Annotated in this window: 65 protein-coding genes and 2 pseudogenes (1 of these 67 cut by a window edge); 18 read left to right on the top strand and 49 right to left on the bottom strand. The window is 43.3% G+C overall.

The features are described 5' to 3' along the window. From J6I44_RS05145 to J6I44_RS05080, 16 genes and pseudogenes are all read right to left on the bottom strand, one after another. Positions 1-281, bottom strand: partial view of an NADH-quinone oxidoreductase subunit A gene (locus tag J6I44_RS05145; RefSeq protein WP_265764930.1) — the 5' portion only. 82 nt of this gene lie to the left of the window's left edge; 281 of the gene's 363 nt are visible here — the first part of the coding sequence; its start codon is at positions 279-281; its stop codon lies beyond the left edge, outside the window. 181 nt (positions 282-462) lie between these two features. Next, positions 463-786 carry a four-helix bundle copper-binding protein gene (locus J6I44_RS20805; RefSeq protein ID WP_491536871.1) on the bottom strand — a complete coding sequence of 108 codons (324 nt, stop codon included), beginning with the start codon at positions 784-786 and terminating at the stop codon, positions 463-465. A gap of 137 nt (positions 787-923) precedes the next feature. After that, on the bottom strand, positions 924-2282 hold the full coding sequence (locus J6I44_RS05140) for an MGH1-like glycoside hydrolase domain-containing protein (protein WP_265764929.1): 1359 nt from the start codon (positions 2280-2282) through the stop codon (positions 924-926). Positions 2283-2441: 159 nt separating this feature from the next. Further along, positions 2442-3218: a copper resistance protein B gene (locus J6I44_RS05135; RefSeq protein ID WP_265764928.1), complete on the bottom strand. Its 777-nt coding sequence runs from the start codon at positions 3216-3218 to the stop codon at positions 2442-2444. 71 nt (positions 3219-3289) lie between these two features. Further along, entirely contained in the window at positions 3290-5113 is a 1824-nt protein-coding gene (locus J6I44_RS05130; RefSeq protein WP_265764927.1) for a copper resistance system multicopper oxidase, read from the bottom strand. A gap of 210 nt (positions 5114-5323) precedes the next feature. After that, positions 5324-5692 (bottom strand): hypothetical protein, encoded by a 369-nt coding sequence (locus J6I44_RS05125; RefSeq protein ID WP_265764926.1) that lies wholly within the window; start codon positions 5690-5692, stop codon positions 5324-5326. A 168-nt stretch (positions 5693-5860) separates the two neighbouring features. Then, positions 5861-5983 (bottom strand): hypothetical protein, encoded by a 123-nt coding sequence (locus tag J6I44_RS21005; protein ID WP_434084226.1) that lies wholly within the window; start codon positions 5981-5983, stop codon positions 5861-5863. Next, positions 5937-6047, bottom strand: coding sequence for a heavy-metal-associated domain-containing protein (locus J6I44_RS05120; protein WP_434084224.1), 111 nt, complete (start codon positions 6045-6047; stop codon positions 5937-5939). Before J6I44_RS05120 ends, J6I44_RS21005 begins: the two co-directional genes overlap by 47 nt. Positions 6048-6192: 145 nt before the next feature. Then, positions 6193-6621, bottom strand: coding sequence for a hypothetical protein (locus J6I44_RS05115; RefSeq protein ID WP_265764925.1), 429 nt, complete (start codon positions 6619-6621; stop codon positions 6193-6195). Positions 6622-6625: 4 nt separating this feature from the next. Further along, on the bottom strand, positions 6626-8137 hold the full coding sequence (locus tag J6I44_RS05110) for a multicopper oxidase family protein (protein ID WP_265764924.1): 1512 nt from the start codon (positions 8135-8137) through the stop codon (positions 6626-6628). Between the two features lie 40 nt (positions 8138-8177). Further along, on the bottom strand, positions 8178-8360 hold the full coding sequence (locus J6I44_RS05105; RefSeq protein WP_265764923.1) for a hypothetical protein: 183 nt from the start codon (positions 8358-8360) through the stop codon (positions 8178-8180). Positions 8361-8377: 17 nt separating this feature from the next. Then, complete coding sequence (locus J6I44_RS05100; protein WP_265764922.1) at positions 8378-8560, bottom strand: SHOCT domain-containing protein; 183 nt, start codon at positions 8558-8560, stop codon at positions 8378-8380. A gap of 158 nt (positions 8561-8718) precedes the next feature. After that, positions 8719-9048: a hypothetical protein gene (locus J6I44_RS05095; protein ID WP_265764921.1), complete on the bottom strand. Its 330-nt coding sequence runs from the start codon at positions 9046-9048 to the stop codon at positions 8719-8721. A gap of 41 nt (positions 9049-9089) precedes the next feature. After that, the gene (locus tag J6I44_RS05090) at positions 9090-9428 is read right to left on the bottom strand and encodes a P-II family nitrogen regulator (protein ID WP_142715561.1); all 339 of its coding nucleotides are present in this window, start codon (positions 9426-9428) and stop codon (positions 9090-9092) included. A 189-nt stretch (positions 9429-9617) separates the two neighbouring features. Next, positions 9618-10205, bottom strand: a pseudogene (locus J6I44_RS05085) (efflux RND transporter permease subunit); the annotation flags it as partial. A gap of 149 nt (positions 10206-10354) precedes the next feature. Further along, entirely contained in the window at positions 10355-10777 is a 423-nt protein-coding gene (locus tag J6I44_RS05080; protein WP_265764919.1) for a hypothetical protein, read from the bottom strand. 354 nt (positions 10778-11131) lie between these two features. Here J6I44_RS05080 and J6I44_RS05075 point away from each other — a divergent pair, with 354 nt between their 5' ends. Beyond that, entirely contained in the window at positions 11132-11734 is a 603-nt protein-coding gene (locus J6I44_RS05075; RefSeq protein WP_265764918.1) for a recombinase family protein, read from the top strand. A gap of 477 nt (positions 11735-12211) precedes the next feature. Here the strand turns inward: J6I44_RS05075 and J6I44_RS05070 are convergent, their stop codons facing one another. Genes J6I44_RS05070 through J6I44_RS05060 form a run of 3 tightly spaced genes read right to left on the bottom strand, consistent with a single transcriptional unit; the run spans position 12212 to position 13572 of the window. Then, positions 12212-12628, bottom strand: a complete 417-nt coding sequence (locus J6I44_RS05070) for an ImmA/IrrE family metallo-endopeptidase (RefSeq protein ID WP_265764917.1) — start codon at positions 12626-12628, stop codon at positions 12212-12214. Then, on the bottom strand, positions 12618-12992 hold the full coding sequence (locus J6I44_RS05065; RefSeq protein WP_265764916.1) for a hypothetical protein: 375 nt from the start codon (positions 12990-12992) through the stop codon (positions 12618-12620). Before J6I44_RS05065 ends, J6I44_RS05070 begins: the two co-directional genes overlap by 11 nt. Next, complete coding sequence (locus J6I44_RS05060; protein ID WP_265764915.1) at positions 12985-13572, bottom strand: hypothetical protein; 588 nt, start codon at positions 13570-13572, stop codon at positions 12985-12987. The genes J6I44_RS05065 and J6I44_RS05060 overlap by 8 nt, the downstream gene beginning before the upstream one ends. Positions 13573-13699: 127 nt before the next feature. On the opposite strand from J6I44_RS05060, the gene J6I44_RS05055 reads away from it, so the two are divergent. From J6I44_RS05055 to J6I44_RS05030, 6 genes are all read left to right on the top strand, one after another. Then, positions 13700-13948 carry a DUF2188 domain-containing protein gene (locus J6I44_RS05055; protein WP_265764914.1) on the top strand — a complete coding sequence of 83 codons (249 nt, stop codon included), beginning with the start codon at positions 13700-13702 and terminating at the stop codon, positions 13946-13948. A 26-nt stretch (positions 13949-13974) separates the two neighbouring features. Then, positions 13975-14235 (top strand): DUF3892 domain-containing protein, encoded by a 261-nt coding sequence (locus J6I44_RS05050; RefSeq protein ID WP_265764913.1) that lies wholly within the window; start codon positions 13975-13977, stop codon positions 14233-14235. Positions 14236-14685: 450 nt separating this feature from the next. Continuing rightward, positions 14686-14820, top strand: a complete 135-nt coding sequence (locus J6I44_RS05045; RefSeq protein ID WP_265764912.1) for a hypothetical protein — start codon at positions 14686-14688, stop codon at positions 14818-14820. A 158-nt stretch (positions 14821-14978) separates the two neighbouring features. Continuing rightward, positions 14979-15278, top strand: a complete 300-nt coding sequence (locus J6I44_RS05040) for an FRG domain-containing protein (RefSeq protein ID WP_265764911.1) — start codon at positions 14979-14981, stop codon at positions 15276-15278. Further along, positions 15259-15651 (top strand): hypothetical protein, encoded by a 393-nt coding sequence (locus tag J6I44_RS05035; RefSeq protein WP_265764910.1) that lies wholly within the window; start codon positions 15259-15261, stop codon positions 15649-15651. The genes J6I44_RS05040 and J6I44_RS05035 overlap by 20 nt, the downstream gene beginning before the upstream one ends. A gap of 1133 nt (positions 15652-16784) precedes the next feature. Continuing rightward, positions 16785-17240: a fasciclin domain-containing protein gene (locus J6I44_RS05030; RefSeq protein WP_265764909.1), complete on the top strand. Its 456-nt coding sequence runs from the start codon at positions 16785-16787 to the stop codon at positions 17238-17240. Between the two features lie 11 nt (positions 17241-17251). Here the strand turns inward: J6I44_RS05030 and J6I44_RS05025 are convergent, their stop codons facing one another. From J6I44_RS05025 to J6I44_RS05005, 5 genes are read right to left on the bottom strand one after another with little or no spacing between them, the layout of a single operon-like run. Then, positions 17252-18109, bottom strand: a complete 858-nt coding sequence (locus tag J6I44_RS05025) for a M28 family peptidase (RefSeq protein ID WP_265764908.1) — start codon at positions 18107-18109, stop codon at positions 17252-17254. Positions 18110-18117: 8 nt separating this feature from the next. Continuing rightward, positions 18118-18471, bottom strand: a complete 354-nt coding sequence (locus J6I44_RS05020; protein WP_265764907.1) for a DUF952 domain-containing protein — start codon at positions 18469-18471, stop codon at positions 18118-18120. A gap of 16 nt (positions 18472-18487) precedes the next feature. After that, positions 18488-19444 (bottom strand): succinylglutamate desuccinylase/aspartoacylase family protein, encoded by a 957-nt coding sequence (locus tag J6I44_RS05015; protein ID WP_265764906.1) that lies wholly within the window; start codon positions 19442-19444, stop codon positions 18488-18490. Continuing rightward, positions 19437-20351 carry a 30S ribosomal protein S6--L-glutamate ligase gene (rimK, locus tag J6I44_RS05010; protein ID WP_265764905.1) on the bottom strand — a complete coding sequence of 305 codons (915 nt, stop codon included), beginning with the start codon at positions 20349-20351 and terminating at the stop codon, positions 19437-19439. The genes J6I44_RS05015 and rimK overlap by 8 nt, the downstream gene beginning before the upstream one ends. 17 nt (positions 20352-20368) lie before the next feature. Further along, entirely contained in the window at positions 20369-20833 is a 465-nt protein-coding gene (locus J6I44_RS05005; RefSeq protein ID WP_265764904.1) for an ATP-dependent zinc protease family protein, read from the bottom strand. A 292-nt stretch (positions 20834-21125) separates the two neighbouring features. Between J6I44_RS05005 and J6I44_RS05000 the strand changes: the two genes are divergently transcribed. Then, positions 21126-21971, top strand: a complete 846-nt coding sequence (locus J6I44_RS05000) for a 5'-nucleotidase, lipoprotein e(P4) family (RefSeq protein WP_265764903.1) — start codon at positions 21126-21128, stop codon at positions 21969-21971. Positions 21972-22022: 51 nt separating this feature from the next. Here J6I44_RS05000 and J6I44_RS04995 read toward each other — a convergent pair whose 3' ends face one another. The 3 genes from J6I44_RS04995 to J6I44_RS04985 all read right to left on the bottom strand — a co-directional run bounded on the left by J6I44_RS04995 (position 22023) and on the right by J6I44_RS04985 (position 24469). Next, positions 22023-23270, bottom strand: coding sequence for a hypothetical protein (locus J6I44_RS04995; RefSeq protein WP_265764901.1), 1248 nt, complete (start codon positions 23268-23270; stop codon positions 22023-22025). 2 nt (positions 23271-23272) lie between these two features. After that, on the bottom strand, positions 23273-23770 hold the full coding sequence (locus J6I44_RS04990; protein ID WP_265764900.1) for a hypothetical protein: 498 nt from the start codon (positions 23768-23770) through the stop codon (positions 23273-23275). Positions 23771-23926: 156 nt separating this feature from the next. After that, on the bottom strand, positions 23927-24469 hold the full coding sequence (locus tag J6I44_RS04985) for an adenine phosphoribosyltransferase (protein ID WP_265764899.1): 543 nt from the start codon (positions 24467-24469) through the stop codon (positions 23927-23929). Between the two features lie 156 nt (positions 24470-24625). On the opposite strand from J6I44_RS04985, the gene tadA reads away from it, so the two are divergent. From tadA to J6I44_RS04955, 7 genes are all read left to right on the top strand, one after another. Further along, complete coding sequence (gene tadA, locus J6I44_RS04980; RefSeq protein ID WP_265764897.1) at positions 24626-25117, top strand: tRNA adenosine(34) deaminase TadA; 492 nt, start codon at positions 24626-24628, stop codon at positions 25115-25117. Beyond that, positions 25060-26184: an FAD:protein FMN transferase gene (locus J6I44_RS04975; protein ID WP_265764896.1), complete on the top strand. Its 1125-nt coding sequence runs from the start codon at positions 25060-25062 to the stop codon at positions 26182-26184. The genes tadA and J6I44_RS04975 overlap by 58 nt, the downstream gene beginning before the upstream one ends. Positions 26185-26333: 149 nt before the next feature. Beyond that, on the top strand, positions 26334-26936 hold the full coding sequence (locus tag J6I44_RS04970; RefSeq protein ID WP_265764895.1) for a hypothetical protein: 603 nt from the start codon (positions 26334-26336) through the stop codon (positions 26934-26936). 151 nt (positions 26937-27087) lie between these two features. Beyond that, positions 27088-28539 carry an MATE family efflux transporter gene (locus J6I44_RS04965; protein WP_265764894.1) on the top strand — a complete coding sequence of 484 codons (1452 nt, stop codon included), beginning with the start codon at positions 27088-27090 and terminating at the stop codon, positions 28537-28539. A 93-nt stretch (positions 28540-28632) separates the two neighbouring features. Continuing rightward, a complete protein-coding gene (locus J6I44_RS20800; RefSeq protein WP_350356677.1) occupies positions 28633-28791 on the top strand; it encodes an oxidoreductase-like domain-containing protein in 159 nt (52 codons plus the stop codon). Between the two features lie 5 nt (positions 28792-28796). Beyond that, a complete protein-coding gene (locus tag J6I44_RS04960) occupies positions 28797-29021 on the top strand; it encodes a translation initiation factor (RefSeq protein WP_265764893.1) in 225 nt (74 codons plus the stop codon). Between the two features lie 242 nt (positions 29022-29263). Further along, positions 29264-29449: a hypothetical protein gene (locus J6I44_RS04955; RefSeq protein WP_265764892.1), complete on the top strand. Its 186-nt coding sequence runs from the start codon at positions 29264-29266 to the stop codon at positions 29447-29449. Here J6I44_RS04955 and J6I44_RS04950 read toward each other — a convergent pair. The 5 genes from J6I44_RS04950 to nei all read right to left on the bottom strand — a co-directional run bounded on the left by J6I44_RS04950 (position 29440) and on the right by nei (position 34137). Then, the gene (locus J6I44_RS04950; RefSeq protein WP_265764891.1) at positions 29440-30360 is read right to left on the bottom strand and encodes a universal stress protein; all 921 of its coding nucleotides are present in this window, start codon (positions 30358-30360) and stop codon (positions 29440-29442) included. The two genes, J6I44_RS04955 and J6I44_RS04950, sit on opposite strands and share 10 nt — an antisense overlap. A 17-nt stretch (positions 30361-30377) precedes the next feature. Next, entirely contained in the window at positions 30378-32006 is a 1629-nt protein-coding gene (locus tag J6I44_RS04945; RefSeq protein ID WP_265764890.1) for a BCCT family transporter, read from the bottom strand. Positions 32007-32200: 194 nt separating this feature from the next. After that, positions 32201-32692, bottom strand: a complete 492-nt coding sequence (locus J6I44_RS04940) for a putative metallopeptidase (RefSeq protein ID WP_265764889.1) — start codon at positions 32690-32692, stop codon at positions 32201-32203. A 125-nt stretch (positions 32693-32817) separates the two neighbouring features. After that, positions 32818-33264 carry a DinB family protein gene (locus J6I44_RS04935; protein ID WP_265764888.1) on the bottom strand — a complete coding sequence of 149 codons (447 nt, stop codon included), beginning with the start codon at positions 33262-33264 and terminating at the stop codon, positions 32818-32820. A 48-nt stretch (positions 33265-33312) separates the two neighbouring features. Beyond that, on the bottom strand, positions 33313-34137 hold the full coding sequence (nei, locus tag J6I44_RS04930; protein WP_265764887.1) for an endonuclease VIII: 825 nt from the start codon (positions 34135-34137) through the stop codon (positions 33313-33315). Positions 34138-34335: 198 nt separating this feature from the next. Between nei and J6I44_RS04925 the strand changes: the two genes are divergently transcribed. After that, positions 34336-35565, top strand: a complete 1230-nt coding sequence (locus J6I44_RS04925) for a sialidase family protein (RefSeq protein ID WP_265764886.1) — start codon at positions 34336-34338, stop codon at positions 35563-35565. Position 35566: 1 nt separating this feature from the next. On the opposite strand, the gene J6I44_RS04920 is transcribed toward J6I44_RS04925, so the two are convergent. The 3 genes from J6I44_RS04920 to J6I44_RS04910 are packed head-to-tail and all read right to left on the bottom strand — an operon-like array spanning position 35567 to position 38382. Next, the gene (locus tag J6I44_RS04920) at positions 35567-36328 is read right to left on the bottom strand and encodes a lysophospholipid acyltransferase family protein (protein ID WP_265764885.1); all 762 of its coding nucleotides are present in this window, start codon (positions 36326-36328) and stop codon (positions 35567-35569) included. 54 nt (positions 36329-36382) lie between these two features. Beyond that, positions 36383-36823, bottom strand: coding sequence for a hypothetical protein (locus tag J6I44_RS04915; protein ID WP_265764884.1), 441 nt, complete (start codon positions 36821-36823; stop codon positions 36383-36385). 17 nt (positions 36824-36840) lie between these two features. Then, positions 36841-38382: a DEAD/DEAH box helicase gene (locus J6I44_RS04910; RefSeq protein WP_265764883.1), complete on the bottom strand. Its 1542-nt coding sequence runs from the start codon at positions 38380-38382 to the stop codon at positions 36841-36843. Between the two features lie 167 nt (positions 38383-38549). Between J6I44_RS04910 and J6I44_RS04905 the strand changes: the two genes are divergently transcribed. Both J6I44_RS04905 and J6I44_RS04900 read left to right on the top strand, forming a co-directional pair. Then, positions 38550-39305, top strand: coding sequence for an FKBP-type peptidyl-prolyl cis-trans isomerase (locus tag J6I44_RS04905; protein WP_265764882.1), 756 nt, complete (start codon positions 38550-38552; stop codon positions 39303-39305). Positions 39306-39345: 40 nt separating this feature from the next. Beyond that, positions 39346-39579, top strand: coding sequence for a hypothetical protein (locus J6I44_RS04900; protein WP_265764880.1), 234 nt, complete (start codon positions 39346-39348; stop codon positions 39577-39579). 254 nt (positions 39580-39833) lie between these two features. Here J6I44_RS04900 and J6I44_RS04895 read toward each other — a convergent pair whose 3' ends face one another. The 14 genes and pseudogenes from J6I44_RS04895 to J6I44_RS04835 form a co-directional block, all read right to left on the bottom strand. Then, positions 39834-43013, bottom strand: coding sequence for an efflux RND transporter permease subunit (locus tag J6I44_RS04895; RefSeq protein ID WP_265764879.1), 3180 nt, complete (start codon positions 43011-43013; stop codon positions 39834-39836). 80 nt (positions 43014-43093) lie between these two features. Further along, positions 43094-43465, bottom strand: a complete 372-nt coding sequence (locus tag J6I44_RS04890) for a hypothetical protein (RefSeq protein WP_265764878.1) — start codon at positions 43463-43465, stop codon at positions 43094-43096. Next, positions 43466-44503, bottom strand: a complete 1038-nt coding sequence (locus tag J6I44_RS04885) for a hypothetical protein (protein ID WP_265764877.1) — start codon at positions 44501-44503, stop codon at positions 43466-43468. Positions 44504-44557: 54 nt separating this feature from the next. Further along, positions 44558-44809 (bottom strand): hypothetical protein, encoded by a 252-nt coding sequence (locus tag J6I44_RS04880; protein WP_265764876.1) that lies wholly within the window; start codon positions 44807-44809, stop codon positions 44558-44560. A 102-nt stretch (positions 44810-44911) separates the two neighbouring features. Next, on the bottom strand, positions 44912-45304 hold the full coding sequence (locus J6I44_RS04875; RefSeq protein ID WP_265764875.1) for a helix-turn-helix transcriptional regulator: 393 nt from the start codon (positions 45302-45304) through the stop codon (positions 44912-44914). Between the two features lie 753 nt (positions 45305-46057). Beyond that, on the bottom strand, positions 46058-46321 hold the full coding sequence (locus J6I44_RS04870; protein WP_265764874.1) for a hypothetical protein: 264 nt from the start codon (positions 46319-46321) through the stop codon (positions 46058-46060). Between the two features lie 93 nt (positions 46322-46414). Further along, positions 46415-47542: a 6-bladed beta-propeller gene (locus J6I44_RS04865; protein WP_265764873.1), complete on the bottom strand. Its 1128-nt coding sequence runs from the start codon at positions 47540-47542 to the stop codon at positions 46415-46417. Positions 47543-48223: 681 nt separating this feature from the next. Further along, positions 48224-49357, bottom strand: coding sequence for a TolB-like 6-bladed beta-propeller domain-containing protein (locus tag J6I44_RS04860; protein ID WP_265764870.1), 1134 nt, complete (start codon positions 49355-49357; stop codon positions 48224-48226). A gap of 428 nt (positions 49358-49785) precedes the next feature. After that, a complete protein-coding gene (locus tag J6I44_RS04855; protein WP_265764869.1) occupies positions 49786-50928 on the bottom strand; it encodes a 6-bladed beta-propeller in 1143 nt (380 codons plus the stop codon). 177 nt (positions 50929-51105) lie between these two features. Beyond that, on the bottom strand, positions 51106-51228 hold the full coding sequence (locus J6I44_RS20795) for an integrase core domain-containing protein (RefSeq protein WP_350356676.1): 123 nt from the start codon (positions 51226-51228) through the stop codon (positions 51106-51108). Between the two features lie 128 nt (positions 51229-51356). Further along, positions 51357-52232: pseudogene (locus J6I44_RS04850) on the bottom strand (cysteine peptidase family C39 domain-containing protein); the annotation flags it as partial. A gap of 108 nt (positions 52233-52340) precedes the next feature. After that, positions 52341-53753, bottom strand: a complete 1413-nt coding sequence (locus J6I44_RS04845) for an NHL repeat-containing protein (RefSeq protein ID WP_265764867.1) — start codon at positions 53751-53753, stop codon at positions 52341-52343. A gap of 234 nt (positions 53754-53987) precedes the next feature. After that, a complete protein-coding gene (locus J6I44_RS04840; protein WP_265764866.1) occupies positions 53988-54533 on the bottom strand; it encodes a thioredoxin domain-containing protein in 546 nt (181 codons plus the stop codon). 94 nt (positions 54534-54627) lie between these two features. After that, positions 54628-55482, bottom strand: a complete 855-nt coding sequence (locus J6I44_RS04835) for a vitamin K epoxide reductase family protein (RefSeq protein WP_265764865.1) — start codon at positions 55480-55482, stop codon at positions 54628-54630. Positions 55483-55624 lie beyond the last annotated feature (142 nt).

Below are 55624 nucleotides of genomic sequence, written 5' to 3'. Positions count from 1 at the left end.
AATGCCACGAGGCCCAGCTCTTTGTACACCACTGCCCAGGGATACATATAGGCCATCTCCATATCAAAGGCCAGAAAGAGCAGGGCAAAACCATAGTAATGCACGTGGTAACGATTCCAGGCAGGCTCGGGCGACGGATGGCCACTTTGTGTCGGCATATCTTTGCCAGGCTCATCTATCGTATCGCCGAGCGAATGTTTAATCAGGTAGAGCATCCATGCCAATCCGGCCGTGGCAATGAGCATCCCAAACAGAATGATGTATTGATATAATGGCTCCATTCTCTTTCCGTGATATTCACCTTATCTGAAACTAATTAAGAAGCTTTCAGACTGATAAAACCATTTTCCCTTTCTCTAATAGATAATCGATTACCTGATGGTTATTTACAAACTAAAAAATAAAAAATAGAAACAGGGATCGCCGTAAGCGAGGCTACCCTGTTTCTAAAACGATACCCGGTTAATAGTTCCGGCATGCATCAGCACACTCTCGGCACGCTTTCGCGCATTCTTGGCAATGATCATGATCGTGTTTGCCACACTCTTCGGCGCAGGCACTGCAAAGATCGGCACAGCGATCCAGAATAGCAGAAGCATAGTCCGAGTCCCTGGATACGAATTTTATTGCCAGCGCACATACCTCTGCACAGTCACGATCGATCCGGATACACTCAACCATTGCATCAATATTATCTTCCGACAGACAAGCGTCTGCGCAGTGTTCACAAGCAGCAAGACAGCTGGAAAGTTTATTGATCAGGTTTTGATGTTCTTGGTGAGCCATAATAATCAAAATTTAGTTTAAGATTAGTTGGTAATGTTTTAGCTAATCTTATATAACATGTACCATGTGCATTGACAATGGGTCAATCTGTTAACATCCTGTACTAATACTTGCTACAATGATGTGTGAAGTTTCTATTAAAAGGTAACCGTTCTTTCTGAGTTGAGGATATCCAAAAATAGAGCAGCCGTCCATGAAAATTTTTCTGCCCCGTAACCTTCTCCGGTTTTGGGATTATAAAATTCATGAAACCCACTCTTTTGCACTAAATAAATGATCGTTTGCTTAATTAATTTGTCGTATTCCCTATGCCCGTACTGGGCCAGTCCTTTATAAAGTAACCAATTTAAATTGATCCATATTGGCCCCCGCCAGTATTTCTGGTCAGAATATTTGGGTTGTTGCCGATCATAACTGGGCACGGCCAAACAGTTCTTTTTTAGCTGACAAAAACTCTGTGTATTTAGATATGAAAACATTTGCTCGGAACGAGCAGGGGAGGGAACATTAGCAAAGAGGGGGAGAAACCCAGACAACATGTAGACATCTATTTTTTCACCGTTTCTCCAATCAAGATCAACATAAATGTTATGGTTCTTATCCCACATATTCTTGTTTATACTCTTTGCTGTTTTTTTAGCTTGTTTATAGAATGGAGAAGGATCCTTGCCCAGCCACTCCGCTATTTGTGCCAGATCTCGCCCCGCTCTGCATAAAAGGGTATTGAATAATACATCCTGAACTAAAAAAGGGCAGCCATCACGACGTATCTTATCTTCGTTGTAGCCTCGTTTTCGGAAAAAATCGACCAGATAAATATAGCGATCGTAGGATCGATTGGAGGGGCGTTCAGATGAATCGTTATGTTTATTGTCGGTACGCTCATACGAGGGAATTTGTTCTTGGCTAAGATTTATCTGTTGTAAGATATGATCCCAATTCGGCGAATTGTCTTGGCCAGAGCTCCAGGGATGACGGATATAGACTAATCCTTCATCATTAGGATCGCGCTCGCGGTAGAGAAAGGAATGCCAGGCCTTCAGGCTAGGAAATACGTCTTTCGCAAACGACTGGGCCTGCCTGCGATCATGGGCCGTTTCTAGTAAATGCCGAATGGCGGTAGCATGGATGGGGGGTTGACAAATGCCTGAAGTGGAAACGGTATTGGGACTTTGTGAAAGATGTTCTGTTTGCCAAAAATCCGAGCCTGGAAAATAGTCAGACTCTTTATCATTGTCGTTAAATATTATATGTGGGACCATCCCATTACTCCATTGACCACTGAAAAGACGTTGCAATTCTTCTTCAGCCCGTTCTTGTCGGTAGGTGGCATAACCAATGGCCATAAAAGCTGAATCCCAGGACCATTGATGAGGATACATTTTCCGGGCGGGTCTGGTAAAACCATTCATCCAGTTTTGATCGAGGATTCTTTTGGCTTCATTGATCAGGCTTTTTATATCAATTTGCCTCTCAAAGATATCAAAGGACTTCATGTGATCTTATGCCTTTATTTAATTCTAAACGATGTACCAGACATTAACCTGTTTATGTTTTATTTAATTTCAGTCTTTTGTAAGTCCGGCTTTATTTTTTCTTATTGTTGCCCACAATGTGTTATTATTTGCCTCAGAGAAGTATTTAAATAATCCTGGTCAAAACCACATGCGCAGGCCGCCGACCAGTCCTATCGTACTGGGATCACCGCCTTCTTCCCGAACAAAATCAGCCGTTTCACCCAGTTTTCGGGACCAGGAGATTCCCAGATAGGGGGCAAGTTCGCGTTTAATCTCATAGCGAAGTCGGAGCCCCAGCTGCACGTCATTAAATCCTGATCCGAGGCCCCACCGGGGCACGTCCTGGACAGCCAGACTAGTGGCCACCCGTGGTTGCCCCCACAGGCGCTGAGTGATGGGGAAATCATATTCGCCCTCCAGTTCCGCCGATACATCGCCGGTTTGACTGACAAACAGATTCCCGTCCACTTCAAATAGGTATGGGGCCAGCCCTTGAATGCCGACCACAGCTAAGCCTCGGCTTTGGGTTCGGTCGGCTGTATAAGCAATATCGTATCGAATACCAGCTCGGAGATCAAAATAGGCCGAAATAGCCCGGCCATACAGGGCTTCAAGTTCTGTTTCTCCCTCGGTTTCAGCCGTCAGGGCTTCGCCTTCGACCTCAACCCAAATCTTTTGGAGGTCCTTGCCGATGTACCCCTGAGCATCCAACACAATGGGCCCACCGCCAATATGATAATACTCAAATCGGTCAGTCATGAAGAAGACGTAGGTCTGGTTATCCATCAGAAGATCACTGCTAAATTCGGGAGCTTTCTGTCCTTTAGCAGGGCTACTTGTGATCGCAACGATCAACATTAGCAGTAAAGCTCCTGCGCTTAGCGATTTGATTATTCTTATTTGTTTACTATTCATCTTGTGTTAAGTTAAGGTGTTTAGATTCATGTGAATATGTTACGGTAAATACTACCCGGTGGTGCTGCACATCAGCCGTAATTTTCGCCGGCATCATAAATACTTCCACTTTCATCAGCCACCTGGACTACGCGGAACATGCCCATCTCCATATGGTAGAGAATGTGGCAGTGGAAGGCCCACCGGCCTTTATCGCGCGGGGTAATAAGCGCCGATATGCGCTGGGCCGGTTGTATCAGCAACGTATGCTTGCGGGGGTTATACTCCCCGTTGCCGTTCTCCAGCTCCATCCACATGCCGTGCAGGTGAATGGGGTGCTCCATCATGGTATCATTGACCAGGACCAGTCGCAGCCGCTCGTTATGGCGGAACTCAATGGGCCCGTCCACCTCATGGAACTGCTTGCCGTCGAAGGACCACATGTAGCGTTCCATATTGCCCGTCAGATGCAATTCCACCTCACGCTCGGGATCTCGGGTATCAATATTCGGGGTGAGTTTTTTCAAATCGCGATAGACCAACACCTTCCGTCCATCGTTACCCAGACCGATGCCGGGCTCATCCAGGCGGTCATACTGGTAATTGGCCACGGCCGCCGCTGCTGGCCCGTGGTGGTCGGGGCCGTGTCTGACAGGATTAGATTTCATAGTCATTCCTCCTTTATTCTTCTCCATGCTATCATGGCCTGCGTGGTCCATTCCTTTCATGCCCCCTTCTTTCATATTCATATCGCCCATATCCATAGCGGCCATATTCATGCCCATGTCCTTCATGCTCCGTTTGGGGCGGGGCCGCTCGGCGGGGACTGGAGCTGACACGCCCTCGCGCGGAGCCAACGTCCCGCGGGCATAGCCACTGCGGTCGGCGGATTCGGCAAAAATGGTGTAGGGCTTCTCCTCTTTGGGCTCTACAATCACATCGTAGGTCTCGGCGATACCGATCCGAAATTCATCAATGGGTACCGGCTCCACATCCTGCCCGTCAACATGCACGACGGTCATCTTCAATCCGGGAATGCGTACGTCGTAAAACGAGCCCGCCGAGGCGTTAATGAATCGCAAACGTACCTTTTCTCCGGGTTTGAACAGGGCGTTCCAGTTGGCGGCCGGTCCTCGTCCATTCATCAGGTATGTATAGGTAGCTCCCGTAATATCGGAGATATCCGTGGCACTCATCCGCATGCGCCCAAAGGAGACATAATCTTTCACTGTTTTTCCAAAACCGTTCGTTTTCACATCCCGGACAAATTCGCCCACATCCCGGCGTTGATAATTGTAATAGCCTTCGGACTTCTTCAGGTTTTCGAGCACCGCGTAGGGGCTCTCGAAGGTCCAATCGGAGAGGACCACCGGGTATTCACGATCATATTGGACGGGATCCGACCCGGCCGGATCGACAATCAGCGGGCCGTAGTGCCCCAGCTGTTCCTGCAGCTTGCTGTGGCTGTGGTACCAGTAGGTCCCATTTTGCTCCAGCGTATAACGATATTCAAAGGTCTCCCCGGGTTTGATACCGTCGAAGCTGACGCCCGGTACCCCATCCATCTGAAACGGCGGCAGAATACCGTGCCAGTGAATGGAGGTATCTTCTTGCAATTCGTTTTTTACGCGAAGCATCACGTCTTGTCCCTCCCTGAGGCGAATTAAGGGTCCCGGTACCGTGCCATTGATGCCTATAGCCTTGCCTTGACGGCCGTCTATATCCTTGGGCATGCGACCGATAGTAAGATCAATGATGTTATCGGGGCCCTTCGGGATTAAAACGTCTCGTTTTTCCTGGCCAAATCCCGCGAGGGCGTAGGTTGGTAGGAAAGCACTGGCTCCGGCAAAGGCGGCCATGGAAGCAGTGTACCGTAAGAAATTCCGTCGCGTTATAGTGTTCGTTGAATCTTTCATGGGTATCTGTTCTTCAATTAGTTTTTGTAAAAGAGATATAATGAGGACTCGATGATCGGTGCTGTCCTTTGGTCAAATGCAGCGAAAGAGTTCTATAAGAGTACGCCAAGATTGACCAACGGCTCCCATCTATCTGGTTTCGGCAGATAATTAATTATCTATAGATCAGGCAGGAGGTCTGAGCGGACAGGCCGGGGAGGGAAGGAAACGCTAATTCAGAAAGACACTATTCAAAAGATGGAGGGGAGGACCAGAGTCACTTAGTATGCCCGGTTGTATTTGGGGTATCGAAAGAAAATCGATACTGACCGCAAATATGATCCGATCTTGTAATGTAACATCCGAAGAAAGTAATAAGGTCGGACTGCTAACAACTTTCTTCGTTTTCTGAAAGTCTTTGACAAGTTCGTGACCACAATTACACTGCCGAGCATCCGACTGATGGCTGTGCGAAGCATGCGATGGCTGATGATGAAAAAACAATTCAGGTATATCCGCATGACAACAGTATGGCAATGCCAAGCTAAGCGATAAGAGCAGGCTCAATGAAGCAATCCAATATGTGCCGCGGATATTCATACCTTTCTAATCAGTTCAGCGTAATGTAATAAATTAGTTGCATTGGGTTTAACATATTTTTCTCAAATTTACAGCTGTTGGAGCTTTTACACAACGTTTGATAAAAAATACCTCGGGAAGCGAAGCCTCAAAGACGAGCTTAAACGAAGCGTCGCGGCCGGTACAAGTCTATTTTTCTCCCCTAAATTCATACCCAGCATCTTCAACAACTCGTTTGAAGTTGTCCATCGAAGCCGCATCTGTTTCATACGTAACCGATGCAGACCCATTCCCAAGATTGACCTTTTGCATTGGTAACGCCATCTATATTATTCAGCGCCTGCTGAACAGTATTGGCACACCCGCTACAAGACATTCCGTTGATTTTTAGTATTACATTTTGGGTTGATTCTATTTGCTTGTTCATTATCATAATAAGTTTAACACTTTAAATGGATTACATCTTAAAGTTACAAGACTTTACCAAAGAGAACGTTACAGAATTTTTGTTAGTTATTACACTATTTTTTGGAACCCATATATACAGATAGCACGGGAAGTGATGTAATTTGTAAAATAGGTAGAACACCTATTTCCCGGTCATAAAAGGTGAGTGTTGGCATAAAGGGGTCATAGGACCAAAGATTTAGGTAAATAGCCAGCCACTCTAACACAATGCTTGCACCAAAACTCAACAGAATCAATACCAGATACCCTGAGGTAGAGGGTTTATGGAATGGTCCTAAACCCCTCAGGAAGGAAGCTCCTTTCCAGAGACCTAAGACAATCAACACGTCACCGAAAATGGCTGCCCACATCCAGATGGTTGACTTCCAGAACGGCCAGCTCCACATATTGTAAAAGAACACGCATTGCCCGAACTCCCACACTGTGTTTAGAGCAAAAGCCCAAAGAATAATTCTGGAAAGCCTGGTTTTAAACAGCTTCATGCGGTTATACAATCTCAAAATTCGCCATCATGCCATTGTCTTCGTGCTCAAGGTTGTGGCAGTGAAAAACGTAGAGCCCTTTTTCGGCATCAAATTTAGTAAGCACCCGCACGGTTTCTCCGGAATCGATGCGGACCGTGTCTTTCCAGCCGCGCTCGTGCGGGGCCAGGGGACCCCCGCTACGGTCCAGCATCTTAAATTGGGTGGCGTGCAGGTGCATGGGATGCGGCATCATGGTGCCGTTGTTGAATTCCCAGATTTCCAGAGCGCCTTGCTGCACTTTTTGATCCGTCCGCAGCATTTCGAAAAACTTTCCATTGATGGCTGGTCCCTGCATCATCTCCATGGTCAGATCGATGCGGCGGGTGCGGTCGGTGTCGGCTTCGTTTGGGAACGACAGTTCCGTAAGGGCTTGTGGCAGGCGAAAAGGGTCTTGTTCCTCATTGGTGACGCGAAATTCCAGGAAGGCTCCGCCGCTGTTCCGGGAACCCATTCCGTCCCCCATCATTCCTTCTTCGTTATTATTTTCATCATTCATCATCCCTCCACCGACCATCATGCCATCCATCATCCCGCCCATGCCATTGCGAGCCTCGGCCGTCATGCGGATTTCCTGTCCCACGCTATAGCTACTGAAGTCCACCAGTAGGTCGGCTCGTTCGCCCGGCGTTAAGGTAATGGATGAGATTTCACACGGTCGATCGTGCAGCCCGCCGTCGCTTCCGATAACATAAAACGAGCTGTTGTCGCTGAAGGAAAAATCCAGAATGCGGGCATTCGAACCGTTCAGCAGGCGCAGCCGGTAAAAGCGATTGCTTACCTCGTGGTAGGGCGCCTGCATGCCGTTCACGAGCAGGGTATTACCAAAGAATCCCATCATGCGGGCCATCCTGTTCAGACTGTAGGTCATCTCTCCACTGTCGCTAAATCTTTTTTCCTGGACGATCAGCGGCAACTCGTAGTCTCCGGACGGTAGGTTCAACGCCTGTTCCTCCTCGTCTTCAATGATGAAAAGACCGCCCAGCCCGCGATACACCTGCGGGCCGGTCAGCTTGTCGGGATGCGGATGGTACCAGTAGGTGCCGGCCCGCTGGTCAATATCGAAGCGGTAGTTGTAGGTCTGGCTGGGCTGGACGGCATCTTTGGGGTGTCCGTCCATGTCAGGCGGGACGATCAGCCCGTGCCAGTGAATGATACTCTCCTGGTCGATGCGATTTTGGTAGTCGATCGCCAGGCTTTCCCCTCGCTTAACCCGGATGGTGGGGCTGGGCAGTGAGCCGTTGAGGGTATAGACATCGGAGGCTGCATCTCCGGCCAGTTTTCGCCGGGCGGTTTCGGCGGCCAGCTCAAAATCGGTGGCGCGAATCTTCTCCGGGAAGGCCAGGGGACGAGAAAAAGCGTTATCAGGCAGTACCAGATCGGTATTTCCGTCCGACCGGCAAGCCAGCAGGCTAGGAGACAACGTTGCTATTCCGGTTCCAATGCTTGCAAGTCTAAGGAAGTCTTTTCGCTTCATATTTTCTGGCTTTTTAGGGTTATAGTAACTCTTTATATCCTTAAGGTTTTTCTTCTTCTGTACCCATCATCATTTTAACCATCGGAATGCAGCAGGCGAACAGGAGCATGATAAGCAGCAGGATACCTATACCGCCGCTAAACCAGCCGGAGGGTACGGTAGAAAACAGCAGAGCCATTGCCATACAGCCGAGCATCATAAGCATCATCATTTTGTTATCCATAACTCTTCCTTGTTTTGTTATTGGTTAAGGTTCTGTTTGCGCTCTTCAAATTCTTCCTTGGTGATTTCTCCGCCGGCATAGCGGTTGCGTAAAATTTCAAGCGCTGAATCGGGTTTTGGTCCCTCATTTTTTGTTCCCGAAATCCATTTGGCCAAGGCTACGATGCCCAGAACAATCAGTATTAACCACGCAATCATCATGAGCATACCACCTCCGCATTAAGTTGATCCGTCCATCATAGGTTTTAGGTTTAGTTAAGTCTAACAGACGCTTCGGGGCGACTGTACAGCTATAAACGGCAGGCAGGCCTCACCCGTGCCGGCCGCGAGGGATATCGTGCAAGGGAGGAGTAATCAATTCAGCCCTCGCTCTTGTTCATTTCCATGCCGTCTTTGTTCTTATTCATCATGTTCATACACATCTTCATACACATGCCACTCATTTTACCGTCCATCATGCCTCCCATGCCGGACATGGTACTGTCGTCCTTCATGTTCTGCATCATCATGCGCATCATTTTCTTACGCATTTCGGGGTTGTTCATCATCTTTTCCATCATGGTTTTCATCATGGTGGAATCCTGCATCATCTCCATGTTTTCTTTTTGGGTGTCCTGCTGCTGAGCCTGGGCCGGTTGGGCCAGAGATAGGGTAACAGCAAGTACGGTTAGTGTTAGTAGTCGTGTCATAATGTTCACCTCTGGTTGGTTTATTTAATTATTGGTAATTGTTATACGCTGTAGGTTCGTTGTTCGCCATCCCGGACGCGGATACTGCGCTCCACCGGGAGCACCACCATAAGCCCGTCGCCTTCATGGCCGGTGCTGGCATGTTCCTGAATAATATCGACAATAGCATCTACGTGCTCAGCTTCAGAAACCATCTCCAGTTTCACCACTTTGGAATGAAGCGTCGGAAATTTGAGCGATCCGTGGCGTTTTTCCGGATCGCTGTAACTGCCCATTCCTTCGGCTTCCATCACGGTCATGCTGGTATAGCCCTCTTTGTTGAGGGCCCGGTGTACGGTTTCAAACATGTCCTGCCGAATGTATGCTTTAATGAGTTTCATAAGTTTCTGTTTTATGTTCAGGTTAAGCTACAGATTTATGTATTCCATTGCGTTATAGAATTCTTGGTGCCTTTTGTACTATTTTGCAAAGTATTGCTTCATAAACTACATATCTGTATTAATCTGTATTTTCGTCTCTCCACAACCGGGCATTTTTGGGCCCATATAAGGATTGGAGATTTTTTTCTGACTGCTTACCCAGTAGGCCCCTTCGGCAGCGGACAACCCATAGCCCGCATAGAAATCCTGGATGCTGCGCAACTCCTGCAAGTCCCAACCGCCTGTGGGATTTCCCTGCTTGTCGCGTCCTTCGAGGGTGTACCAGTAAATTTGTCCGAGCCCCGTGGCATCCGGGCCGAGCGCGGGCTGCACGGCCTGCGGCAGCGTGCCGGCCGGCAGGGAATTCAGCTTTTCGAGGATACGTGAGCGGCTCCAGTAGAAATCCACATCTTCCTCAAAAATCACGTAAATGCTGGACATTCCAATGATCGAAGTACCGCGTACCGTTTTGACGCCGGGTACGCTCAGCAGCTGTGTTGTAAGTGGGTAGGTGATTTGATCTTCAGTATCCTGCGGGGAACGCCCGGCCCAGCGGGTATAGACAATCTGCTGGTTTTGGCCCAGGTTTGGAATGACATCTATCTGCACAGGATCTTGCGGCAGGAAGGTGTCCCACGAAAAGGGCGCCACAGCAATGCCCCAGGCGACGAGCGCAACCAGCATCAGTACGGCGATGAGTTTGTTTTCAAGGAAAAAGCGTATGGGTTTGTCAAGCATAATATTTCTGAATAAACATAGTCCGATGAGGGTATGCGTCTTTTAAGCAACCCCAATGGAATATTCCAATGATTGGTGAGAATAAAGGCAACGGGCAGGGACCACCATGTAGGTTGGATTCCTTGTGAGCCCAGAGGGAAGGAGGGGTGCTAATTCAGAAAGGTGCTGTTAAGCAAAAAGAGAGGAGTATTGTGCGGAGGATGAACCGATGCTACCGGTGGTAATGGATGGTGGCGGGACGAGGCATCATCCAGCACAATGTAGCTGAAAACAACCGCCACTACGATGCTTTTCGTACTTTGGGTGAGCGCAGGCGTATCGCCCTGATCACTTGCTATCGCTTCCGAACAAAGGTGTTGATAGCTACAAGTTTGCAAGGAGTTGCCGTCCTCACTGGCCAAAGTCCCGTAGTGGCTCTGGCAACAGTCGGTTGTATTACTGGCGATAGCCTCCACCGGCATATCACAGAAAAGAGTCGCTGCCGACAGGCTTGCTGGCAGTACGATACTACTTAAAAAAAGAATCAGCGTTAGTGCTGATAAACCGTGATATGTCTTTTTAAATAGGTTCATTGTTTGGGTATCAACTTACAATCAAAGCTAAACATACAAAAGTTCTGTAATATTTAAATATTGTTTCTCTTCCTTTTTAGGAGGCTTGTTCAAAACCATGAAATCAGCAATAAGGTAGGTATCTGTCTCACATTATTTGTTACAACATTATCGATAAATCTTATAAAATTTTGTGCTATCAGAAAAACAGCATCCGAGCCAGCTGCTGAACAACAACTATTGTGTATTCAAAATAGGGTATACCCTAAATCGCTACACTTTCCGGGGTTCTGAATCGGCGTTAGTGAGCTCTATTTGCCTATTTCGATACAATACCCTAATTTCGCTACGGTAAAGACCAACAAATCTCCCAAAATGATGAAAGCCACCTACGTCCGCGTCTCTACGTTTGAGCAAAATATTTCCCGGCAACTCGAAGGGAAGGAAGGGGAGGTGTACTGGGATAAAGTCTCCGGCATGGTCGCCTTTGAAGATCGCGAGGACGCGGCCCGGCTGGTGGGTGATGCCGAGGCGGGAAAAATAGACGAAGTCCAGGTGCATTCGATCGATCGCCTGGGACGGGACGCCATCAACGTGCTGCAGACCATTAAACGATTTACCGAGCTGGGGGTGAACGTAAAATCCCAGAAGGAAGGGTTGAATACCCTGCTCGATAATGGCGACCAAAACCCGGTGGCCAAACTGTTGGTATCGGTCCTGTCCACCTTGGCCGAGATTGACTATAATAATAGGAGGGAGGCCCAGCGGGAAGGGATAGAAAGAGCGAAAGCAGAGGGGAAGTATAACGGCCGCGCTAATGGGACCGGCCTGTCAGACAGGGAGCTGGTGGAAAAGCATTCAGATATCGTGGGCGAACTACAAAAAGGAGAGACCATTCGCCGAACGGCTAAGCTAACGGAACGAAGTACGAATACCGTCCAGCGGGTGAAGAAGGCCTTAGAACGTCTAAAACAATAACTAATGGATAGGAATGGGCAACGATCACCGCTTAGAAACGAAATTTCAAAACCGTATCAATAATTCTCGGATATAAATCCTGAATTAGGGGAACATTATTAAAAATTAGCTAATTATATTCATCACACGGCCAAAGAAAGGTTAAAACCGAACAGTACGTTTCGGAATACATGGATTCTTCATAGAGAGAAAACTCCGCGTCTTGGTAATCCGTAAACCAATCATAAACGCTACAAATGTCTCGCCCGGTTTTATCGCCATCCGCAAAAAAACGCTGGGGACTTGATCCTGGTGGCGGCCGATCCCCTTTATCAATATAGCCCCAAGAGACATCCTCACTCTTGCAGACCCATTGAATGGTACCATTTTGGGAATAAATTAAATAGCACGGCTGATTGCCATATTTGGTGTAATGAATGCATGCAGATGTAAGACTCGTGCCAAATTTATCTGCTATTTCCTTAATAAGCTCTGTACTTAAAGGCGACGAATGAACTCCGCATGAAAAGCTTTCCTGGGCATGAGCAAAGCAGCAGCAAATTCATTGGCTTCTTTTTCATACCGAAAATTTCCATTGGCGTTGGTCCAGTTTTTTAGATCATTTTCGTTACAGATGAAATTCATTAACTGGAAATGCATCAGCCGGTGACCCAGCTCATGTGCCAGTACAAATTTTCTTTTGGGCTCATAGGTAATCCTATCGTTTATAGTGATAACCGAACGGTCTGATTTATTTGAAAAGAGGATGCGGCCTTGCGCCCCACCAATAGTGGCCAATTTAACATAGGCATTGTGGGCTAAACAAATATTTTCAAGGACCGAAAAGGCTAATTTGTCCTCCAGAAAGAACTCCTCTCGCAGCTGGTCAGCTATTCTTGCTCCTCTATTCATCATCTTTCTCAAGCTCTTCTATAATGCGTAGCAACTGTTCATCAGTTAACATTTCAAGGGCGTCTTCCTCACTAATATCTTCATGTTTCGAAAATTGATACGCAAAATTTGACCCTTGGCCGGTGTTGCTAATGAGGTCCTTGGTATCAATATCGCTTTCATCTACCAGTTTTTGGGCCCGGGCTAACAGCTGTTTCTTTTTTTGGGCTTGTTTCAGCTTACGTTCGGCAAGTTGTTGCTTTATAAAATTAGCACCGTCCTTGCCGACCTGGTTGACATCATAACCCTTGCTTTCTAAATACTCATCTCGGGCTTCTTTGTCTTCAAAATCACTTAGCCATTGTAATATTTTGGATAAATTATTCATGATATGATCCACTTAATTGGTCTAAAAATGTTTCGCAGGCTCGCCGGAGTCGTTTTCGGGCATTATAAACTTTTTGGCGAGATTCATAGTTCAATTCTTCCACAATTTCATCAGTAGTATATTCTTTCTCCTGTAAAAATAGCAACTCGGTAAGTTCTTCATCATATTCTATTAGCTCATCAAATAAATGTTCTCGAAGCTCATTGCCTTCAATTTCAGACATCAACGCTGTCCCACTGTCCTGTAGATCAAAGAAGCTATCGTCTTGGTCCGGAGTCTCAATGGTACTGGTTGTTTTTGTGTTCTTCCGGTTAAAATGATTGCTTATTTCACTTGACAAACAACTTTTAAGAAAATTTTCAAAGTTTGGAGTTGTTTCCGTATTCCATCTTCGATGGTCTTGGCTATCAGTATCAATAACCTTTCGTATAACTCTATGAACAAAATCCTCAGCGCTCAATCCTTGCGTTGTGTCGTTAAAATCTAAGCGAAAGTTGGCAAAACTGAGTAGCTTCTCATATAGCTCCTGTAATTCATCCTCCGTTAATTCCTCAAACCGATCTTGTGCATTGTTCGTCATCTTGTTTAGGCCCTCTATATTCTATAGCTGATATTTTTAACAAATTTTCCATATCGATGGAAAAAGCCACGTACTTCTCAGCTATATATAATAGAAGGTAAACAAAAACCAAAATTTGACGAGAATTATGAGTAACAAAAACAACCGATCAGTATACCGCAGAAAAGACGGAAAATGGGCGAATAAAAAGGATAAATCCTCCAAAGCAAGCTCTTTGCATACCACCCAGGAGGAAGCCCAGCAAGCAGCAAGGCAGAACCTGCAAAACCAGGGAGGGGGCGAACTGAAAACTATGGGGCGCAATGGCCGGATAAGAAGTAAAGATACTATAGCCCCTGGCAATGACCCTTATCCGCCGAAGGATACTGAAAACTAATCTTTAATCTAAAAACTAAACAACCTATGTCTAGACGAGAAGTTAAATGTGTTCGGCAAGATCGTGATGGTGATATTACCGCCATTGGTAACCAGTCTAAATTATGGTCTCCGGTATCTAAAGACCAGGCAATCAGGCACATAGAACGGAATTTGCATTCCTACTATGTTAACTACAATGGTAATATTGTTGATGTCAAGGTTGTAAGAGAAGGGCTTAATAAATATTTACGGACTGACCCGGATAATACCTTGCGTAATAATTTAGATGAGCTCCCTAACTGTTGATATCAATTCCTATAACTGCCCAAAGCCTCTGCTGAAATAGGTTTTGGGCTCTTAATTTTAGCTATTAACTGCAATGGATAACGAGCGGCGAAAACAACTACTTGATATACGGAATTATGCCGAAGAGGAATTTGATAAGTTAATTATATACTTATCCAGCGGTGGGTTAGTGTTATCTGTGGGGTTTGTCAGAGATATCGTGCATGTTTCATCAAGCTCTTACAGCGAACTGTTAATTACAACCTGGATCGCGTTCACTATTTCCCTAATAACGGTATTGTTATCCCACCGGACCTCGTTAAAATCAATAGACTTAGAGCTCAACAATAGAATTCCCGAAAGCGATTCTTGGGATACCTATACTGATTGGTTAAACTGGTCCGGGATGATAGCTTTTATGCTGGGAGTTATAACATTTTTAATGTTCATTTTAATCAATATTTAATTGCTATGAGTAAAGATAAAAAGGGTAATAAAAGACCTACACGAAAGGGCAAGACGAAACCTCCCAAGAAAAGGGAATATCAAAGCGGGAAGACCAAACCACCCCGAAGAACCAATAAAGCCCCCGGTGAAAATGATTGATGATACGAGAAGGGTCTTATGAAGTATAGCATATTATGAATATTTTATAACATATTGCTGTACAATGGATAACAAGTATTATAATCATTCAAAATAAACATTGGTGCCTGCCGCTTATGCGCTAGGTTAATTGATTTTTTGAAAACTATTCTTCCACTATGAAATGGGATTTTTCAAATAAAACAATAGGAAGCTGGTCAGATTTAGATAATCTCAAAATCGATCAGGAATTATATATTTTTCGTGGCCAATCACAATTGAATTGGAATTTAGAAACCACGATTGAGAGAGCATTCCAAAGAAATTCCGTAGATAGAGCAATTTTTATTAATCACGAACATTGGATGCTCCATGAATTTAAAAGAAGAGCTCATCTTTATCTTGATCACGAACCTAATCACGGTGATTTAATTAGTTGGTTTGCCCAAATGCAGCACTTTGGAGCTCCAACACGGTAAACAGATTCATCAGGATCATAAACCTGGTCAAGTAGGTACTGATGGATCCTGTTTAAATGGTCTATTGATGGTTGAACCAAATAAACAAATTGAAAGGCTTGCCAAACAACAAGGTGTCTTTTTAATGCCCTTAGATATACGGAAGCCTTTCAAAGAAAATTTAGTAAATCAATTTCTCCACACTCATAGTACACAATCCTACAAGAGGGTCAAGGATGTAGTTATTAGAATTATGATAAAAAAAGAAGCCAGAAATGAAATTCTGGAAAAGTTAAAAAACATAAATATAACAGCGGAACTCCTATTTCCTGGTATAGAGGGGTTTGCTAAGTCATTGGAACATTTGGTAATGGTAAGAAATCGAGAGAATTAATCTTCGCATTACGCCCATCCATTTCCTACTGTACAACAGACTAATAGCTAATAGGGGAGAGGACCTCCCAATTATTTTATGATAAGAACAATTGTCTCTCGGCATCAATGCAAATAATTATTGTTCCTATTAGAAATATTTTAATAGGAACATAATAAGGAACAAAAGTGATTCGTATAAAAATATGTATAGCAAAGGGTTATCCCTATATTTGGATATTTGCCAATAGGAACAAAAAATGAAGTCAATAGCGCGTTAATGACTGCATAAATTAGATATAAATGCCGTTTAAAGCACTTAGACGGTTATTTTCTTGTACTTTATGGTCTGCTAGGGAACTCCAGAATTATTTTATTTTGGTTGTCCATTTATTTTATTCTGCCTGTCCATCGATACATGTAGACAATGATTTCCCCATGAGTGAGAGATATGAAGTATATCTACTTTACATAATATAAATTATACGACAAATGTATATGCTGCCGCTATAGATAGTATTCGTAAAATATGAGCTCTGTATTATTAACTAAGCCTTGGTTTATAGTTCTGTTAGGTAAACTTCCGTTCTTCCTTAACACATATACATTTATATAATGTATTTACGGCCTCTCTATGACATGAGCCTTCTATATCTCTATACCAATTCCGGATATTTATTTGGGATTATTTATTGCCTCCTCATGTCACCGTATCAGAATCCAATCCATAATTTTATCTATTAATAGAATTGAATGCGGATAATTCAGCTTCAACGGATTATTCATATACAACTTTCTTGGCTTTCAAAAAATTAGTACAATGGTGAAATTTTATATGAAGTTTTCCTCTAAAAACTAATAATCCTGGTCTAAATAAGCTTTAATAGTCCAAATAATGGCCTATATAGCATCCTAACGGCGATTATAATCAAATTTTGATTCTAAGAGGATTAAATAGATTCGGAATGGTATACCATGCTTAAATCTCTCTGTTTTTACTTTTTGGGGATATTTCGGGAACAATAGTGGAAATATTCTTATTACAACCTTCATTGAATAGAATGTTAAACCTCAGTATACTGACCGCAGAACATTACAATAGATGTAAATACTGAGACGTTATTTAAGCAAGAAAATTAATTAAACCATTATATTATGGAACTTCGTTACAAAAAAGTATTAGGAGCTATCATTTTTAGCCTGTCTTTATTGAGCATCACTACTAATTTACAGGCACAGACGGTATTGGAAGTTCTAAAGACTAATGACCAAACATCAGCATTTGCCGAGGCCATTGAAAAAACAGGCTTAACGGATAGGCTTTCTCAAGATGGTCCTTACACGCTTTTTGTACCTGCAAATAAAGCTTTTAACAAACTTTCAGTGGATGAGCAGAATAACTCCAGTCTGTTGTTAAATCATATAATTACAGGTAAAGCCACTAAGCGAAGCTTGAAGCATATTTCTAATATGACCTGCCTTAGCGGTATTACTATCGAGGTCGTAGAAATGAATAACAACTCCTTATCAGTACAAAATTACCCATTGATAAGCAGTAATATCAGAGCTGATAATGGTATCATTCATATCATTGGTGGCGTAATCCAATAAATTGGGTATTCCTAATATGTTTTTAGGAATCTGAGTACATTTTGATAAACCTGGCGAATGTCTGCCACAAAAACTTTCTCTCCCTGTTGATGATACGGATAAATGGAAGGCTCAAGGGCTACTGAAACAACATCATGGCTTCCTTTTTCATTAAACTCATATCCGTAATGCAGGTAGTCATTGGTATTGTTGTGGAGCTCGATTTCTTCATCAATGGCCTGAAAAGCTTTAACCACGTTAGATGTAGCCGATTTTAATGATTCGGATGCTTTAAGATCATTTAGCTCCCAATGCTTGGCGTATAAAGCAAGCCCTCTTTTACCCTTAAAAAGTGGAGTTGTATCCAGGGTGATCACTACATCAGGAATATGTTCTGTAGTCAAGCAGGCTTGGGCGATTCTTCTGGCGCCCATTCCGTGCTTATACCCTTCTCCTTCATTTTTTAAGCGTTCGGGATGCTCTCTAAGCCCTTTACTTTCTTCCATTTCTGAAAGAAAAAAGAGAAGGTTCGGTCCGCCATGGCTTTCATTATCGAAAGCCTCTGCGAGCGCTAATAACAGGCCAACGCCAGCACTGTCATCCATAGCACCCTCAATATACCGATCCGTCACAGATACTGGCAATGTATCTGGATGGGATTCGCCATAATGATTGATTTTATCAAGATGGGCAGCAATGGCTACGGTCGGTTGCTCGGGGTCGTTACCTATTTGAAAGATGAGATTATTGCCAGCTACACTTACTTCTTCTGAAGTGGTGATATCCTGGAAAATTTCGCAGATGTATGGATGCAACCGCTCTTCGTAAGTACTAAACGAAGGACACTTTGCCACTTCTTTGATATGCGTAATAAGTGATTTGGGGCTCATTCAATCATTCAGGTATTCGAACTAAAGGCAATCTTGAATTCTCCACTTTTCTCAGCATGAATATCCAGTTTATCCATGATGGCATCAATATTAATGGGGCCATAAATATGTGGATATGTCTCTCCACTGCTTTCATCCTGTTCGTATTTAACTTCAGAAGTAAGCGTCGAAACATCGATGACAAGTAATAAAAGCTGAGTTTCTTCTGCAAAAATCCTGTTGGCGGTTGCCTCTACCTGGTCGCCTTTAGAAGAGTGTATAAATCCTTCTGTATCAAGGGATTCGGGAACATATTCATGGCTCTTTTTATGACTATTGAAATATGCTTTAGTGGTGATATGGAATATTATGTCTTCGCGCATTTATTTTATTATAACCTTAAATTGTTTTGAGTAGATCGCATCCTATATGTACCAAGGCATCTCCTTTGTACACAACCGGAGCGTTGTTTAATCCAATAATTCGCCCTTTTTCAGGACTTTTTACTTCAGCCCAAAGTTCTCCATAAGGGTCGCTTATATAGCCCAGTAACTGACCTTCGGAAACATGGTCTCCCAATTTAGCTTCATGCTGGAATAGCCCTCCGTAATGAGCCCGAATCCATGGAGAAGTATCATAAATCTCGGTTTCTTGTGTGCCCGGGGCTTCGTCAAGCATGTCCAGATACTTCATGAGACGCAACGTTCCATCGATACCCTCCTGGATGGCAAATTCATCAAATCGAAGGGTCTCTCCTCCTTCATAAACTAATATCGGAGTACCTTCATCCTGGGCCGACTTGCGAAAAGTATTGTCAATGACCGAAGAATCAACAATGATGGGAGGCGAAAAGGCTTTGGCAATTTCCCGGTTTTCTTCCACTTTCCATTCGCAGCGTATCTGAGGATAATTAGCCCGGGCATCTCCCCCGGTATGGAAATCCACTCCGTAATCGACGTGTGGAAGAATCTGGTTCACCAAGGTATAGGCCATGAGGCTGGCCAGCGAACCCGATTCGTTACCTGGAAAGCTGCGATTAATATCTTTACCATCAGGTAACCCCCGTATGTTCTGAATGAAACCATAGGTATTGACCAAAGGAATGGCTATGATAGTGCCAATGTCAGGCATCAGAAGGTCACTGTGAATCATCCGGCGAAGTATTTCTACGCCATTAATCTCATCGCCATGCAATCCACCTGTTAAAAGCAAAACGGGGCCATCCTCCGTCGATCGGCAAATATGAATGGGAAGATCTATATTTGTATGGGTCGGAAGCCTGGCAATATTAAGCTCAATCTGTTTTTGTTCTCCCGGCTCAATACTGTGTCCATTAATAGTAATTGTCTCAGGCATTTGGGGAAAGGTAATTTGGATTTGAGGCTCTTGCGTTCACCTTCCGTTCAATAAAGCTGACAATTTTCCCGGCAATGTCTTTTCCGGTAGCAGCTTCAATTCCCCGAAGTCCGGGCGATGAATTAACTTCCAGGGCTAAAGGGCCCCGGTCCGATTGCAAAAGGTCGACTCCGGCCACGGAAACCCCCATAGCCTCGGCGGCTATCAAGGCTGTTTTACGCTCTCTGTCACTCAGTTTAATAAGCGCACCTGTACCGCCACGATGGAGGTTCGATCGGAACTCTCCCTCCTCGCCTGTTCTTTTCATAGCACCAACAACTTTACCATCGACCACAAAGGCGCGAATATCTTCCCCCTTGGCCTCGGCGATATATTCCTGTACAATTACTCGCGCTTTCATACTGTGGAAAGCCTGAATGATAGATTCTGCGGCTTGGAATGTCGGAGCAAGTACGACACCCACACCCTGTGTTCCTTCTAATAATTTGACAATAAGCGGAGGGCCACCGACCGATTCAATAATTTTTTTAACTTCCGTTGAGTAGTTAGTAAAAACCGTTTTGGGCATTCCTACTCCGGATCGTGCCATAATTTGAAGGCTTCGGAGTTTATCCCGGGAACGTACCAAAGCCTGTGACTCTACGGCGGTAAAAACCTTCATCATCTCAAACTGACGCACTACCGCGGAGCCATAAAAAGTCACCGAAGCGCCAATGCGTGGTATAACGGCATCGATTCCTGTTACTTTCGTGCCACGATAAAAGATACATGGATTGTCTTCTTCACTGACAATATCACATTTCAAGTGGTCTAATACCGTAGCGGTATGACCAGCATCCTCAATCGCTTCTACGAGCCTTGAAGTTGAATAAAGGTTAGAGTTTCGTGATAAAACAACTATGTGCATGCAATAAAAATCTATGTTTAATCATTCGTTGATAAATTATTCTTTGAAGCATCTACCAAAAAGTGTCCGCTTAAAAGCTTACGTCCAATGAGGACCGGGTAGCGCATTTCTGAACGGTCTGCGAGAGATAATTCGATATCCAGCTCCTCACCTGCTATCCGAATGATAGTTTTAATAATATATCGTTCTTCAATGGAGCCGTTTGAGCTTTTGATTGATTTTGTAGCATGAATCGGGAGCTTAAACAACTTATCATTATAGGTCTCATGGGATGGGTCGAGCAGGTTAAACTTAACATAGGGTTTGCCCTCCCGTTCAAAAGCCTCAATATGGTGACAATGTAAGCTGGAAGTATAGGCCCCGGTATCTATCTTGGCATCGATATCGAAAATATCCCATTCCGGAAAGTCGATAGGTTCAAGCCGGCCTATAATTTTCAACTGTTCGTACTCGCTGTTCATAAGTGTCACTTGATCCATCATAAATGGCCTTAAGTATACAAGTTATTCTGCACTGTATCATCTCCTGAATTAATTTTCTGGCTAAAAAAATGTAGTCTTAATTCGCTATGTTATATTGATTCATCAGTGGCTTTGTAAAACTATCACATCCCCGACAGTGGTCGGGGCAGGCTTTGTCATTCTGAACTCGTTACAGAACCTCAGATAGCTTTGGTAGCCTTTAAAAAGAGATCCTGAATCCCGAATTCTCGGGAGATGACAAGTTAGTTTTTACAAAGCCTTCTCATAAGTTTCATTCAAATACATTTTTTCTATGTGGAATACTTTTATTCGTCGAAAACTTCTCCTGTTCTTAGTGATCATTTTAACCCAGATATCTTGTCATTCGTCAAATGTCTTACAGCACCCGACCACCTCTGCTACACTTTGGGTACAGAATGCAGCGGAGTACAAGGCATTGACTACCACTATCTATAAAATGGCCTCAAACCATCTGGAAAAAGCGTTGAATGATTCGGCATGGACCGCAGAGACGCAACAGCCAGTGGACTCTGTAGCTACCATGGAGCCAGCTATTATCGTAGATGTGGATGAAACGGTGCTTAACAATGCGCCCTTTCAAGCACGGATGATTAAGCAGCAAAGCGCTTTTGATCCTGAAGCCTGGAATGATTGGGTGATAGAAGCACAGGCCGATCCGGTTCCCGGGGCACTCTCCTTCCTTAAAAAAGCCGACCAACACGGCATTGCCATATTCTATATAACAAACAGAGAAGCTGCAGTAGAAGAAGGAACACAGAGAAATTTAGAGAAACTGGGGTTCCCCTTATCACCCGATAAAGATCGAATTTTGAGCAAAAATGAACAGCCTGATTGGACCTCCTCAAAAGTAAACAGACGAGCTAAGGTCGCGGCGAACTACAGAATTTTGATGCTGGTTGGTGATGATCTGAATGATTTTTTATCGGCCAAAGATATTCCTCAACAAAAGCGGGAACAACTGATAGATGAATACTCCGAATATTGGGGGCAAAAGTGGTTTGTTTTACCTAATCCCACCTATGGCTCATGGGAGGATGCACTATTCAATTTTGATGATAACTTGACCAATCGTGAAGAAAAGGAACGAAAAATCCAGCAGTTGGAGACCAAAAATTAAAAAGACACTCCTTGTGTAAGAAGTGCCCTTTTAGAATTCAAAGTCTTTTTATCAGGATGACTTCGTGCTTTGTTTTTCCCGGATAAAAAGTCCTCCAAAAATAAGAACCAGCAACACGGCACCAATCAGGAGGTACAACATCATATTTGATTCGGGCTTGGCATTTTGTGCCCACGTGTCGGTTTTCTCTGAGATGGTGGCCATCTGTGGAGATGACATGATGTTAGCTTCCTGGAAGTGACTGCTCCACTGCCGCTCTACGGTACTCCAAAAATCCTGAAAAGCCTGAAAGCGCTCGTAATCAGCCTGCGAAGCATCACTCCTGCTCTTCTCAATTTTTTGATCGAGATAGCTGTTCAGGGAGTTATAAAAACCTTCAGAGTTCTGGAAGCTGCTTATTTCGAGTCCTTTGGCCTGCAGAGAATCCTGTAGCGTGGTATATGTTTTATCTTCCAGCAACTTATCCCATTCGGCCAGGTTTTGGTCAATATTCTGGGCAATTTCTTCGGCATCATTTCCGCCATATACTTCTGTAATTTTGGTCCCCATTCGGCTCCACATCTGCTCAAACCGCTGTTGTACCGTATGCATACGCATATAATCTGCGAGGCGGAGCTTACTGCTATTCTCTTTAAGAATGCCCAAATTCTCAGCAGAAATGTCCTGAATCATCTTCAGAGCATCCCCATCTGAGTTGATCCGGTTTCGGCCATCCAGGTTCTCAAGATCCTGGAGAGCTTCCAAATCCATCTGCTGGTAGGCGACAACGGTAGAATCAATGAAAGCTAAAATAAGCTCGTCTCGTTCTTCCAGGTTTTGACGGTAATTGCGAACCATGCCCGAAAGCTGCTTTTCACTCTCAATGGACTCTTGCATAGCCAGGCGGAGCGAATCAGCGTCTTTGGTCAGCTCTATCACATGTTCCTGGTAGGCCAACAGGCGGAGATGAAGGTTTGTGAGCTGTTCGTCCTGCTGCTGCATTTTTTGGAGCCGGTTTGAAGCCATCATGGCAGCCTGCCTGAGTTCCTGGATCTGTTGCTCATAAGTATCCGGATACAATGATTTATTGAGCAGCTCTTCATGATCCTGGTAGGTGCTGTCTAAAGCCTGAACACGCTGTAAAATTGCTTCAGCACTGTCTGCAACAGCAACGGTGTCAATTTGATTTTTATACTTGGCAAACTCGGTTTTAAAGTTTTTCTGTATCTCATAATCCGATAGCTCTTGCTGCTGAGCAAAACTTTGTGTCGTCGAGATCAACAGAAAAACGCTGAATAATAAGCTTATAACATTTTTCATAACTATTGTCCCTCTATCATTTCGGTTCCGGTTTGCTCTTGAACCATCCCTTCGGGCGTAAGTCGATATTGCTCCCCGGTTGTGCGGTTAACCAGCTGAATATAGCCTTCGCGTTGATTAAAAGCCGGTTTGTCAATGCCGGGTTCCTTAATTGGGAAGGTCTCCAGAAGCTTAAGCTCTGCTTCTTCGGATGACATCATATACACGTTTTTGTAAGTAGGTGCAGTGAGATAATAGTACCCCTTTGAGCCCCTGATGTACCGTATTTCCGAAGTCGTTACAGAGGATGTGTCTTGTGTCTCTTTGTACTGTATTGGAAGAATATTGAACTTCAGTCCATGTTTAATATCTTCAACCGTACCATCTTCATCCGGTGTTATAACCGATTCGATGGGCTGCGAATAATCTACCTTACTGATAACCATTGACTGCTTACAGCCAATAACTGAAACAACGGCAAATATAAGAATGCCGGCGCAAGCCTTCGTATAATATTTCATGTGAACATATCTCTATTTTAATTGTAATTTTCCGCACCAACGAGCGGATACAATACCTTATAGTAATTAGAGGTAAATTTGTTCCAGCATTGATCTTAAGGATATTTAAGGCTTTATCTGTGTCACATGCATCCGATTTCTGTTTACGGCTATATCTTAAAGTTGAAGAAGTATTTCAACTGGAGCGCCACCCGGCAACTTCTTTTTGCCTTCTAAGGCCTCAATAGCAGCAATAAAGGAATAGCCGGCAACTTTTCCCCCCAAACCTTCTACCAGCTCTGCAGCCGCTGTGGCCGACCCTCCGGTTGCAATTAAATCATCATGAATCAATATGCGATCACCCTCCGAAAAAGCATCTCTGTGGATTTCCAGTGTATCCGTACCATATTCGAGATCATAGGTAGCAGAAAGTGTCTCAGCAGGCAACTTACCGGGCTTCCGAATGGGGATAAAGCCGGCGTGAAGGTCCTGTGCAAGGTTGGTTCCGAAAAGAAATCCCCGCGACTCCAATCCGACTACATAATCAATATCCATATGCCGAAATGGTCGGGCTAAAACCTGTGAGGTCAGTTCCAGCGTATCGGGATTATTCAACAAAGGAGTAATATCTTTAAACTGAATGCCCTCTTGGGGGAAATCTGCTATATTCCGAATATTGTCATGCAATAATGCAATAATTTGTTGTCTAACTTCGTCCATTCCCATTATCTTCGTTATTTTATTGAGACTTTTTGCAAAACGACGACGTGTCATTCAGTACTTGGCCCATGGTGGCCGGCCTATTTTGTAAAAGCCGTTTATATTGAAATTTTGATATTGATAATACCTATTTGAAACCCAAGGAAGCAAATTAATATGAAGTCTGATATTTCAGGAGCACAGAAACATCTCCGCTATATGCAACAGGCCTTCTTTTTAGCGGAGCAGGCCTATGAAGAAAAAGAAGTGCCGGTGGGTGCACTGGTGGTCCATGATGATGCCATCATCGGTAAGGGATACAATCAAACAGAGCGGTTAAATGATCCGACCGCCCATGCAGAGATGCTGGCGATTTCAGCGGCCTGCTCTACATTGGGACAAAAATACCTAACCGACTGCACACTGTATGTCACGCTTGAGCCCTGCCCTATGTGTGCGGGAGCGTTGGTCTGGTCGAAAGTTGATACCATTGTCATTGGTGCACTGGATGCCCGGGCCGGCAGCTGTGGCAGCGTATTCAACATTGCAGGCTCCAGCCAGCTTAATCATCAACCAGAAGTTTTACATGGATTTATGGAACAAGATTGTGAATGGATTCTAAAGAAATTTTTCCAAGAGCGGCGCTCGTCACAGAATGGTCATGCTTGATCTCAACTCCCAATTCCTATTTACAAAACGAATTAATGAACCTACGGTTTAACTGCTTATTTGTAATACTTTCTCTGCTGATCATTATACCACATCCAAAGGCTCACGCTCAGTCGCTTCAACGGTATGAGTTTGAGAGCCGCCAAATGGGAACCACATTCAAGCTCATATTCTATGCGCCCAATGATTCTATAGCTAATGTAGCTCAAGAAAGTGCATTCAATCGGGCAGATACCTTAAATAGTATTCTCAGTGATTATGATCCCAAAAGCAACCTGAACCAGCTTTCTTCTAAATCAGGGACCCATCAATTCTTTGCTGTAGATTCTACCCTCTTTTTAGTACTTAATAAAGCCCAGAAATTGGCCAAAGCGACAGATGGTGCTTTTGATGTAACCATTGGGCCGGCCGTGTCTTTATGGCGAAAGATCAGGGGAGCTGATAATCCAGAACTACCTTCCTCGCAAGAACTTAAGCAGGTAAAGGATCGTGTGGGACACCAGCATCTCAGTATTGATAGGCCTTCCCATTCCGTAGCACTAACTCAACCTGGCATGCAACTTGATCTTGGAGGCATTGCCAAAGGATTTGCTGCCGATGAAATGCTCCGGATGTTAAAAGAAGTGGGGCTCCATTCTGTTCTCGTTGATGCCGGAGGCGACATTCGGCTGGGCGACCCTCCTCCCGGGAAAAAAGCATGGACAGTGACCATCCCCGCCCACAAGCGGGATGGTAGCCGCAAATGGCTAACACTCGAACTGTCAAACTGTGCGATAGCTACGTCCGGAGATCTGTTCCAACATGTCATGATCAATGGAAAACGATACTCTCATATTATTAATCCACACACCGGACTTGGCCTGACCGACCAAAGTATGGTGACTGTTGTAGCCCCTGATGGCATAACGGCCGATAGCTATGCCTCTGCAATTAGTGTGTTAGGTGTGGATAAGGGAATGGAATTTGTTAATGGTAAGTCCGCCATAATGTTACGCATAGAATATAAAAAGAATGAGGATATTGATATTAGAAAGTCTCCGGGCTTTGACGAACTTATAATGGAATAAATTTATATCTGTTCTGCCGGGAAGTATTTTTTATATTTAGCTTATATTTTACATGGTGTTGAAAATATTTAGGTTAGCCTTTCCTGCGTGGCCTATCACACCGTAATTAGAAATTTAATTTTTGCCTGCAGCATTTTTAAGTTTTAGTTATGGATATTCAAACTCCTGATTCAACCTTCCAGAATGTCACTTTCGGTGACCAAGGGTTTAAAGACCTGAAAGATGAACTTAGCCGAACAGCCGATAAAAAAGAACATCACCTATCGCTTTTTTTGGGATTTTATAAACCCAACAAACAAAAGGCGCTCGATGAAATTGCTCAAAAACTGGATCGGCAAGTAAAGATCATCAATACAAAAGAATTCGTATCCAAAATTGAGTCGGCTACTTTTGAACGGCTGGATGCCCTTTTTAATCAAATCGATCAATCCAACGTAATTCTATACTTTAAAAATGGCGATAAGCTTTGTGGTGCTTATACAGGCAACTCGCATTCCCGGGTAAAGTATGCAACGCCCCAGGAGCGCTATTTCATTAAAAAAGTCCAAGAGTTTAATGGCCTTGTCGTTGTAGATATTGATGAATATACCGATGCTGATAAAACGCTCCGGCGGGCAGCACAATCCATTGTTTCTTTTACACTGCCCGACTCTAAAATACAGCGGTTTATGTGGCACCTTAAAAACTATTCCTTCCATGGGTATGATCTCAAGACCAAACGTCCGGACGCCTATGTCGGCGAGATAAGCTGATCCCCCTCTCTTTTAAAACTATAGGAGCTCAGTCTGCAGTATTAACATTTAATGCAGGTTGAGCTCTTGTAATATCCAGATATTCATAAAAATAGTTCTCCCCCTTCCTAAATATTAATTATACTGCCTTCTATTTATACTCCTTTGATTCATGAAGCAAGAAGGCAACATATATCAAGACAAAGAGCCGCCCAATGAGGATGCTGAATCCAATGAGCATTCTACTCTTTGGACAGACATTAAGAATTCCATCAAAGGGGTTGAATATGATTTTACGCAAGGCAGCATCGGCAAGGCTATTCTGTTGCTTTCTATCCCCATGGTCTTGGAAATGGCGATGGAATCAGTCTTTGCCGTAGTTGACATCTTCTTTGTGGCCAAGCTGGGTCCGGAAGCGGTAGCGGCAGTGGGCCTTACAGAATCAATGCTTACCTTAGTCTATGCCATTGCTATTGGTCTCAGTATGGCAACGACCGCCCTTATCGCCCGTCGAACAGGTGAAAAGAAAATTTATAAAGCGGCCAAAGCTGCAGTCCAAGCCATTATTGTTGGTTTTACGGTTTCCTTACCGATTGCGCTGTTGGGCCTGTTTTACTCCGACATGCTGCTCAGCTTAATGGGCGCCTCTCCTGTCATCATCAATGAACTGTCGGGTTATACAACCATTATCTTTACAGCGAACGCTGTAGTAATGCTCCTTTTCATCATTAACGCGGTCTTCAGGGGAGCCGGAGATGCTGCAATCTCGATGCGTGTGCTCTGGATAGCAAACCTATTGAATATTGTTCTGGATCCATTATTTATTTTTGGGATTGGTCCCTTCCCTGAACTCGGCGTAGCCGGTGCGGCTGTTGCTACAACCATCGGACGCGGATTGGGGGTCCTTTACCAAATGTATCGACTGCATATTAAAGGAAGCCGTATTCAGCTGGAACTTCGGCATTGGATTGTCAATTGGCCTATCATCAAACGGCTGGTGAGGCTGTCACTGGGAGGCATCGGGCAATACCTTATTGCTACTTCTAGTTGGATTGGCCTGATGCGTATCATGGCCGAATTTGGCAGCGAGGCTCTGGCTGGATATACCATCGCCATCCGTATTATCATCTTTTCCTTACTTCCCTCCTGGGGCATGAGTAATGCAGCTGCAACACTTGTGGGGCAGAACTTAGGGGCCAATCAGCCTCAGCGAGCGGAAAAGTCCGTATGGATCACAGCATTCATAAACATGGCTTTCCTGGTATGTATAGGCCTTTCCTTTTATATCTTTGCCCCTGAGTTGGTCATGCTTTTTACCGATGAAGAGCAAGTGATAGCTATTGGCGCCCAATGTTTGCGCATCATAAGTGCAGGCTATTTCTTCTATTCCTGGGGAATGATCATGACGCAAGCTTTTAACGGTGCCGGAGACACTATGACCCCTACCTATTTGAACTTTATCTGTTTCTGGATTATTGAGATTCCCCTGGCCTGGGGATTAGCGCTCAGCTTAGAGATGGAAGAAAGCGGGGTTTTCTGGTCGATCGTTGTCGCCGAGTCGATGCTTGGCATTTTAGGTATCTATCTCTTTAAAAAAGGTAAGTGGAAATTACAGGAAGTCTAAAAAGGACGCACCAACCTGCATCCTCTCCTTTACAATTATTGCCCACAAAATGCCCTTTGATAAACAGCTGCAAGTAGCCTATCTTCGATAATTATGAAAAAACCGGAACCCCCACTACCTACAGACTGTTGCGGCAGCGGATGCACACGTTGCGTCTATGATATGTATAAAGATCATTTAGCAATATATAAGGAGTGGAAGAAAGAACAGGAAGAAAAGAAGAATAAAGAAATAAAAACGGTTGAAAAATAACGATTATGGCTATTAAGATTCGAAAAGAAACAGGTGGACGTCGCGGCAAAACGGTCACAATGATCAGCAATATTCAGCACAATCCACAGGTTATCGAAGATCTTGAAAAAAAGTTGAAGAAGCACTGTGGGGCCGGAGGAACGAGCTATGCCAAGACTATCGAAATACAGGGTGACCATGTAGAAAAAGTGCGGAAGTTTCTTCAGAAAGAAGGTTACAATGTTAACTGATTAGCATAACGTGTTATGCGTTTTTTAAACAAGGTTCATGGCATACTATGATCCTAAAAGCGGTCTTCTCATCCGAATTCTGGGGTTGAAGTCAGATGAGTGTAAGGGACACTTGATCTATTCATCGGACGACAACCCCAGTCGCCCGATGAGAGATCATATCCTGTTTTATATGTTTATTCAACCGCGCAATGTGTTTACATTATCATTTCCAATCCTAACGTTCTAAAATAATATTTGCTATGGATTTAGACATGCCTGAAGAACAGTATCAAAAAATACTAAAACAGATTAAAAGTGATGACAGTCCTGTGGGCATTGATGCGGGCAAAACCCACGTTCTCATTCTCCAAAAGCTTCTGGATATTGAGAAGCGCCTCGAAGCATTGGAAGAAGCGTTTTCGAAGGATTCAGACCGTCAATCCTGATCAAGCAGGCTTTTTAGCAGTCCTGAGTGTTCTCTTTTCTCTTTGTAGATGAACGCCGGGCATCCGAAGTGGTATTCCGCCATGTGATCCGCCAGACTGTCGGTCAGTAAAGCCGCCGTCGAAGATTTGCGTTTTGAGCCAACAACAATCATGTCTGTTTGCGTGTGTAAAGCGTAATCGTAAATCTGATTAATCTCTCTCCCATCCTCATTAACTGAAAACCGGCATTCGGGAAGCTTGCCCAGCTTGTACTTTTCTCTGAACTTATCCAGTTTTTTCTGCAGATACTCATTCATACGCTCCGCATATTTTTCGGAAGGAATGTATGGAAAAAACTGCTTGGGATACTCATACACATGCTGCAGGTGAAGCTCGGCATCGTACTGTACGGTCAACACCTTACCCTGTTTTACTGCCCGTGCCGACGCTTTGGAAAAGGTTACCGGCACCAACACATTGTCCAGGTTGTAATGAGTATTCTCAGAGACAAAGAGTGTAGAACAGTGGGCGTATTTTACGATCTGTCGAGGTAAAATACCCTCTCCTTCGTAGCCACTTTTCTTGCCCAATATCAATAAATCGGGATCTTCCTCTTCCAGCAGCGAAAGAATCGCTTTTGTAGGCTTTCCCTCTTTTATAACGATATCAACATCAGGAGTAAACCCTTTCAATAACGATCCATATTTTTTTCTTAACTCCTTGCCTATCATTGTCTTAAGAGGCTCCTTATCCTTAACCTCTGGAAAGAGATCCTGTAGCTCGGAATCTATCCCTGTGTGTTCTACGATATGAAAAAACGTAATCCGATCGGGAGCATTCATATCAGATAAAAACGAGGCATAGCCAGTGATGATCTTATCCATGTTAGTAAGATCGAGGCCGATCATCCAGTGTTTAAATGACTTCATCATAGCACACATGCTTTTAGTTATTCAGCAGAATGTTCGTCCTCTTTTTGGAGAAGATCGGAAACGAGTTCTTTATAAGAATTTTGCTCTTTTGTTTTGCGTTGTGAAATCTTCTTTTGCTGTTCTTCACTGAGTCCTTTGTACAGGCTATAGCACATCAGCAGCAGGATAAATAGAAATGGGAGTCCAGTAATAACCGAGGCCGTTCGCAGGGCGTTTAATCCGCCTCCTATCAATAGTACAGCCGCTACGGCACCTTCGGTCTGGGCCCAAAAGATACGCTGTCCCACAGGAGCTTCAAGCTTTCCTCCGCTGGTAAGTCCATCGATAACGAGGGAGCCTGAGTCTGAGGAGGTTACAAAAAAGCTCATTACCAGAATAATAGCAATAATCGAAGTGACGAACGACCATGGAAATTGCTCGAGCAGAACAAAGAGTGACATTGCTTCATTATCCAACGCTGTAGCGCCGATATTACCAACATTTGCCATTTCCAGGCTAATGGCGGACCCACCGAACGCCGAGAGCCATAAAAAAGTAATGAGACTGGGCGCTATCAACACCCCGAGCACAAATTCACGTACCGTTCGTCCTTTGGATATGCGAGCTATAAACATGCCCACATAAGGCGACCAGGATACCCACCAAGCCCAATAAAAGACCGTCCATGAATTCTGCCATGTTGATCCCTGGTAGGCTTCTGTCCAAAAACTATAGCGTGCGAGGTTACCAAGATAGTCGCCGATATTTTGCACGAATGAATCAAAGATGTAGATAGTAGGCCCCACGATAATCATGAAGAGTAAAAAGACGACTGCAATACGGATATTCGCCTCACTCAGCACACGTACTCCCTTATCGATTCCCAGGAAGACCGAGACAGTAGCAACCATGGTGATACCGATAATCAGTCCGACTTGCAACCACAGGGTATCCGGGGTAGTGAAAAGGTGATGAAGCCCAGCGCTTACTTGCTTAACCCCAAGTCCAAGCGAGGTTGCAAGACCAAATAGCGTCGCCAGCACGGCCAGGATATCAATCACATCTCCAATCCACCCTTCGATGTGATCTCCCAGCACCGGCTGGAAAACAGAACGAAATGACAGCGGAAGTCCCCGGTTGAAGGCAAAGAAAGCAAGAGAAAGTCCAACGATGGCATAAATACCCCAGGCGTGAAATCCCCAATGCAGATAGGTTATGCTCATTGCCTGCTGGGCTGCCTCTTCGGCTCCCCCCACTTCAACAGGAGGTTCTAAAAAATGGGTCATCGGTTCGGCTACACTCCAGAACATAATGCCAATGCCCATACCGGCACTGAAAAGCATAGCAAACCATGCTATGGTGCTAAACTCCGGTCTGGCATCAGCGCCACCCAGGCGGATATTCCCCAGTCTGCTAAAAGCGATGACGATAGAAAAAACCAGAAAGGTGCTCACAGAAATTATAAACAGCCAGCCTCCATTATCAGAGATAAAACTCTGAACGGCGGTAAACATTTCCTCGGCATCTTGCCCCATCGACAGCGTAGTAATAATCATCGTCAGGATAAGGATAACCGAGGGCCAAAAGACCGGCGCATGAATATCAAAGTACTTTTTTATTCCCGAGGGAGAAGCTTGTTTTCTGCTCTCTTCTTTTAATTCTGTCAAAGCACCTCTTATTAGATTATCATTAACCTTTTTGAAGTACTATAGCTGCAACATCAGCTATTTGCCAAGCTGAATTTGAATAAAATGGCTTTTAACCGATAACACAAACTATCAGACGGGTGGCAGTACCGTCAAAAAGGGATACAGATTTCAACTGTATCCCCTTCGTATAGATAAAAAACGAGACCTAACTTTTACAATGAAACCTTACTTTCGCGCTTGGGATCCAGATCGTACAGCGATGATACCGTTGCCTGAACCGTTTTATACCAATCGTTACCGTATTTGTCATTGATTTCATAGAAATCAGAAAAATCCGGTTTTCGTACCTTCATCTTCCACTCCTGATTTTTGGCTTTATATACAGGATCTACGTGCAATAGCTGGTGAAAGAGTACCATCTCACGTGTCTTTTGATCAAGCATATCCCACATTTCACCGGATATCTCGATCAGATAATTGTTGCCCGAGTAGTACTGCACCTCGCGTGAGGCTTTCTTACATTTTGCAGCTTTATATTTCGACAAATTAGGATACACCAAAAAGTAACCGATTGAAGCAGGACCAAAATCCAAGTTTTCTCGCTCAATAACGGTTTCTGCAATTTTTTGTACTTCAGGAGATTCCATTAGCTGTTTGTTGCTTGCAATGGTATCTCCTGGTTTTAAAGCTTCCTTTTCTTCCATGAACGTGCATACAATTTATTATTCAAATTTCTGAGGGGCCTTAAGGTAAAGTTCTCCGGAGACCTTTTCATCCATCAAATGAAAATAATTATTGCACCTTATCCTTCCGTATTTCCCACCTTAGATCAGGATGACTGCATGCGCCGTAGATAATTATACTGTCCCAAATGGTAGTTTAAATGTCCATAAAGGTGCATCAGGGCTCCTCTGTTGGAGACTTTAAAAGGAAAGTCGAGCGCAAAGGGCTCATCCAAACGATCTTCCGTAATAGTTTGGAATACTGGTTCGAGTGTTTGCTGTAGTTCTTCAACCTGCTCAATGAGCTTTTCTTTGGAAATCCCGGTTGAGGTAAATTCCCTTTCCCGATCTCGCAAATAGCCGGTCTCTCCTATTCCCTTCCCGATATAGTGATTCAGGTTGCCGACCAAATGTTGAACCAATATCCCACAGCTGTTGGATATGCCCTTCGGCGTAGTCCAGAGCAGCTCATCCGGTGTATCCCGGACTTCCTTGATGAGCCGATTCAAATCACGATCAAAAAGCGTTTTTAAATCTTGCTGTAAAGCATCCATGGATAAATGTTGTTAGAGTTAGATATGAAGATTGTTACTATAAACATGTTAATCAACCTGTTGGCAGTTGGGACAAAAGTAAATTTTACGGCCGCCGGTCTTTTCTTCTTCAATAATTTGTCCACATTTGTGGCAGCGATCATCCGTTCGGTTATACACAAAATGCCGATACTCCGATCGCTTTGCCTTTTCTCGCTTTAAAGCTTCTACAATTGAGGGGTCGTTGGTAATACCGCCCGTTTCGTAGGAGCGTTTCGTGAGTTTAACAGTAGCTTTTGCAAGGGCCTCTTTCTCCTCGTCCGAATATTCTCGCAATTTTTTATGAGGATCGACCTTGGCATAAAACATAATCTCACTACGTAGATAATTGCCGATACCGCTCACAAATCCCTGGTCTAACAGCAAAGTAGTAAGTTTTCTGTTCTGGAAGGAATCACTTCTGTATTGTGCTATAACATCCTCATAGGTGGTATCGGGATGGAGCACGTCGGGACCCAGTTTTTTTATATAAGAATGAGCAGGTACTTCTTCTTGGCTAAGCATCTCAATATCAGTCGCTGAGTATAGGTAGGCCGATTGATCCGTATTATGGATTGCGACACGAAGCTTCCGGTTTGTGTTGGGCTTTGCCCCGTTAGCTCTGACCATCCATTTCCCATACAGCTGATTATGGCTATACATTACCCGATCATCCTCAAAAAAAGTAAGAATGGCTTTTCCCCGGGCTTCAATCTTCTGAATTTCCATTCCTTTTAGCTCCGGTTCGTGCTGCTTTAGTTCTTCAAAAGCAAAATAGAGTTCGCTAATGGTTTTACCTTGTAATGCATCATTAAGAGCGTCTGCTGTTCGCCAAATTTCTGGTCCTTCTGGCATAAAATTCGTTTAAGCGTTAAGATTTTGATTACTTTATGTACACGAGTCCATCCGCAATCATTCGGATTCTATTAAAATGACTCCCTATAATACAATAATTTTTGGCTTATTTAAGGAAGGCAATGCCGGATAATTTCCGGTCTGTTCATTTCCATTTTAGGCCTTTTATCCATTATTTAGATATTTAAAAATTTCAGGATGTCAAAACCAACGATATACCTTTTCTTTGGATTATTCTTTCTAATTTTTGCAGGCTGTCAAAAGACGGAGCATAAATTTTCTCACACAGACAATCCAGCGGGACCAGGCAGTAAATACCCACATTTGGCTTCCTCCGGTGATACGTTATACATGAGCTGGATGGAAACCAATACTGACTCTAATCATACCTACCTGCTTTATGCTTCATATACGAATGGCCAGTGGTCACCGGCTGAGACTATAGCGCAGAGTAGCAGCTGGTTTGTTAATTGGGCAGATTATCCCTCCGTCATTGTGGATACCCATGGCCCAGTGGCTGCCCATTGGTTAAATAAAAAAACCGGTGGGACCTATGCGTATGATGTCAGCATTGCTTTCCGTAATCCACAGAGCCCAAAGTGGAGTTCTTCACTAACGCCCCATGCTGACAGTACCGCAACGGAGCACGGTTTTGTGTCAATGATACCCTGGGACTATGATAGCATTCTTGCTGTTTGGCTGGATGGGCGCCGATCGGCCCAGCGTGATGAAGATGAATATTATGACTTGTCCAAAGCTATGACCCTCCGCGGGGCATTAATTTCAACCTCAGGGAGTGTTGAGAAGCGATTTTTAATTGATGACTCTGTTTGTGATTGCTGCCAGACAGCACTGGTCAAAACAGCAGGTGGAGCCCTCGTTGCGTATCGTAACCGCACCGGGGATGAAATCAGAGATATTTATTTCAGCCGTTTTAATGGCGAAAGCTGGTCCAAGGGAGTTGCAGTACATAATGACGGATGGAAGATTGGAGCCTGCCCGGTTAATGGCCCTGTCCTGGCCGCAAGAGACTCCCTGGTGGCTATCGCCTGGCCTACGTCCGCCAACAAGCAGCCAAAGGTCAAAGCCGCCCTCTCAACAGACGGAGGTTCCTCATTTAGCCAGCCAGTCAGCATTAATAATGAAAAATCGGCTGGCCGTGTGGATATTGCCCTCGATGGTGATCGGGCCTATGTATCATGGTTGGCAGAAGGAGATCACTTAGGTGCCCTGAACCTTCGAACTATTGACAAAAACCTTAAGCCTTCAATCATTTTTACCGCTGATAGTATCAATGCCTCCCGAAAATCGGGCTTCCCCCAGTTGGAAATATTAAATGATAACATAATTTTGGGCTGGACGGACATTACTGATTCCACAAGCTCAATCAAAATGATAAGAAAAAGGCTGCCCCTATTACCGGATTAATTTACTTTGATAGGTTATCAACTTTTTCAACCGGTAGCTCTCGCCATTCCGATAACTGTTCAGCAATGCGTGAGCGTGCTAACTTGGAGACATTCTTGATATCCTCCCGCGAATATGAGGTGGTATCAATGGGGTCCAGGATCTTAAGTTTGATGTGCTTAGCCATCCCAAATTTCCAACTTTTTTTAGGAAGCGTATTTTGAGTTCCATCAATAACCATGGGCAAAATGGGAACACCTTCACTGATGGCCAGGTCAAAGGCTCCTACTGCAAAGCGATTAAGCTTTCCGTTCCGTGATCGGGTTCCTTCGGGGAAGAATATGATTGAGCAATCCCGTTCCAGGTAAAAGCGGGCCTGCTTAAATGTTGCTATTCTCCGGTTACTTGCTCGCCGGTCCACCGAAATGTCACCTGCCAGCTTCATCATCCAGCCCACAAACGGAACGTCAAAAAGTTCTTTTTTGGCAACCCATTTCATCTCCCACGGAAGGTTGGAAATCAACGGAATATCAGCCTGGGACAAATGATTACAAACCATAATGTATGGCTCGCGGTCATTAACGTCTACACTTCCGCTTATGGTGATATTCCAATTCGGATTTATTTTAGAAATAGCCTTGCCCAACTTTCTAAATAGCTTACCGGTATAGTAATGAGCAGGATCCGGATCCAAAAGGCGACATAGAGCCAGCATGGGCAGCCAGATGAGAATCAGAACCAGAACTCCCACCCAAATTATCAGTGACTTAATCGTCGAAATCATAGTAAAATCATACCATTATCGTTAGGGATAAGCTAAAAATAAGGCTTATTACTTCTATTTGATATCTGTCTTTTGAAGGTCTTCCCAAACCTCTTCCGGTAGCGTCCAGCTTAGTAGTGGATCATCATCCTTCAAGGTATAATGACCGGAACTGCCATCTAATCTGTAGAAATCGATCCGTTCAAGACCGGGGGCAAGAGGTACCGATACAAAAAACCTGCGTTCATCGCTTTCAGATTGTGAAGTGGGGACTTCCATCTTCTCAAAACTGATTTTTCGCAGAACACACCCTTCCTTATCCAATAGCTGAGCCTGGTACAGCCCCTGTTGCTGAGATTTTTCAAAAGGCTTGTCCAAAATAGTATAACCTATTAGCTGAAAAGCACCCGGCTGACTAACCAACGAAAGTGTAAGAGTCTTTTGCGGTTTTTCACCAGGATTGGAACAGCTAATGAATAGCAACGTGGCCAGTACGAAAAATAAATGCCGAAACATCTTATACGTTCAGTTTGCTAAAACTTTGGAAATAAACTTTTCACCACACCCCACCATCCTTTAGCAGGCTTTAAGGCTCGTCTGTTGCGAACAACGGCTTTATCAATAACTTCGGGTTGAAAAATATTTTTGGTCTCAACGTCAACCTCAACGGAATGCCACTCTATTTCTTCCTTCTGCTTCTCATCGGGTGTCCCGTTATTGGAGACTGACTGCTTCTTTTTAGGCTGAGCCTCTTTCGATCTACGGTTATCATTATTGGAGGCTGAGGAACGATCTTGTGTTTGTTCTTTTTGCTTCTGCTCCTTGGATTCCTTCGGGGGTGTCTCAGCAGATCCACTTTGGGACTTCGAGGCATTAGCCTTTTGCCTGGATGAAGACTTTTGGCCCGGACGTTCTTTCCTTTTTGAGCGCTTCTTTTGACTGCGGTCCCGTTGGTTTTCATCCAGCTCTTTAGGCAGGTCCCGAATCGAAAGTTGGTCTCCTACCACATTCTTAATAGCATGATAGTATTTTTTATCTTTATTGCTGACAAAAGTAATAGCCGTCCCAGACTTGTCATAGCGTCCTGTTCGACCTATGCGGTGGATATAGTCTTCCGGGTTATTTGGAACGTCAAAATTGACAATCAGCGATACATCATCAATATCGATTCCACGGGAAAGTACATCAGTAGCCACCATCACCGGGTGGGTCTTGTTTTTAAAAAGCCTGAGGGCCTCATTTCGTTCATTCTGGTCACGATCGCCATGCATACTTACCGCACTAACGTTTCGCTTCTTAAGCATCCGTTCAAGTTTGTCCGTGCCCCGTTTGGTCGCACAAAAGACAATAGCCGTCTCATATTTATCGGCATCGAACAGCTGTTCAAACAACTTCAACTTCTTTTTAGGATCAATAAAATAAATCTGTTGATCCACACTTTCAGCCGGCTTTGAAACTTCAAACTCCACTTCCGCCGGATCTTTCATTACCTCATCCACCACCTTTTGAACTTCTTCCACCATCGTGGCGGAAAAGAGCATGGTCTGACGGTCGGTGGGCAGCTGCTTCACTATCTTCATCACATCAGGAAGAAAGCCCATATCCAGCATGCGGTCGGCTTCATCAAGCACCAGGTAATTCAGATGGCTGAAATCGATATTCAGCACTTTCATCTGATCGATTAACCGTCCGGGGGTGGCGACAATAATATCAACCCCTGCTCGAATAGCTTTGACCTGAGTGCCATAATCGCTTCCGCCCGTTACGGTTGCGGAGCTAATACCCGTATGATATCCCAATGCAAAAATCTGTTCTTCAATTTGCTGGGCCAGTTCCCGGGTGGGAGACAAAATTAATGCTTGGGTGTGCTCAGCGGGCTCCTTGATGATACGTTCTAATAAAGGAATTACAAAGGCTCCCGTCTTTCCTGTACCCGTTTGGGCCGCACCGATAACATCACGACCTTCTAAAATTAAGGGAATACATTCCTGCTGGATAGGGGTCGGCTCCTCGTAGCGAAGATCCTGCAAACCCATCTGAAGCTGTTGGTCTAAATCAAACTGTTTGAAACTCAAAAGGTACCTTATTGCTTTATTATAAATTACGTACTCTGTAGCATTTATTTGACACCAAAGATACGATTTTATATTCAATTCACTTAACTTTGGGCAGAAATTTTTTATAGCCCTAAAATTTGGATAAATTCCGGGCTTAATCACGAATATTAAATACAAACATTACAATGACTTCAAACAAGTTCACAACACTATTCTCAGTATTTTGTGTCGCAACGGCACTCATGTTTACCGCATGTAATTCTAATTCAGGCTCGGTATCAACGGATGTCTCTCTGGAGACAAATATTGACAGTGTAAGCTATAGCCTGGGCTATCAAATTGCCGCTATGTCGCTCAAACGACAGGGAATGACCGATATCAACGCTGAAAAGTTTGCGAGCGGACTTAAAACGGCTCTCAGTGAAAGTGATTCTGCACAACTCTCCAATGCTGAAATGCAGCAGGTAGTACAGGCGTATCAAATGCAGGCTCGTCAACAGGCCCAGCAGAAACAACAACAAGAAGGACAAGCCAACAAAAAAGAAGGCGAAGAGTTTTTAGCTGAAAATAAAAATAATGAAGGCGTACAGGTTACCGATTCAGGTCTGCAGTATAAAGTACTGGAAGAAGGATCCGGCGTTTCTCCTGATTCTACTGATGAGGTTCGCGTTCATTACAAAGGTACGCTGCTGGATGGTACCGAATTCGATAGTTCTTACGAACGCGATGAGCCGGCTCAATTTCCACTCAACCAGGTTATTCCCGGCTGGACCGAAGGTGTACAGCTGATGGAAGAAGGAGCTACATATAAGTTCTGGGTACCCGGTGAGCTTGGATATGGCCCGAACCCTCGTCCTGGCGGCCCCATTGGTCCTAATGAATTACTGATCTTTGAGGTTGAGCTTCTGGAAGTAAATCCTGCTGACTCTGCTTCCGAGTAATTAAGCTAGGCTTATATATTTTACTATTACAACAAAAAGCATGGCAGCTGATGATAGCTTGCCATGCTTTTTTTATGTAAAGTATTTGTACGTAATGTTGATAGGAAATGATGGTGTTGTGCTGTTTATGTATGGCGATCATATAAAGACGTTTCTCTCTTTGAAGAAAAATTCCCCCTTCGAAGGGGCAAATGAATTCCGGCGACAGCCTGAAGAAACAGGGGGATGTTTGCCTATGCTTCATGAAAGCTTGCCAACCTCAAAACTTGGCTAAATCCCCCTAACCCCCTTTGTAAGGGGGAACTGGTGCCGGTTATACTATTTTATAATTCCAATTATTCCAGCTGCATATCTAAAAAGCAAGCTTCTGCCTCTCAAAACAGCACGAATTTCCTCCTTTGAAGGAGGCCAGGAGGATGTAAGCCCTTTAACATAATGTTGCAATCTTAATTTCTTAAATAGTAAGACTGTTATACAGCACCCCTGGTTCAAGTTTCCAACTTGGACTAGGTTTAGGATTATAATTTATTATTCCGTTGATAGACCCCGGTCTTCCCAACTCCCGATCAGCAAGATAATGAGAAGCGTACTGGCCCCAAGTCCCCAAACAACAACCGTAGCCAACGTCTGCCAAAAGTCACTCCCATCCATTATGATTAGAGGCGCCAATCCACCCATAGTTGTAATCGTTGTGATGAGGACCGCTCGCATCTTATGTTTATACACATACAGCCAGCTTCGCAACCCATGGACAGCCAGCTTTCGGCAGTATTCTTTTTCATGCATTAACAAGATCGAATTGTTAACAACTACCCCTACGCAAAGAAGAGTTCCGGCAATGGCGCCCCGGTCAAAGGCCAGGTCGTGGTAGAGCGTGCCCATCATCACGCCCAACAGACTAAGCGGCACGGCTAAGATTACAACCAGTGGATCAACCCAGGATTCCAGCAGTGCCGATACGATCATCCAGACACTAAGGATTGTAAGCCCCAGCAACAACAGCAAGTTTTGGGTATTCTGATCACTGTCAAAGCCAAAGATACTGCCGGTACCAAATTCCATAGCCATCCCCACAGGAACCGGTGTCTGTTCCAGTACACTCTCCACATATTCCCGGCCCAGCCGGTAAGGGCCCAGAAAATCTACACTGACCATACGTTGATAGGATTGATCCTCACGGCGAATCATCGACTGACTTTTCTCGCGTCCCAGCCGGGCTACCTCCTCCAGTGAAAATAAGGTGCTATCCAAAGGAGAGAATCGCTTCTCTTGCATCAACTCTGTACTTCTGTTTTGGCGGTTTTTATTACGCCCGATCAGGTACATCTGTTGTCCGTACAGTTCTACCTGTCCAAATGTATTCGTGGGGTTCACATCCAGCGAAATGGCCGAAAGGACCTCCCTCCGATTCAGTCCGCTGAGGGCCAGCTGCTGATCATCCAGCTGCAGGTAGTACTGGTACAGATCTTCACGGTTATACCAGTTGCCCGTGCCATGGATATCCACCTCCTGCACCCGGCGATTTTGCATGAGACGACCCCTCAGATCGCGGGCCAGACTCAACAACTCATCATACGAGTAGCCCGTTAGCGAAATACGATGGCTTGAAGAACTGTTGTTCAAACTGGTACTTATACCGTCACCGAGACCTCCCACCGAGATGGCAGAGTTATTTATTTTAGACGCGAGATACTTCGCTTCCTGATAAAAGATATAGGGCTCTGATCGGCTTAAATACTCATTTTTAATATAGAATATTAGTCGCGCCCCGCTATATTCTGATACCGTTGTTTCATAGAACGAAAAGGCCTCATCATAGGGCTTTGCAATGGTTTCATAGTTCCGGGCCATTTTATCGATCTCTTCCAGTGGGGTGCCTTGCGGGGTTCGAATGGTCACATATACCCGTTGTTGCTCTCCGGCCCCACCCCAGGGGCTACCGAAGTAGGTTTCATTAAAAAACTGATAGGTTATACCGCCAACCCAGGGATCGATATCATTGCGATTGTCAAAATAGACTTGGGTAAATTCCGGCCACGCCGTTCCCTCTTCCCATTCAGGCGTCTCAATGGCAAAGAGCGGGAGACCAATAGCAGCAACTAATCCCACATAGAAAAGCCAGCGAAGCTTATGCCTCCAGCTAAAGAGCAACAACAGATATCGCCTGGTTTTGTAGAAAAGGCCATTCTTTAATTGTGCCCGTTGGGATGACTCTTGACCTTCATTCCCGGGCACCAGCCAGATGAGAGCATACGGAATCCAGCTGAGGGCAATGAGTACCGAAGAGATTAAAGTAAAAGAAAGCGCCAGGGCAAGCGGCACCAAAAACAGCTGCAACTCTTCCATGGCAAAGAACAGCGGAATGAAAATGCCTACGGTGGTAAAGGTACTGCCCAGCACCGGCACCAGTGCACGTGGCAGTTGCTTTTGTACGTGGCAGATTCTATCCTCGCGCTCATCCGGCAAGCCCGGATTGACCTGTTCAAACACCACCACTGCATTGTCGATGATCATCCCAAGCGAGACCGTAAGTCCGGCAAGGGTTATAATATTCAAGGTATAACCTGCAAAATAGAGGATGCTCACGCTCATCAGCAACGAAAACAGGATACTGCCCAAAATAACAAAGGGCGCACGCAGCCGCCGGATAAAAAGAAGTAGTACAATGAAAACGGCCAATAAACTTAGCACCGCCTGGTACTGCAAGTTCCCATACTGCTCGCGCAACTCCTCCGTAGCATCCTGCTCCAGCTGGATAGTCATATCGGACGGCACCACCTGTGATACCTGATTCATCTCGGTGCGAATACGCTCAGCCAATCCAATAGCATCGGCCCCGCTTTCTTTGACGAACTCCACGCTCAGCGCGGGACTCCCATTGATGCGCTTCAGGCTCTTGGCGGGAAAATCCTGGATGCTCACCTCCGCTACATCGGCCAAACGGATCGTTCGCTGGCTGCCCGGTATCGGCAACCGAAGCTGACGGATGGTTATTATCTCCGAAAATTGTGGCTCCACCAGCATGCTGATACGCCGGCCCGACGACTCCACATAGCCCGAGGAGCGCCACTCCAACTTCTCCCGGATACTGCTCAACACTTGCCGAGGATTGATATTGTAGCGCTCCAGCAGGTCGGTGTCAAACTCTATGGTCAGCGCTGGCTCGCGTGCACCGTTGATCGCCACTTCGCCTACGCCTTCGAGGCCCAACAACGGAAGTTTGATATTTTGGCGGACATACTCCAACAGCTGCCGCACCGGACGATCACCGCTGACAGAATAGACGATAAAAGTCTGCATATCCTGCAGCTCTTCGGGCACCCGGCGGCTGATGGATGGCTGACGCACATTGGCGGGCAATGACTCCTGCAGTGAAATAAGATACTCCTGCAGCTCTACCTTGCGGTATTCCACCGGGGCATTACGGTTAAAGGTGATGGTGACGGTTGCTTGCCCCTCCCGCGAGATTGATTCAATACGTTCCACATCGCGTAGACGATTGGCGGCCTGCTCCACCTTGCGGGTCACTTCCTGCTCCATCACTTCCGGTGAGGTACTACCCCAGCCGTAGCTGACGGTTATGGACGGCAGGCTCAGGTCCGGGGACATCTCCAGTGCAATGTTCTGCCAGGCTACTACACCAATAACAACTACCAGCAAGTAGCTGAGCGAGATGAAGTAACGTCTGTGGAAAAGTCTTGATAACATACTGGAAATATAGGCGGGTACGGGGAAATGTCAAAGATAAAGGAAGGATAAATATTAAGTTGACCAGTTATTATATACTGTTATTTATTGGTTGATAGTTTAAAAAGCCAAATTAACAAACTTAGTAAAATTGCCTTTTGTAAAAATATAGGTAAAGGATTACCAGATAAATAACCAAGTTGGCAATTCTGTTCGGTAAAAATTAAAATATTTAACAATGCTATAATTAGTCCTGGAAAAGTCAAAATAGAGCCTACAAGACTTCCAATTTTATTAGTACCAGGTATCAAAATCATGCCTACAACTAACAATTCTAAAATAGTCAGTATAACTTTGTAAAGAAGGTATGATTCTGAAGAACTCTGTATAAAAATAAGATCATTTTCAGTAAAAATATTAGCAAAAGAAGATATCAAAAAATAACATCCAACTATTACTCTTAAATATATCATTTAAATATTCAACCTATATTTTATGATTGAATACCTTTTATCCCTGTATGACAACGTATACAAACTGTTATTATGCACGGATATCCTTTTAGACATGACGGGGAGATTAAGACTTTTTATAAAATTTTTGGAATTCTTATCAATAACCAAAATTTCTTTTGTATTATCTGATTTTTCAATCTCCTCAGCCAGCTTACCGGTCATTGCATTTGCTAATTGGCGAAAAGGTCCTGCATCAAATTTTTTGCCTGAGAATAAAATATAAATATGTTGGTCATCCGTACTTATATCCAAGGTAGCTTCCGGGTATTTTCCATGATCCGGAGCCGCATATCCCTTCTCGTATTCTACCTCAGGAAAAGGCAAATCATAAGGAACGGATAACGTATCTGCTTTTCCCTCTGTAGAAAGCATGGGAACCATAGAACCAAAATAGAATCCCATATAAACGGCATCCCGATCAGCAAACATCGGTCCCTGATTAAGTAAGGGATTCTCCGCAATTGGTCTCAGACTTTCAAAGTTATTTATTCTTATCCGTGACATTACTTTGCTCCCAATTCGATTATTTCTAAGAGGATAAAGTGCTGCTACAGACTCATCATTAAAAGCCTTCTTGGCAACAACCGTCGTATCAGTCAGTATCAAAGCTGCACTAATTGCCTGATCTTCTGCCACTACATCAGCCACATAGTTTAACTTATTATCAAAAATAATTCCTTTTCGCTGTCCTACATCCCAGACCCAAATGGAATCTGTCCCCATCTTAGAAATATATTTCAATCCATTTTGAGAGAGCTCCCCCGGTCCCCGGCCTGAACGTCGGGTGGCAATCACTTTCTTATTCTTGATATCATGCAGACTTAAAACCGCGTCTCCGTTACCCAGTTCGACCGTTAATATAGTATCTTCACCAAGCACGTAAAATGCAGAGGGAGTATAGATATTCTCGTGATAGCTATATACTTCTTCAAGTTCTTGACAGATACCGGATTGAATAGTAGAAAGTCCTATGATTAATAATAAAATTATTCTCATCCTTTATAATTATTTTAAAGGCCCCCATCATCACATGAGGACCTTTATTTAAAATTATTTACACTTTGTCTTACAGGTTGAATCACTACCCCAGCATCCTAAGAAGCCCTTTCTTTTACCATGGATTATTTCATCAACTCCATCGTCTCCACATGGTTCTTCTACATTATAAACTTCATTTACTTCGTAATTTTGAGCTGATAACTCAGCTTCAGGTAGCATAAACAATCCCAAACTAAATATTGAGCATATAACTGCTATTAAAATTGACTTAATATCAAAATTAAACCCATTTATCTTTACCATAACTTTTCTCCGTTTAATTAGAATTAATAAGCTATAAAAACACTAATTAATTCTATAGGCTATGGCTTCAAAAAATTCTTAAACTTTTACTTAAATTATTTCTTAACATTTCTCTTCCCTATAATCAGTTGGAGAGCATCCTTCATATTTTTTAAAAAGCATCGTAAATGCGGAAAGACTGTTGAATCCTAAGCCAAGTGCAATCATCGTAATTGAAATATCCTCTCTAATCAGTTTTTTAGCCAACTTTATCCGGTGATCTAACCAGTACTGTTTAGGGGTCATTCCTACATAGTATTTAAACTTTCCTGAAAAATTATTCCCATTCAGGTGGCACTGTTTTTTCATCCAGCGAACCGATAATTTTGGATCAAACAAATGATCCCGTATACACTCAACTGCTCTGTGTACCCCGTGGGGCCATTCAGGATCAGGGTTTACAATAGCACAACAATAATCTTCCAAATTCTTCTGTATATTATTTTGATTGCTCATTTTTACCAACCTCTCATGTCTATTTCTATGCTTATATATGAATAATTTTAGCTAATAAGGTTTTCTCTTGTAGTCATATTTATTTATCCTCTCTATGTGGCAAGAGTATATAATAACAATTTTGTTATTATATTTTAAATATATGGACTATAAGATCTATCTAAAAAAGCTAAGATAGCGCAGGAAGTTCAATCAAAGGGACAACAGGAATGGATAAAACTGTTACTCTCCCAACCCGTATGCTCTTATTTCGGCCTCTTCGGTTACCGAAGATACGCTGGTTGGTAAAGTCAATATCAAAAATAGGCACCAGATTTACCTCCTCTGAAACTAACCGGTTCCTTCGGCTGAGTTCCCCTTTATCCGTAAATTCATGTATCCACAAATTACTGGATTTATCCTTAAAAACTTTCTTTCCTAATAATAAATATAAGTAGCCATCATCATTGCTTGCCCCCCGATACATAGGTATCAAGGCTTATCCTGTCTATACCTCTCATTCGCTCAAATACATCAAAAAAGTGAGTGAAAATGGAATCCATTTCGGTCGTTTCAGGTATATCCTGCTCCATCACTTCCGGTGAGGTACTGCCCCAGCCCTAGCTGACGGTTATGGACGGCAGGCTCAGGTCCGGGGACATCTCCAGCGCAATGTTCTGCCAGGCTACTACACCAATCACCACGACCAGCAAGTAGCTGAGCGAGATGAAGTAACGTCTGTGGAAGAGTCTTGATAGCATACGGGTAAGATAGTTAGTTCGACCGAAATATCAAGAATTGCAACTTGAGGTGATTCTCCCCTCCGGCCGCTGAATTTGCGGTACGACGGCTTCGGCTAAACTTGGTGGCTTTTATCATTCGAATTTCAAATTCTGCCCTAACTCCCCATCGGTGGCAAACCCAGCCGTCGGATGGGTTTGCTACCTGTACCCGGCTGTTAGTAACCTTATCACAAAGGCCACTCTGCCCTGTATAACTCGCCATCCAGCGCATCGGAAAAAAATATGCAGGATCCATTGGTAGATATATTACATCTACTTGTCATTCTAAAAATTTATGGAAAACTATCCTTAAATTATTAACAATAAGACACCTTTTATTTTCATCTAACTAATAATGTAAGTCAATAAACATTAATTGATAGTAATCATCAATTCTAAAATTAATGCCATAAATTCGATTATCATGTCCGGCAAGGGGGTAAAACTCATGAGGTGCTTTAATGTATTTTATCTCTTCTGACTTTTGATCGATATATATCATCATTCCATTTTCTTCTGCTGGATAAAAAATACGCAGCATGATTTTATTTTCATGTACCCAAAGTCCTGAAAATAAAGGTAGCCTTTCACTATTCTCTAATACTGATAACTGTCGTTCATCCTGATTTAAATCAAGACGTTCTTTCATGAAGCTTAAATAATAGCGTTTATTCAACCGCTTAGGGAATTTGGCATATTTCAGCACTTTATGCTCGCCAGTCCTCAAGTTGTATTTGTTAATAGATGATTGATATGACATCATGTAATAAAACCAATCTCCATCTACATCCCACAAAGTATTGCTTAAAAAAATATTAGGTAAATACAACGTAAACTCTGGATAAATAACTTTTTGCCTCTTATTACCAGGTATCTCCAAAAGTTGTTCTTCGGTATTAAAATCTTCATCAAGACGGTAAAGAAGAAAACTATTATCCGGAGTCTGGAATCCTTCCGTTTGATTATATACTCCGTAATTAGCTTTTTCTGTTACATAAATGCTATGCAAAGAGTGTTTAGGGGGATTTTTATATGGAAAAGTGTCAACATACCTTAATTCGTCATTAAAAAATTCATAAACTGTAATTCTGAATAAAAGCATATCTAACAAAAAGATTCGTCCATCGTCGCTGACATGAAGTTGAGTAATATTTAGAAATTCTTCAGGACCTCGCCCTTCCCTTCCCACAGTAGATAGAACTTCACCTTTTTTGTTCAGCAGCATAATGGATTTATTTGCATCATCTACTACGACCAAATAACCGTTATTTTGTAAAACCTTGACTCTGTGAGGTTGTTGGATTGAAGATGATATGGGAATATTTTCAGAAGAAACGCTTATCTCTGCAAATCTATTCTTAAGGTTTTCTATATAGGGATCAGTCGTTTTTTCTTGAGATGGGGTTTCTCTTTTGCAGGATATAATTTGGAATAATAGAATTACTACTATAAGTCGTTTTATTGAATAAAATTTCAAAACATTATGTCTTATACCTGTAAATCCATTTTAAATAAATTTACAGGTATTTTAATATTTAGCAAGTAATGCCAGAGCATTGAGCAACGCAACATTCAAGTTGTCGATCACAAGTAGAAGTATTACCACAATGTCCATAACATACAGCAGCATAGCATGCTTGTGCTATATCATAACACACCTGACAACCGCTGCTACCTCCCCACTCCCAGCTATAACATTCTTCATTTCATCACGATTTAGCACATCCTCTTCTTTGATGTCCATTACGTTAAGTGTTTTCATAATCTCCTCTATTTGATTAGATGTTGGATTTTTAATCTGCGTGTGAAGGGAAAATCTAAGTCATCTAATGTCCCTCATTTCCATTGGAAATGGTAAATAATAGTAGATCAATTACTTCTACAATAATAATCCTGGTGGCTCTTCGCTTAACAAATCATCTTAACATTTTGCTGCTATACCTGTTTAGGAGTTTATTCTAACTGTTGAGCAATATTATTGTAAAAGGGAATCGATAAATGTACTCTGTGAATCCAGAAGCAAAATAGACAGTATCACCTTTAACCTACATTGATTCTGAAGGAACGCGTATGGAACCAGATCTTCCCGATACAATCTTCTCCTTTGTCATAAATTCTATGGCTTCTTACAAGCGGTAGCTGCCCTCCTTGGGTTATTTCACAAAGGCCATTCTGCTCTATATAACTCGCCATCCAGCGCATCGGAAAAATATATATAAGATCCATCTGTGGATATGGTAAAAGTTAGGCCCAACAAATCGTTATCCATTTCCGGGAAAGAAACAGCCGTAACTTGCTGACCGTCATTCGGCACCCAGGCCACGGTCACCGGCTGGTCTTCGAGGGTATTGAGCAGGATGGCGACTCCTTTTTCGTTGGCAGACATCCTGCGGCCGTAGATAAACTCCAAGAGAAAATCATCCCTGTTGATGCGCCTCCTGTTCTCTTCGAACAACCGGTCAAACAGATCTTCTATGGCAGGAATTTTAATGCCCTGTTGCCAAATTAGCTCTCCGTCATGGGAATATTTTTCCAGCACAGCGGTCGTCTGCTGCAGGGAAAAGATGCCTGACTGATTACTTCCAAGGAGTACCTCGTTTTGCTGGCCCGCCGGAATTCTGCCCGAAGAAATAGCTTTGCGTGCTGCCTCGGGATTATAATTAGCATACTTACTAACTGATTTGCCAAAATGTTGAATGTCTTTTGTTTTTATGTCCACCAGCGTAAACAAAGATCCCTTTTTTCCACCGGATCCAATAACAAACTGCTGTGGATTTATGACTTCTACTCTGGTGGGTGAATCGGGAAATCCCTCAAAGGTTATGGGATGGTCTTCCAGCCAATTTCCTTCACGGTCATATTCAATAAATTTAGTACTGCTGTAATCAAAGATCCAATATCCCTCACTGAACTCCCAAAAGCTAAATACATCAAGAAATTCTCCCGGTCCCCGGCCTCTGCTGCCAAAGGAAAGCCGTTCATTCCCTTCAGAATCAAGTTTAAAGATTTTTTCGAGTCCGTAATCATATACCAATAATCCATCGGATATGGCCTTTATCTCAGAGGGGGCTCGAACTTCCTGTAAAGAATCACCCGGAACCAGTAACGACATCCCGCTGACTTCCTTTTCTTCTAAAGGAAGAAGATCAATATTTTCTTGAGAAGTACAACCAGCGGTTAACATCCCTATAACCATAATAAGCAGCATCAGCTGAGATATTGCACGCCAGCAAAAGCTTTGATACCCATACTGCTGAATTTTTAAATAGTACATACACTTAAAGTCAGCCATTCATCATTTTAAACTTTCAAGTTTACAACCTTCAACTTTATAAATAAGAGCTTAAAAATCCTATTTTATAAAGAGATGAGTTTCGACATCAACATTTATGCAAGGCAACAGAGGCTACATGTACATAGACCCAATTCATCGCATTTCTCACAGGGATTTTGATTTGGACAATCCGGTGCTGATGAATTACAGGATGCACTACCACTCCCGGCCATCAGTTTTTTCATTTCCGAACGTCCGAGTGGGTGTCCAAAATTTAGGGAATCCATAATATTTACTGTTTTATTTATTTTTTGATTAGACTTGATTTATCCCATCCCGACAGTATTTGGGAAAGGAAAGGGACAAGTTGTGTTAACCCTTATCGCTTCGTCCCGAAAAGATTCGGGAGGAAGCAAGCTCTTCGTCTTCAGAGAAAATCCTTTTGCTTAATTCTTTGTTGTAGTTTTCCTTGCTATTACCCCCTCTATACGGCCGACTCGTACGACCGGTACATCTCGCTTATCGATGATATAAAATCTATCATCCTTGTCTTTCCAGATATTCGTTATCAATGCTTTTTGTTCTGTTCCTGCAAATGTAAATTTTTCCAATAGTCCGACACCTTCTAACTTTCCTTCCTCATTAAAAACTTCTACCACCGTCTTTCTCTTGCCATTCTGTAGCTGCGAACTCAAATGGATCAATCGTCCATCATTCATTTCAAATATGCCCAAACTTTCACTTTTAAGATAAGCCGAGACTGATTTTGTTCTTTCATCTGTATATACCACTATTGTCATGTTTCCTTCCCTGTCGGAATCAATCTCTAACGGTTTTCCAGGAAGTAGATGGCCCCGAAGGGTTTGAGCTAACGTCCACCCCTTAACTCCTGCCCGATACTTGAACAGGCGACCTGCATAAAGAGGAGGAGCATACCATATATTACCCTCTTCGTCAGGCCAAAAATGACCTGAGTTAACCGTATTTGCATATAGTTTCGTAAAATCGCCCGGCAAATTCATCATGCTATCAATACGTCCAAATGAAGCAGTATGTGTAAAAGTACTATCATAGAGATGAAATAGTGTGGATTGTCTAAAGAGCTCTTCCTGTTCCTTTGTGCCGGGAATTTCGCGCTCTTTATGGAGCAATAAATAGTGCTGCTTATCCAGCTGACGAAAATATTGAGACCATATCATTTCTCCTTCTGCAGGTGCATAGTTCGATAGTACCTCACCGGTATTCGAAAAGCGTGTGACCCGTTTGTTATTGGCATCAATAGTCATTAACTCCTGCTTATTATTTATTTCGATCGCATTGATAACGCCAAATTCCCCTGGTCCAGCTCCCGCTCTTCCAATAGAACGCAGGAAGTTTCCATCCGCATCAAATACCTGTACCGCAGATTGTTTACGATCTGCAATATAGATATTCCCTACCCTGTCGGTCCTTACTCCCGCTGGAGATACCAGCAAGGGTTCTTCTGAGTTTTGCTCATCATCAATAAGCAATTCCTCCTCAAAGTGTGGGGACAGGGAGTCGGGTCCTGCAGTCTGTTCTTGTTTTTCCTTAGTACACTCAGTTAACATAAACAAAATACTGAGACACAATAAAAAACTGATACTTTTTTGTTCAAAAAATGAATTAAAGCAGTATATAAAGTTATCACAGTTTTTCTTAAACATATCAACTAATATTCTATATTAAGGTCAAGCAAATTGTAAGCTTCCCCATATTTCGGACCACTCAAAAGTAGAGGGTTTCGGTTAAGGTAGTAGTTCTACCGGTGTTTTGTACCCCAGCGATTTGTGGGGTCGGTTGTGGTTATAATCGTATTTCCATTCCCAGCGTTTTTGCCGCTCACAGGTATTGAGCTTAATGGACTGCATTCCCTGGATGAGCTGAATGACCTTGCTTTGGTCGTTGGAAGAAATACCGAACCGCTGGTAGTCGAGCTCTCGGCGTTTTTCAAAAATACCAGCACCCAACCCACATAGAGGACGCTGCTAATTAAGAAGACTGTAAAGATCAGCATATGATAATAGGCCAGTACCAGGGAAAACACCAGCAAGTTCATAAATGAAAAGAGCGTGCTAAGCGTCTGGTTGGTCAGAAAATCCTGAATCCGTCGGTGATCCTCCATCCGTTGCATGATATCCCCGGTCATCTTCGTATCGAAAAACTCCATCGGCAACTTCATCAGCTTAATTAGGAAATCCGATAGAATAGAGATATTAATGCGGGTGCTCATATGCAATAGTATCCACGAACGGATAAACTCCACCCCCGTGCGACCCGCAAAAAGCATGATCTGTGCGGCCAGAATAATGTAAATAAAATTCAGATCGCGGGTCTGAATTCCAATGTCCACCACCGCCTGGGTGAGGAATGGGAAAATAAGCTGCAGTATGCTGCCGGCCGCCAGCCCCAGCGCCAGTTGAAACAACAATTTTTTGTATGGCATGACATACTGAACCAGCAGGCTGAAATTCATCTGTCCCGCCTCTTCATCATCCAGCTCATAAAATTTCGGGGTGGTATGCAACAAAAGCGCTATACCGGTACGTTCACCGTTCGTCTTTGCATTCAACCAATGTTGCAGAAAATCTTTTTTTGGCAAGCTTACCTTTCCCTTCGCCGGATCAGCGATATAAACTTTGTCGCGCTTAATACGATACACCACCACGAAGTGCTCTTGATCCCAGTACCCGATGCAAGGCAGCGGAGCCTGTTCCTTCAGCTGCTGCCAGGTAATCTTGGCACCCACCGTTCGGAAACCAATACTCTCGGCCGCCTCACTGATACCGAGAAGTGACACCCCTTCACGATTGATGCCGCTCCGGTTGCGCAGGGTCTCCATGGTATAGCTTCGCCCGTAATGCTTGGCCACCATGCGCAGACAGGTAGGACCGCAGTCCAAGGCGTCGTACTGACGGTAAATTTTAAAACTGCCCATGATTTTAATTAACAATTATTAGAGGAAGAATACTATATTCAATATTTAAAAGTTATACGCCCTAATGCCAGTCCCATTGAATAAAGGTGTATAAATACGATTCTTGTTGAAGTCAATATCCAAATAGTAGGAGAGGTCATTATCAGATATTATTTTATACCTTTGAATTAATTTTCCTTTTGGGCTGAATTGATGTATCCATACTGGACGGTTAGGGACAGGAGCAAAATGGTTCGTATATGTAACTAGGTATAGATCACCATTTGGACTATTTGTCCCACTCACATAGTTTCGGACTGGTAACAAATGATCTGATCTTTTCATAATTACATGGGCTAAATCAATTACAAGGGAATCAACTTCCGGAGTTAACGATATTTCACGCTCCCATATTTTCTTACCTGAAAGATCATATTTAGCAATTTTCGAAATCGAACTGTATATCAGGAACAATTCATTGGAGTTTGTTTGATCATTTATAGGAAATACTCTATGCAAGTCTCGTGCGGGGATTTTCCTATTTTCAAGAGCAAATTGAATTTCCTGATCTTCAATTATGGGCTCAAAGTTTTCAGGTATTTCCCCAATGTTTGCCAAATGATTTCCATGCCAGTCAAACAATTGATAGAGTGACTGACCTTGGGTATGAGAGGGAAGCAATACTTTCCCACTGAGTGTTATAAACGGTTCATTATAATTGTCATGAAGTGCGGGTGGAGAGGGGAGTTTACCATTATTATATTCTTCATTTAAAATGAGTTCACCATAGTCTAGGGAAGAAATATAGTTTCCTTTTCTATCATACTTATTTATTAAATAAAGAGACCTATCTACTATATAAAGATGATCCTCCGTGATATAAAAATTTTCAACTGCCTGCAGTTCTCCAGGTCCACGCCCTTTTCCACCGTATTTAACAACAACTTCCCCATTATTATTTATTTCTAGTACTTTTTGTTGAGCGAGATCAAAGGCTAAAAGATGATCATTCTCTCCGTCATACTTAATTCTGACCGGTAACTTTAACTTGTTCTTCCTCAAATCAAATTTTTCATATGATTCAATAATAGAAACCTCTATATCGCTATATCTAGATTTATCTGATGACTCATTATTGCAACTTACAAATACAATAAAAAAGGCAACAATTAACAGTAAAGAGTCTGAATAAAATTGTCGACGATATAAAATCATATTAACTCTCATATATAATATAGGATGTAAATATATTATCAATAATAGTAACACTCGTCGTAAACAAAAATGAGTATAGCAGGCAATATGAACTTTAGATACATAATGCCTGCTATATAACTTACCTAGCTTTATTAATTCACGATTCTCAGCACATAGTACCACACTCAGATAAGCTTGCATCATCACATGTCCAGCCCGATTCGCATCCATTATAGTATGCACAACCATATACATATTGATGACAACAACTGCATGTACCATCTTTACAACATCTTACATGGTTATATTCTCCATCTCCACTCCCAGCCATCAGCTTCTTCATTTCAGAACGGCCTAACGCTTGACCCAAATTTGTAAAATTAAAGATTCCTTTCTTCATAATATTCTCCTATTCTTGAAATTTTGATTTGCTTATTAATTTTTAAGGGAAGAGAAATTATCTCATCCCCGATTGTTCCTGATCTATGATCGGTACAATTTCTTGCTCCGTTGCAACTATTTTTTGTTGAGCATTTTTTCTTGTACAAACTCCTCAGCAAGTGATGGTATCATTCCCATTAGATCTTCAATCTGATACTCTCGTGGCAGCTTATAACCATTAATATAAAACGTCGGAGTTGCTTTTATACCAGCTTTATTCATCCATTGGGAGTGTTTTGAAGTTAGGCCGAACTTTTTTTGTACTTGGGCCATTGGATACTGTTGCTTAAATAACTCTAAATCCATATCAGATTTATTATACCAGTTGAATAACAATTGTTCAGTTTGGTCCGACTCATCCGGTAGACCTTGAATATGCTTCTGCCAATAAGCAATCATATAATTACTGTTTGACAGAATATTAGTATCATCCTTTTCTTCCCCACTTTCTCCGAAACGAAGGAGTAAGCTAACTTTCTCAGGATAAATAGATACTAAATCTGAAGTTTGATTAAATCCGTCCCGGCATGGTCCACAACTCAAACTGGCCGCCATGAGAATTCGCACCGGCGCCTGCGGGTTTCCGATAATCATTTCCTGCCTGAATGGTGTGGTATCCACGCGATCTTGTTGGAATAATAAGCTGGTAAATACATCCGGATTATATTTGATCCGATTGGCCATTATTTCCTTACGTTCGGATTTTTCAGCGTTCTTAAGGATATTTTTTACCAGTACCAATGACCGCAACCAGGAATAGTGTCAAGATAACAGACGATGTACTAATAATTTCAAAAGAAATCATTCCTTCGCTGTACATATAGCCAAAAAGAGCTGCCTGAATGATTAGGATCCCATCCACAATAAGACACAAACGACACCAAGTTTCAGCCTTTACCTTCTGATAATAAAATGAGTAAATAACTGCGGGAATAGCGAGTACACTCAGCAAAGCTAGGACTCCATAATAAGAGACTATACTACCAGATAATGGTATAAACAGACCAATCATCAATGTCTGAAACAGGAAGTAACTTGACGCTGCATCAGAGAGGGTGATCCCACCGAATATATTTGCCTCCTCAGAACTTAGAATCCTGTCACAGTTGGTCTTCCGTCCGGTATTACAGAATGCTTCCACCCGATCGTAGGTAATCCCAATATCCTTAGCAATAAGCAGGTAACCTGTGGTCGTTCCTCCAAGTGCCGTAAGAAGGAGGAATCCATACATCCATGACATAGCTGGAATGCTAGTCAAAAGTATAAGTCCGATCAGAGCTGTCAACAAAATACCAGTCATGACCCGCTGAAACGTTTCATTTGCCCGTTGCTTTTCATTTTTCGGGTCGCCAATGGTATCGGTCGGTTCGGCTTTTAGTATGATAGCCTGTTCTCCGGCCCCTTTGTCACGCGGGTCCTGCCTCCCATTGACAGGGAAGTTTCGCTGTCCCCTGACAATGATAGGCTCCCTGCTGTCTTCATCAGACCAAAACAGGTAGGGGGATTCCACCCTATCGAGATCTTCTTTTTTTATACGAGCTGCTTTGTAATTGATACCCAGCCGTTCCAAAGTATCCGCGATACTTGGAGTTGCTACATTTTGGTAGACACCCGGTTAAGTCATAGATTGTGGCTGTTAATTTATACCTAATAGATCATGAGTAACAAACAAACCCGACGTAGCTTCAGCAAAGAGTTTAAGTTAGATGTTA

It is taken from the genome of Fodinibius salsisoli, from assembly GCF_026229185.1.
Taxonomy (GTDB): Bacteria; Bacteroidota; Rhodothermia; order Balneolales; family Balneolaceae; genus Fodinibius; species Fodinibius salsisoli.
Note: the sequence above shows the minus strand (reverse complement) of the source record. Positions and strands in the feature narration are given on the sequence as shown.

What these genes read in the sequence shown, in the direction of transcription:
- J6I44_RS20805 (WP_491536871.1), bottom strand. Translation starts at nt 786, where the DNA reads ATGGCTCACCAAGAACATCAAAACCTGATCAATAAACTTTCCAGCTGT.
- J6I44_RS05140 (WP_265764929.1), bottom strand. Translation starts at nt 2,282, where the DNA reads ATGAAGTCCTTTGATATCTTTGAGAGGCAAATTGATATAAAAAGCCTG.
- J6I44_RS05135 (WP_265764928.1), bottom strand. Translation starts at nt 3,218, where the DNA reads ATGAATAGTAAACAAATAAGAATAATCAAATCGCTAAGCGCAGGAGCT.
- J6I44_RS05130 (WP_265764927.1), bottom strand. Translation starts at nt 5,113, where the DNA reads ATGAAAGATTCAACGAACACTATAACGCGACGGAATTTCTTACGGTAC.
- J6I44_RS05125 (WP_265764926.1), bottom strand. Translation starts at nt 5,692, where the DNA reads ATGAATATCCGCGGCACATATTGGATTGCTTCATTGAGCCTGCTCTTA.
- J6I44_RS21005 (WP_434084226.1), bottom strand. Translation starts at nt 5,983, where the DNA reads ATGCAAAAGGTCAATCTTGGGAATGGGTCTGCATCGGTTACGTATGAA.
- J6I44_RS05120 (WP_434084224.1), bottom strand. Translation starts at nt 6,047, where the DNA reads ATGTCTTGTAGCGGGTGTGCCAATACTGTTCAGCAGGCGCTGAATAAT.
- J6I44_RS05115 (WP_265764925.1), bottom strand. Translation starts at nt 6,621, where the DNA reads ATGAAGCTGTTTAAAACCAGGCTTTCCAGAATTATTCTTTGGGCTTTT.
- J6I44_RS05110 (WP_265764924.1), bottom strand. Translation starts at nt 8,137, where the DNA reads ATGAAGCGAAAAGACTTCCTTAGACTTGCAAGCATTGGAACCGGAATA.
- J6I44_RS05105 (WP_265764923.1), bottom strand. Translation starts at nt 8,360, where the DNA reads ATGGATAACAAAATGATGATGCTTATGATGCTCGGCTGTATGGCAATG.
- J6I44_RS05100 (WP_265764922.1), bottom strand. Translation starts at nt 8,560, where the DNA reads ATGATGATTGCGTGGTTAATACTGATTGTTCTGGGCATCGTAGCCTTG.
- J6I44_RS05095 (WP_265764921.1), bottom strand. Translation starts at nt 9,048, where the DNA reads ATGACACGACTACTAACACTAACCGTACTTGCTGTTACCCTATCTCTG.
- J6I44_RS05090 (WP_142715561.1), bottom strand. Translation starts at nt 9,428, where the DNA reads ATGAAACTCATTAAAGCATACATTCGGCAGGACATGTTTGAAACCGTA.
- J6I44_RS05080 (WP_265764919.1), bottom strand. Translation starts at nt 10,777, where the DNA reads ATGAACCTATTTAAAAAGACATATCACGGTTTATCAGCACTAACGCTG.
- J6I44_RS05075 (WP_265764918.1), top strand. Translation starts at nt 11,132, where the DNA reads ATGATGAAAGCCACCTACGTCCGCGTCTCTACGTTTGAGCAAAATATT.
- J6I44_RS05070 (WP_265764917.1), bottom strand. Translation starts at nt 12,628, where the DNA reads ATGATGAATAGAGGAGCAAGAATAGCTGACCAGCTGCGAGAGGAGTTC.
- J6I44_RS05065 (WP_265764916.1), bottom strand. Translation starts at nt 12,992, where the DNA reads ATGAATAATTTATCCAAAATATTACAATGGCTAAGTGATTTTGAAGAC.
- J6I44_RS05060 (WP_265764915.1), bottom strand. Translation starts at nt 13,572, where the DNA reads ATGACGAACAATGCACAAGATCGGTTTGAGGAATTAACGGAGGATGAA.
- J6I44_RS05055 (WP_265764914.1), top strand. Translation starts at nt 13,700, where the DNA reads ATGAGTAACAAAAACAACCGATCAGTATACCGCAGAAAAGACGGAAAA.
- J6I44_RS05050 (WP_265764913.1), top strand. Translation starts at nt 13,975, where the DNA reads ATGTCTAGACGAGAAGTTAAATGTGTTCGGCAAGATCGTGATGGTGAT.
- J6I44_RS05045 (WP_265764912.1), top strand. Translation starts at nt 14,686, where the DNA reads ATGAGTAAAGATAAAAAGGGTAATAAAAGACCTACACGAAAGGGCAAG.
- J6I44_RS05040 (WP_265764911.1), top strand. Translation starts at nt 14,979, where the DNA reads ATGAAATGGGATTTTTCAAATAAAACAATAGGAAGCTGGTCAGATTTA.
- J6I44_RS05030 (WP_265764909.1), top strand. Translation starts at nt 16,785, where the DNA reads ATGGAACTTCGTTACAAAAAAGTATTAGGAGCTATCATTTTTAGCCTG.
- J6I44_RS05025 (WP_265764908.1), bottom strand. Translation starts at nt 18,109, where the DNA reads ATGAGCCCCAAATCACTTATTACGCATATCAAAGAAGTGGCAAAGTGT.
- J6I44_RS05020 (WP_265764907.1), bottom strand. Translation starts at nt 18,471, where the DNA reads ATGCGCGAAGACATAATATTCCATATCACCACTAAAGCATATTTCAAT.
- J6I44_RS05015 (WP_265764906.1), bottom strand. Translation starts at nt 19,444, where the DNA reads ATGCCTGAGACAATTACTATTAATGGACACAGTATTGAGCCGGGAGAA.
- rimK (WP_265764905.1), bottom strand. Translation starts at nt 20,351, where the DNA reads ATGCACATAGTTGTTTTATCACGAAACTCTAACCTTTATTCAACTTCA.
- J6I44_RS05005 (WP_265764904.1), bottom strand. Translation starts at nt 20,833, where the DNA reads ATGATGGATCAAGTGACACTTATGAACAGCGAGTACGAACAGTTGAAA.
- J6I44_RS05000 (WP_265764903.1), top strand. Translation starts at nt 21,126, where the DNA reads ATGTGGAATACTTTTATTCGTCGAAAACTTCTCCTGTTCTTAGTGATC.
- J6I44_RS04995 (WP_265764901.1), bottom strand. Translation starts at nt 23,270, where the DNA reads ATGAAAAATGTTATAAGCTTATTATTCAGCGTTTTTCTGTTGATCTCG.
- J6I44_RS04990 (WP_265764900.1), bottom strand. Translation starts at nt 23,770, where the DNA reads ATGAAATATTATACGAAGGCTTGCGCCGGCATTCTTATATTTGCCGTT.
- J6I44_RS04985 (WP_265764899.1), bottom strand. Translation starts at nt 24,469, where the DNA reads ATGGACGAAGTTAGACAACAAATTATTGCATTATTGCATGACAATATT.
- tadA (WP_265764897.1), top strand. Translation starts at nt 24,626, where the DNA reads ATGAAGTCTGATATTTCAGGAGCACAGAAACATCTCCGCTATATGCAA.
- J6I44_RS04975 (WP_265764896.1), top strand. Translation starts at nt 25,060, where the DNA reads ATGGATTCTAAAGAAATTTTTCCAAGAGCGGCGCTCGTCACAGAATGG.
- J6I44_RS04970 (WP_265764895.1), top strand. Translation starts at nt 26,334, where the DNA reads ATGGATATTCAAACTCCTGATTCAACCTTCCAGAATGTCACTTTCGGT.
- J6I44_RS04965 (WP_265764894.1), top strand. Translation starts at nt 27,088, where the DNA reads ATGAAGCAAGAAGGCAACATATATCAAGACAAAGAGCCGCCCAATGAG.
- J6I44_RS20800 (WP_350356677.1), top strand. Translation starts at nt 28,633, where the DNA reads ATGAAAAAACCGGAACCCCCACTACCTACAGACTGTTGCGGCAGCGGA.
- J6I44_RS04960 (WP_265764893.1), top strand. Translation starts at nt 28,797, where the DNA reads ATGGCTATTAAGATTCGAAAAGAAACAGGTGGACGTCGCGGCAAAACG.
- J6I44_RS04955 (WP_265764892.1), top strand. Translation starts at nt 29,264, where the DNA reads ATGGATTTAGACATGCCTGAAGAACAGTATCAAAAAATACTAAAACAG.
- J6I44_RS04950 (WP_265764891.1), bottom strand. Translation starts at nt 30,360, where the DNA reads ATGATGAAGTCATTTAAACACTGGATGATCGGCCTCGATCTTACTAAC.
- J6I44_RS04940 (WP_265764889.1), bottom strand. Translation starts at nt 32,692, where the DNA reads ATGGAAGAAAAGGAAGCTTTAAAACCAGGAGATACCATTGCAAGCAAC.
- J6I44_RS04935 (WP_265764888.1), bottom strand. Translation starts at nt 33,264, where the DNA reads ATGGATGCTTTACAGCAAGATTTAAAAACGCTTTTTGATCGTGATTTG.
- nei (WP_265764887.1), bottom strand. Translation starts at nt 34,137, where the DNA reads ATGCCAGAAGGACCAGAAATTTGGCGAACAGCAGACGCTCTTAATGAT.
- J6I44_RS04925 (WP_265764886.1), top strand. Translation starts at nt 34,336, where the DNA reads ATGTCAAAACCAACGATATACCTTTTCTTTGGATTATTCTTTCTAATT.
- J6I44_RS04920 (WP_265764885.1), bottom strand. Translation starts at nt 36,328, where the DNA reads ATGATTTCGACGATTAAGTCACTGATAATTTGGGTGGGAGTTCTGGTT.
- J6I44_RS04915 (WP_265764884.1), bottom strand. Translation starts at nt 36,823, where the DNA reads ATGTTTCGGCATTTATTTTTCGTACTGGCCACGTTGCTATTCATTAGC.
- J6I44_RS04905 (WP_265764882.1), top strand. Translation starts at nt 38,550, where the DNA reads ATGACTTCAAACAAGTTCACAACACTATTCTCAGTATTTTGTGTCGCA.
- J6I44_RS04900 (WP_265764880.1), top strand. Translation starts at nt 39,346, where the DNA reads ATGGCAGCTGATGATAGCTTGCCATGCTTTTTTTATGTAAAGTATTTG.
- J6I44_RS04895 (WP_265764879.1), bottom strand. Translation starts at nt 43,013, where the DNA reads ATGTTATCAAGACTTTTCCACAGACGTTACTTCATCTCGCTCAGCTAC.
- J6I44_RS04890 (WP_265764878.1), bottom strand. Translation starts at nt 43,465, where the DNA reads ATGATATATTTAAGAGTAATAGTTGGATGTTATTTTTTGATATCTTCT.
- J6I44_RS04885 (WP_265764877.1), bottom strand. Translation starts at nt 44,503, where the DNA reads ATGAGAATAATTTTATTATTAATCATAGGACTTTCTACTATTCAATCC.
- J6I44_RS04880 (WP_265764876.1), bottom strand. Translation starts at nt 44,809, where the DNA reads ATGGTAAAGATAAATGGGTTTAATTTTGATATTAAGTCAATTTTAATA.
- J6I44_RS04875 (WP_265764875.1), bottom strand. Translation starts at nt 45,304, where the DNA reads ATGAGCAATCAAAATAATATACAGAAGAATTTGGAAGATTATTGTTGT.
- J6I44_RS04870 (WP_265764874.1), bottom strand. Translation starts at nt 46,321, where the DNA reads ATGGATCCTGCATATTTTTTTCCGATGCGCTGGATGGCGAGTTATACA.
- J6I44_RS04860 (WP_265764870.1), bottom strand. Translation starts at nt 49,357, where the DNA reads ATGGCTGACTTTAAGTGTATGTACTATTTAAAAATTCAGCAGTATGGG.
- J6I44_RS04855 (WP_265764869.1), bottom strand. Translation starts at nt 50,928, where the DNA reads ATGTTAACTGAGTGTACTAAGGAAAAACAAGAACAGACTGCAGGACCC.
- J6I44_RS20795 (WP_350356676.1), bottom strand. Translation starts at nt 51,228, where the DNA reads ATGCAGTCCATTAAGCTCAATACCTGTGAGCGGCAAAAACGCTGGGAA.
- J6I44_RS04845 (WP_265764867.1), bottom strand. Translation starts at nt 53,753, where the DNA reads ATGGTACATGCAGTTGTTGTCATCAATATGTATATGGTTGTGCATACT.